Annotated in this window: 53 protein-coding genes (2 of these 53 cut by a window edge); 21 read left to right on the top strand and 32 right to left on the bottom strand. The window is 70.2% G+C overall.

The genetic code is table 11. The features are described 5' to 3' along the window. The 3 genes from J2Y46_RS03730 to dcd form a co-directional block, all read left to right on the top strand. On the top strand, positions 1-63 hold the final stretch of the coding sequence (locus J2Y46_RS03730) for a Dyp-type peroxidase (RefSeq protein WP_045299431.1). The gene continues 900 nt to the left of window position 1, outside the view; only the last 63 of its 963 coding nucleotides appear in the window; the start codon falls outside the window, past its left edge; it ends in the stop codon at positions 61-63. 51 nt (positions 64-114) lie between these two features. Then, positions 115-1848 carry a ubiquinone-dependent pyruvate dehydrogenase gene (gene poxB, locus J2Y46_RS03725; protein ID WP_310240315.1) on the top strand — a complete coding sequence of 578 codons (1734 nt, stop codon included), beginning with the start codon at positions 115-117 and terminating at the stop codon, positions 1846-1848. A gap of 112 nt (positions 1849-1960) precedes the next feature. Next, complete coding sequence (gene dcd / locus J2Y46_RS03720; protein ID WP_045299427.1) at positions 1961-2566, top strand: dCTP deaminase; 606 nt, start codon at positions 1961-1963, stop codon at positions 2564-2566. Between the two features lie 5 nt (positions 2567-2571). Here dcd and J2Y46_RS03715 read toward each other — a convergent pair whose 3' ends face one another. The 3 genes from J2Y46_RS03715 to J2Y46_RS03705 are packed head-to-tail and all read right to left on the bottom strand — an operon-like array spanning position 2572 to position 5131. Then, a complete protein-coding gene (locus tag J2Y46_RS03715) occupies positions 2572-3564 on the bottom strand; it encodes a hypothetical protein (RefSeq protein WP_310240313.1) in 993 nt (330 codons plus the stop codon). Positions 3565-3596: 32 nt separating this feature from the next. Further along, a complete protein-coding gene (locus J2Y46_RS03710; protein ID WP_045299425.1) occupies positions 3597-4349 on the bottom strand; it encodes a cache domain-containing protein in 753 nt (250 codons plus the stop codon). Continuing rightward, complete coding sequence (locus J2Y46_RS03705) at positions 4346-5131, bottom strand: GntR family transcriptional regulator (RefSeq protein WP_310240310.1); 786 nt, start codon at positions 5129-5131, stop codon at positions 4346-4348. The genes J2Y46_RS03710 and J2Y46_RS03705 overlap by 4 nt, the downstream gene beginning before the upstream one ends. 126 nt (positions 5132-5257) lie before the next feature. Here J2Y46_RS03705 and J2Y46_RS03700 point away from each other — a divergent pair, with 126 nt between their 5' ends. From J2Y46_RS03700 to J2Y46_RS03680, 5 genes are all read left to right on the top strand, one after another. Further along, the gene (locus J2Y46_RS03700; protein ID WP_045299422.1) at positions 5258-6292 is read left to right on the top strand and encodes an ABC transporter ATP-binding protein; all 1035 of its coding nucleotides are present in this window, start codon (positions 5258-5260) and stop codon (positions 6290-6292) included. A 68-nt stretch (positions 6293-6360) separates the two neighbouring features. Continuing rightward, positions 6361-7536, top strand: coding sequence for an ABC transporter substrate-binding protein (locus tag J2Y46_RS03695; protein WP_310240307.1), 1176 nt, complete (start codon positions 6361-6363; stop codon positions 7534-7536). 76 nt (positions 7537-7612) lie between these two features. Further along, complete coding sequence (locus J2Y46_RS03690; protein ID WP_084695587.1) at positions 7613-8536, top strand: ABC transporter permease; 924 nt, start codon at positions 7613-7615, stop codon at positions 8534-8536. Positions 8537-8546: 10 nt separating this feature from the next. Continuing rightward, positions 8547-9347, top strand: a complete 801-nt coding sequence (locus J2Y46_RS03685; RefSeq protein WP_310240303.1) for an ABC transporter permease — start codon at positions 8547-8549, stop codon at positions 9345-9347. Between the two features lie 224 nt (positions 9348-9571). Continuing rightward, on the top strand, positions 9572-10222 hold the full coding sequence (locus tag J2Y46_RS03680; protein ID WP_310240301.1) for a PadR family transcriptional regulator: 651 nt from the start codon (positions 9572-9574) through the stop codon (positions 10220-10222). A 10-nt stretch (positions 10223-10232) separates the two neighbouring features. Here J2Y46_RS03680 and J2Y46_RS03675 read toward each other — a convergent pair whose 3' ends face one another. From J2Y46_RS03675 to J2Y46_RS03610, 14 genes are all read right to left on the bottom strand, one after another. Then, the gene (locus J2Y46_RS03675; protein ID WP_310240299.1) at positions 10233-10919 is read right to left on the bottom strand and encodes a hypothetical protein; all 687 of its coding nucleotides are present in this window, start codon (positions 10917-10919) and stop codon (positions 10233-10235) included. 96 nt (positions 10920-11015) lie between these two features. Then, positions 11016-12002 carry an NAD(P)/FAD-dependent oxidoreductase gene (locus tag J2Y46_RS03670; protein ID WP_045299418.1) on the bottom strand — a complete coding sequence of 329 codons (987 nt, stop codon included), beginning with the start codon at positions 12000-12002 and terminating at the stop codon, positions 11016-11018. Next, positions 11995-12324, bottom strand: a complete 330-nt coding sequence (gene fdxA, locus J2Y46_RS03665) for a ferredoxin (RefSeq protein WP_045299416.1) — start codon at positions 12322-12324, stop codon at positions 11995-11997. Before fdxA ends, J2Y46_RS03670 begins: the two co-directional genes overlap by 8 nt. Further along, the gene (locus J2Y46_RS03660) at positions 12321-13718 is read right to left on the bottom strand and encodes an FAD-dependent oxidoreductase (RefSeq protein ID WP_045299414.1); all 1398 of its coding nucleotides are present in this window, start codon (positions 13716-13718) and stop codon (positions 12321-12323) included. Before J2Y46_RS03660 ends, fdxA begins: the two co-directional genes overlap by 4 nt. Further along, positions 13715-14521: a uroporphyrinogen-III C-methyltransferase gene (cobA, locus tag J2Y46_RS03655; protein WP_310240296.1), complete on the bottom strand. Its 807-nt coding sequence runs from the start codon at positions 14519-14521 to the stop codon at positions 13715-13717. The genes J2Y46_RS03660 and cobA overlap by 4 nt, the downstream gene beginning before the upstream one ends. Beyond that, complete coding sequence (locus tag J2Y46_RS03650; protein ID WP_045299410.1) at positions 14518-15444, bottom strand: ABC transporter permease; 927 nt, start codon at positions 15442-15444, stop codon at positions 14518-14520. Before J2Y46_RS03650 ends, cobA begins: the two co-directional genes overlap by 4 nt. Then, a complete protein-coding gene (locus tag J2Y46_RS03645; RefSeq protein WP_084695586.1) occupies positions 15434-16309 on the bottom strand; it encodes an ABC transporter ATP-binding protein in 876 nt (291 codons plus the stop codon). Before J2Y46_RS03645 ends, J2Y46_RS03650 begins: the two co-directional genes overlap by 11 nt. Positions 16310-16311: 2 nt before the next feature. Beyond that, positions 16312-17394, bottom strand: coding sequence for an ABC transporter substrate-binding protein (locus J2Y46_RS03640; RefSeq protein WP_310240293.1), 1083 nt, complete (start codon positions 17392-17394; stop codon positions 16312-16314). A gap of 54 nt (positions 17395-17448) precedes the next feature. Then, positions 17449-18759, bottom strand: a complete 1311-nt coding sequence (locus J2Y46_RS03635) for a GTP-binding protein (protein ID WP_310240291.1) — start codon at positions 18757-18759, stop codon at positions 17449-17451. Next, positions 18759-19676: a sulfate adenylyltransferase subunit CysD gene (cysD, locus tag J2Y46_RS03630; protein ID WP_310240288.1), complete on the bottom strand. Its 918-nt coding sequence runs from the start codon at positions 19674-19676 to the stop codon at positions 18759-18761. The genes J2Y46_RS03635 and cysD overlap by 1 nt, the downstream gene beginning before the upstream one ends. Continuing rightward, positions 19673-20416 carry a phosphoadenylyl-sulfate reductase gene (locus J2Y46_RS03625; protein ID WP_310240286.1) on the bottom strand — a complete coding sequence of 248 codons (744 nt, stop codon included), beginning with the start codon at positions 20414-20416 and terminating at the stop codon, positions 19673-19675. The genes cysD and J2Y46_RS03625 overlap by 4 nt, the downstream gene beginning before the upstream one ends. After that, positions 20413-22146, bottom strand: a complete 1734-nt coding sequence (locus tag J2Y46_RS03620; RefSeq protein ID WP_310240284.1) for a nitrite/sulfite reductase — start codon at positions 22144-22146, stop codon at positions 20413-20415. The genes J2Y46_RS03625 and J2Y46_RS03620 overlap by 4 nt, the downstream gene beginning before the upstream one ends. A gap of 171 nt (positions 22147-22317) precedes the next feature. Then, positions 22318-23007, bottom strand: coding sequence for a CbiX/SirB N-terminal domain-containing protein (locus tag J2Y46_RS03615; RefSeq protein ID WP_310240282.1), 690 nt, complete (start codon positions 23005-23007; stop codon positions 22318-22320). Positions 23008-23203: 196 nt separating this feature from the next. Next, positions 23204-24079, bottom strand: coding sequence for a MarR family winged helix-turn-helix transcriptional regulator (locus J2Y46_RS03610; protein ID WP_310240280.1), 876 nt, complete (start codon positions 24077-24079; stop codon positions 23204-23206). Positions 24080-24197: 118 nt separating this feature from the next. Between J2Y46_RS03610 and J2Y46_RS03605 the strand changes: the two genes are divergently transcribed. Beyond that, entirely contained in the window at positions 24198-24821 is a 624-nt protein-coding gene (locus J2Y46_RS03605; RefSeq protein ID WP_310240278.1) for a MarR family winged helix-turn-helix transcriptional regulator, read from the top strand. A 131-nt stretch (positions 24822-24952) separates the two neighbouring features. On the opposite strand, the gene J2Y46_RS03600 is transcribed toward J2Y46_RS03605, so the two are convergent. The 3 genes from J2Y46_RS03600 to J2Y46_RS03590 form a co-directional block, all read right to left on the bottom strand. Continuing rightward, the gene (locus J2Y46_RS03600) at positions 24953-26998 is read right to left on the bottom strand and encodes a substrate-binding domain-containing protein (RefSeq protein ID WP_310240276.1); all 2046 of its coding nucleotides are present in this window, start codon (positions 26996-26998) and stop codon (positions 24953-24955) included. 122 nt (positions 26999-27120) lie between these two features. Continuing rightward, positions 27121-27702, bottom strand: a complete 582-nt coding sequence (locus J2Y46_RS03595; RefSeq protein ID WP_310240274.1) for a hypothetical protein — start codon at positions 27700-27702, stop codon at positions 27121-27123. 123 nt (positions 27703-27825) lie between these two features. Next, complete coding sequence (locus J2Y46_RS03590; RefSeq protein ID WP_310240272.1) at positions 27826-29304, bottom strand: MFS transporter; 1479 nt, start codon at positions 29302-29304, stop codon at positions 27826-27828. An 81-nt stretch (positions 29305-29385) separates the two neighbouring features. Here J2Y46_RS03590 and J2Y46_RS03585 point away from each other — a divergent pair, with 81 nt between their 5' ends. From J2Y46_RS03585 to J2Y46_RS03560, 6 genes are all read left to right on the top strand, one after another. Continuing rightward, a complete protein-coding gene (locus J2Y46_RS03585; protein ID WP_310240270.1) occupies positions 29386-30969 on the top strand; it encodes an MFS transporter in 1584 nt (527 codons plus the stop codon). Continuing rightward, positions 30966-31502: a hypothetical protein gene (locus J2Y46_RS03580; RefSeq protein ID WP_045299388.1), complete on the top strand. Its 537-nt coding sequence runs from the start codon at positions 30966-30968 to the stop codon at positions 31500-31502. Before J2Y46_RS03585 ends, J2Y46_RS03580 begins: the two co-directional genes overlap by 4 nt. Positions 31503-31664: 162 nt before the next feature. Then, the gene (dnaK, locus tag J2Y46_RS03575) at positions 31665-33533 is read left to right on the top strand and encodes a molecular chaperone DnaK (protein ID WP_045299385.1); all 1869 of its coding nucleotides are present in this window, start codon (positions 31665-31667) and stop codon (positions 33531-33533) included. A gap of 2 nt (positions 33534-33535) precedes the next feature. Beyond that, on the top strand, positions 33536-34153 hold the full coding sequence (locus J2Y46_RS03570; RefSeq protein ID WP_045299383.1) for a nucleotide exchange factor GrpE: 618 nt from the start codon (positions 33536-33538) through the stop codon (positions 34151-34153). A 15-nt stretch (positions 34154-34168) separates the two neighbouring features. Continuing rightward, positions 34169-35167 carry a DnaJ C-terminal domain-containing protein gene (locus tag J2Y46_RS03565; RefSeq protein WP_045299381.1) on the top strand — a complete coding sequence of 333 codons (999 nt, stop codon included), beginning with the start codon at positions 34169-34171 and terminating at the stop codon, positions 35165-35167. 107 nt (positions 35168-35274) lie between these two features. Then, positions 35275-35745, top strand: a complete 471-nt coding sequence (locus J2Y46_RS03560; protein WP_045299379.1) for a heat shock protein transcriptional repressor HspR — start codon at positions 35275-35277, stop codon at positions 35743-35745. 64 nt (positions 35746-35809) lie between these two features. Here the strand turns inward: J2Y46_RS03560 and J2Y46_RS03555 are convergent, their stop codons facing one another. Beyond that, complete coding sequence (locus tag J2Y46_RS03555; protein WP_310240266.1) at positions 35810-39160, bottom strand: DUF5979 domain-containing protein; 3351 nt, start codon at positions 39158-39160, stop codon at positions 35810-35812. Between the two features lie 126 nt (positions 39161-39286). On the opposite strand from J2Y46_RS03555, the gene J2Y46_RS03550 reads away from it, so the two are divergent. Beyond that, positions 39287-39703: a hypothetical protein gene (locus J2Y46_RS03550; protein WP_310240265.1), complete on the top strand. Its 417-nt coding sequence runs from the start codon at positions 39287-39289 to the stop codon at positions 39701-39703. Between the two features lie 3 nt (positions 39704-39706). On the opposite strand, the gene J2Y46_RS03545 is transcribed toward J2Y46_RS03550, so the two are convergent. Further along, positions 39707-41332, bottom strand: a complete 1626-nt coding sequence (locus J2Y46_RS03545; RefSeq protein WP_310240263.1) for an amidohydrolase — start codon at positions 41330-41332, stop codon at positions 39707-39709. After that, positions 41329-42606: an MFS transporter gene (locus tag J2Y46_RS03540; protein WP_045299373.1), complete on the bottom strand. Its 1278-nt coding sequence runs from the start codon at positions 42604-42606 to the stop codon at positions 41329-41331. The genes J2Y46_RS03545 and J2Y46_RS03540 overlap by 4 nt, the downstream gene beginning before the upstream one ends. A gap of 163 nt (positions 42607-42769) precedes the next feature. On the opposite strand from J2Y46_RS03540, the gene J2Y46_RS03535 reads away from it, so the two are divergent. Continuing rightward, positions 42770-43378 (top strand): TetR/AcrR family transcriptional regulator, encoded by a 609-nt coding sequence (locus tag J2Y46_RS03535; protein ID WP_045299372.1) that lies wholly within the window; start codon positions 42770-42772, stop codon positions 43376-43378. Positions 43379-43381: 3 nt separating this feature from the next. Here J2Y46_RS03535 and J2Y46_RS03530 read toward each other — a convergent pair whose 3' ends face one another. Further along, the gene (locus J2Y46_RS03530) at positions 43382-44779 is read right to left on the bottom strand and encodes a DUF2252 domain-containing protein (RefSeq protein WP_310240261.1); all 1398 of its coding nucleotides are present in this window, start codon (positions 44777-44779) and stop codon (positions 43382-43384) included. A gap of 54 nt (positions 44780-44833) precedes the next feature. On the opposite strand from J2Y46_RS03530, the gene J2Y46_RS03525 reads away from it, so the two are divergent. Further along, positions 44834-45928, top strand: coding sequence for an AI-2E family transporter (locus J2Y46_RS03525; protein WP_310240260.1), 1095 nt, complete (start codon positions 44834-44836; stop codon positions 45926-45928). Positions 45929-45970: 42 nt separating this feature from the next. Continuing rightward, complete coding sequence (locus J2Y46_RS03520; RefSeq protein WP_310240258.1) at positions 45971-47062, top strand: DUF998 domain-containing protein; 1092 nt, start codon at positions 45971-45973, stop codon at positions 47060-47062. On the opposite strand, the gene J2Y46_RS03515 is transcribed toward J2Y46_RS03520, so the two are convergent. Then, on the bottom strand, positions 47051-48394 hold the full coding sequence (locus J2Y46_RS03515; protein ID WP_310240256.1) for an ion channel protein: 1344 nt from the start codon (positions 48392-48394) through the stop codon (positions 47051-47053). The genes J2Y46_RS03520 and J2Y46_RS03515 overlap by 12 nt on opposite strands. A gap of 113 nt (positions 48395-48507) precedes the next feature. Between J2Y46_RS03515 and J2Y46_RS03510 the strand changes: the two genes are divergently transcribed. Then, positions 48508-49380 carry a potassium channel family protein gene (locus J2Y46_RS03510; protein WP_310240254.1) on the top strand — a complete coding sequence of 291 codons (873 nt, stop codon included), beginning with the start codon at positions 48508-48510 and terminating at the stop codon, positions 49378-49380. Positions 49381-49474: 94 nt separating this feature from the next. Here the strand turns inward: J2Y46_RS03510 and J2Y46_RS03505 are convergent, their stop codons facing one another. Genes J2Y46_RS03505 through J2Y46_RS03495 form a run of 3 tightly spaced genes read right to left on the bottom strand, consistent with a single transcriptional unit; the run spans position 49475 to position 50673 of the window. Next, positions 49475-49810: an SHOCT domain-containing protein gene (locus J2Y46_RS03505; RefSeq protein ID WP_310241087.1), complete on the bottom strand. Its 336-nt coding sequence runs from the start codon at positions 49808-49810 to the stop codon at positions 49475-49477. A 29-nt stretch (positions 49811-49839) separates the two neighbouring features. After that, positions 49840-50256 (bottom strand): DUF6325 family protein, encoded by a 417-nt coding sequence (locus J2Y46_RS03500; RefSeq protein WP_310240253.1) that lies wholly within the window; start codon positions 50254-50256, stop codon positions 49840-49842. A gap of 24 nt (positions 50257-50280) precedes the next feature. After that, positions 50281-50673 carry an SHOCT domain-containing protein gene (locus tag J2Y46_RS03495; RefSeq protein ID WP_045299354.1) on the bottom strand — a complete coding sequence of 131 codons (393 nt, stop codon included), beginning with the start codon at positions 50671-50673 and terminating at the stop codon, positions 50281-50283. A gap of 173 nt (positions 50674-50846) precedes the next feature. Between J2Y46_RS03495 and J2Y46_RS03490 the strand changes: the two genes are divergently transcribed. Further along, positions 50847-51986: an AI-2E family transporter gene (locus tag J2Y46_RS03490; protein ID WP_310240251.1), complete on the top strand. Its 1140-nt coding sequence runs from the start codon at positions 50847-50849 to the stop codon at positions 51984-51986. Between the two features lie 393 nt (positions 51987-52379). Here J2Y46_RS03490 and J2Y46_RS03485 read toward each other — a convergent pair whose 3' ends face one another. The 4 genes from J2Y46_RS03485 to J2Y46_RS03470 all read right to left on the bottom strand — a co-directional run. Next, positions 52380-52946, bottom strand: a complete 567-nt coding sequence (locus J2Y46_RS03485) for an endonuclease domain-containing protein (protein ID WP_310240250.1) — start codon at positions 52944-52946, stop codon at positions 52380-52382. A 582-nt stretch (positions 52947-53528) separates the two neighbouring features. Continuing rightward, on the bottom strand, positions 53529-55004 hold the full coding sequence (cls, locus tag J2Y46_RS03480) for a cardiolipin synthase (protein ID WP_310240248.1): 1476 nt from the start codon (positions 55002-55004) through the stop codon (positions 53529-53531). Positions 55005-55132: 128 nt separating this feature from the next. Beyond that, positions 55133-56047 (bottom strand): formylglycine-generating enzyme family protein, encoded by a 915-nt coding sequence (locus J2Y46_RS03475; RefSeq protein WP_310240246.1) that lies wholly within the window; start codon positions 56045-56047, stop codon positions 55133-55135. A gap of 25 nt (positions 56048-56072) precedes the next feature. Next, on the bottom strand, positions 56073-56531 hold the 3' portion of the coding sequence (locus tag J2Y46_RS03470) for a GAP family protein (protein WP_310240245.1). Its footprint extends 213 nt past the window's final position; the window shows 459 of its 672 coding nt (coding positions 214-672); its start codon lies off the right edge, out of view — the gene reads right to left on this strand; it ends in the stop codon at positions 56073-56075.

Raw genomic sequence — 56531 nt, 5'->3', positions numbered from 1 at the left:
GCGTTCTTCGTACCGCCGGCCGACGTGCTCGAAGAGCTGGAGGACGTGACCTCCACGCCCTGAGATTCGTCAACTGTCGGAGCCGCCCGCGCCGCCCCGACGTAGCGTGGACGTATGTCGCAGAACGTCGCCGACCTCTTCATCTCCACCCTCGTCCGAGCCGGGGTCACTCGTGTATGGGGCCTTCCCGGGGACTCGCTGAATGGCTTCACGGATGCGCTGAGGCGTTCCGGGGAACTGGAGTGGATGCACGTCCGCCACGAGGAGGCTGCTGCGTTCGCCGCCGCCGGTGAAGCGCACGTCACCGGTGAGCTCGCGGTCGTCGCAGGCAGCTGCGGACCCGGCAACCTGCACTTCATCAACGGGCTGTTCGACGCGCAGCGAAGCCGAGTGCCGGTGTTGGCCATCGCCTCCCACATCCCGAGTCCGGAGATCGGCAGCTCCTCCTTCCAGGAGACCCACCCGCAGGAGCTTTTCCGCGAGTGCAGCGACTACGTCGAACTGGTCAGCGATCCCGCACAGCTCCCGTGGGTCCTCGAGACCGCGATGCGCACCGCAGTTGAGAAGAGGGGCGTGGCAGTCGTCGTCGTCCCGGGCGACATCTTCCACCGCGATGCGCCCATCCGCCGTCCCTCCGCACCGATTCGTGCCACGACGCCCCGCATCCTGCCTGGCGAGGAGGAGCTCGCACGGGCCGCGGAGACGCTGAACACCGTGAAGAACGTCACGATCCTCGCCGGCGCCGGTGTGGAAGGCTCGCACGCCGAGGTGCTCGCGCTGGCGGGGAAGCTGAAGGCTCCGATCGTTCACGCGTTCCGCGGCAAGGAGCACATCGAGTACGACAACCCGTTCGACGTCGGAATGACCGGGCTGCTCGGCTTCGCCTCCGGGTACCGCGCGATGGAGCGGTGCGATGTCCTGCTCATTCTCGGGTCGGACTTCCCGTACCGCGAGTTCTACCCGGAGAAGGCGACCATCATCCAGGTCGACATCCGCGGAGAACAGCTCGGGCGTCGGACGCCCGTCGATGTCGGACTCGTCGGTGACGTCGGGGAGACCGCACGCGCTCTCGTTCCGCTGATTCGCGACGGCCGCTCCGACGACCACCTGAACGACAGCCTCAAGCACTACCGCTCCACGCGGAAGGAGCTCGACGAGCTGGCGAACGACGACGGCAAGGAACCCATCCACCCGCAGTACCTCGCCAAGCTGATCGACGACCTCGCCGACGAGGATGCCATCTTCACCGCCGACGTCGGCTCACCGGTCATGTGGGCCGCCCGCTACCTCAAGATGACACCCGAGCGCCGACTCATCGGATCGTTCAGCCACGGCTCGATGGCGAACGCCGTACCGCAGGCCCTCGGGGCCCGCGCCGCCGCACCTCACCGTCAGGTGGTCGCCCTGGCCGGCGACGGCGGGCTTTCGATGCTCATGGGAGAGCTGATCTCCATCCGGCAGAACGACCTGGCCGTCAAGATCGTCGTCTTCAACAACTCCTCCCTGAACTTCGTGGAGTTGGAGATGAAGGCCGCAGGCACCGTGAACTTCGGCACGGACCTGGCACAGACCGACTTCGCCGCCATAGCCCAGGCATCGGGCATCGCCGGGTACCGAGTTGAGAAGGCGAGCGAGCTGGCTCAGACGCTGGAGCGCGCGTTCGACGAGCCTGGCTCCGCGCTCATCGACGTCGTCGTCGCTCGACAGGAGCTCAGCATCCCGCCGTCCATCACCGCGGCGCAGGCGAAGGGATTCGCGCTCTATGCGCTTCGAACGGTGTTCTCCGGCCGCGGCGACGAGCTACTCGATCTGGCGGACACGAACGTGTGGCGGCGCCTCTTCCACTGAGCCGGTGGCGCCTGGAGTTCGAATTGCGGCGGTGTCCAACTGGTTCCCGGCGCTCGCGCGCCTGTTACGGCGCCCGGCCTGCATCACGGCACGGTCCGGATAGGCTGGCTCCGTGCTGCTGAGTGACCGCGACATCCGGCTCGAGATCGACGCGGGGCGCCTCGCGCTCGACCCGTGGGACCCCGCGATGGTGCAGCCCTCGAGTGTCGATGTGAGGCTCGACCGGTACTTCCGGCTGTTCGACAACCACAAGTACCCGTTCATCGATCCGGCCGAGGATCAGCCCGAGCTGACGCGCCTCATCGAGGTCGACCCCGAGGAGCCGTTCATCCTCCACCCGGGCGAGTTCGCGCTCGGCTCGACCTTCGAGCAGATCACTCTCCCCGACGACATCGCGGCTCGCCTCGAAGGCAAGTCGTCGCTCGGCCGCCTGGGCCTGCTGACCCACTCGACCGCGGGCTTCATCGACCCCGGATTCTCGGGCCACGTCACGCTCGAGCTCTCCAACGTCGCGACGCTGCCCATCAAGCTCTGGCCGGGCATGAAGATCGGGCAGGTCTGCTACTTCCGCCTCACCTCGCCCGCCGAGAGCCCTTACGGCTCAGGGCCGTACGGCAACAGGTATCAGGGGCAGCGCGGGCCCACCGCATCCCGTTCCTTCCAGAACTTCCACCGCAGCGACGTGGGCGCGACGGATGCCGGGAGCCGCGGCGCCTGAAACCCTCAGGGTGCCGGCTCGACGATCTCCGGCTCGCGCGCGTAGACGTGCACCTGCTCGCCATCGAGCACGAACTGCAGCGCCGTGCCTTCGGCGAAGCGTTCGCGCAGCTCTGACGGTGCCTGTCTTCCGACCACCAACGCCGCCTGCGCGGGGAACGAGCCCGCGCCGCACGAACCGCCGAGATAGGACGGGTTGTCGCCCACTCCGCTGAAGACGATCAGGCAGGGCACCTCCCCCTGGGTGCCGTCGCCCGTCACCTGAGGCTGCGACAGCACCGACAGGCCGTAGAACGACTCGAAGGCGAGCGAGTCCTCCGTCGGGCCGCCCCAGACCTCCTCGGGCCAATCGGCGTCGGGATCCACGCCGAGCACGCCGACCCGGCCCGCCTCCATGCTCTGCACGAGCACCGTGAGCCCGGCGCCGACGAGCACCGCGGCGACGACAGAGGCTGCCCACAGGACGGGGATGCGCCGCCACCACGGGCGGACGGCCGCCGCCTCAGGGGTCTTCGTGGCGTCGGGATCGACGACGTCGTCACCGGCGTCGCTTGCCGAGTCGGCAGCCGGGCCCACGCGCCAGGAGACTCCCGCCGACGCGCCAGCGGCGACATGAGCGGGCGTGGGGACCGCTGCGCCCGCGCGGTCGTCCGCGCTCGGAGCGTTCGCGGGGGAGGGGGAGCCGTGCTCGTCGCGATCCGGGGCGATCGGGTCCGCCGAGGCCGCGGCATCCGTCTCCTCCGATGCGGGCGGGGCGAGCCCCGGCCGTTCCGCGCCCTCCTCGTCGCCCTCGAACGCAGACCTCCGCGGGGCTCCGCCATTGGTCGAGAGACGCGCGCTCGCCGCGATGCTCGCGGCGCTCGCGGCGGCGGCCTGCTCCTCCAGCTCGCTCAGCCTGGCCAGAGCCGCCGGGTCGTCGTGGATGTCGGCGTCGCGTCCGTACGCGCGCTCGCGGAGCTCGGCGAGCTCGTCACGCGAGGAGTCGGTCGGCGTTGACATCGAGGCCATCCTTCCCCATCGCGCCCGGCCCGCTAGCTTCCGACGACGAGGGCGAGCGACGTGTCGCCGCAGGCGAGCACCGACGTGCCGCCGGGCAGGCGGACGGGAACCGGCGACAGCGCCCGCACGGCGGCGGTGAGGTCGTCATCGCGCAGCATCGAGCCCGGCTCGCGGCGCGCGTCGGTCGAGGTCACGACCCGACCCGAGGCGTTGACGAGGGTCGCAGGCGTCTCGCCCGCGCGCAGCACAGGAAGGAGCACGCGTTCGAGCCGGTCGACCAGGGCATCCGCGCCGACGACGCCGATCATCGCACCGTCGCGTACCACGGGCGTGGTGATCGTGACGGTGTAGTCGTCGGTGCACACGTAGTCGACGTACGGGCCGGTGAGGTGCCGGGTGCCGGTCGCCTGCGGAACACGCCACCACTCCAGTGCGGTGTAGTCGCGGAACTGCTCGTGGGTCGGGTCGTCGATCGTGGCCAGCCGGCGCACCCCGTGGGTCGAGCCGGTGGTTCCGAGCCACCAGGCGAGGTGCCATTCGGCGTCCGTCAGCGCGCCCGGCGCCGCCACGAAACCCGCGCCGGTGAGCAGCGTCTCTCCCGAGACGGCCGGCACCGCGAATGCCTCGACGAGCGGATCGATCGCCTGCGTCGTCAGCGCGGGGGCGGGCGCGAGCTGCTCCTCGAGCAGATCGCGCCATCCGTCGATCATGGCGAAGATGCCGTCGATGGTCGCGGCGACGCTGATCGCCACATCGGCCGGAGACCTCGTCGCGATGGTGGTCATGGGACGTCCTTCGGGTCGGATGCCGCGTCCTCGGTGCGCGCGTCGATGCGCGCTCGCTCGTCGATGAGCCATTCGAAGGCGCTGTTGATATGTGTGATCGTCTCCGCGCGGGCCTCGTCGGGTGCGACGTCGCGGATGGCGTCGATGACCCGCAAACGGGCGATGGCGCTGCGGTCACGGTACTCCTGCTCCCGCAGGCACATCCAGAGGAGGGAGCCCGCCTCTCCCTGCAGGCGCATCTCCTCGTGCACGAGGCGCGGCGACTGGCTCACCGCCGCGACCTCGAGCTGGAACCGGCTCACGGCTCGCCGCGCGCCGCCGGCCGTCGTCAGATCGGCGGCGCCGGCGATCCGCTCGAGCGTCTCGACGTCGTCGTCGCTTGCGCGGCCTGCGGCGGTCTCGGCCGCCGTGCCGGCTATCGCCGAGGTGTGCAGGGCGAAGTCGCGCAGCTCGATTCGGCTGAGCTCGCGCAGCCGCCTCTCCAGGAGACGGGTCGCGGCGTCGCGGTCGAATGTGACGAAGCTGCCGCCGTCGCGGCCGCGCCGCGTCTTGACGAGCCCTTTGTCGCGCAGCACCTCCAGCGCCTCGCGCGCGGTGACGAGGGCCACCCCGAGGCTGCGTGACAGGTCGGCTTCTGTGGGCAGCCGTTCGCCGTCGTGGAGGACGCCGGTCACGATCGCATCGGTGAGCCGCTTCTCGACGAGCTCGGCCCTGCCGGTGCCGTCGAGGGGGGCGAAGACGACGGCGCGGGCGGCGTCGACTCTTCCCGTCGCGTGCGGCATCAGGCTCCCGTGTGGACGGCGGAAGAACTCGTCCTCCGCAACTGTGACCCGACCGTAACACGGCCACTCCTCTTTTGACATATGGATCCATATGATTTAGTTGCATCGACATCGAGGGAGACGTCAATGACCGCGCAGCAGCCCGCCATCCGGCTGACCGGCCTCACGAAGGAGTTCGGGGCCGTCACCGCCGTCGACCACGTCGACCTCGAGATCGCCGCCGGCGAGTTCTTCTCGATGCTGGGGCCCTCGGGATCGGGCAAGACCACCGTGCTGCGGCTGATCGCCGGCTTCGAGCAGCCGACCGACGGCACGATCCAGCTGTTCGGACAGGACGTCACGAAGAAGGCGCCCTTCGACCGCGACGTGAACACCGTCTTCCAGGACTACGCGCTGTTCCCGCACATGACGGTTCTCGACAACGTCGCCTACGGGCTCCGCGTCCGGGGGATGGGGCGTGCGAAGCGCCGCGACCTGGCGATGACGGCGCTCGCCGCGGTGCGCCTCGACCAGCTGGCCGCGCGCAAGCCGTCGCAGCTCTCGGGCGGTCAGCGCCAGCGGGTCGCGCTCGCCCGCGCCACCGTCGTGCAGCCGAAGGTGCTGCTGCTCGACGAACCGCTCGGCGCGCTCGACCTCAAGCTCCGCGAGCAGATGCAGGTCGAGCTCAAGCAGATCCAGCGCGACCTCGGCATCACCTTCATCTTCGTCACGCACGATCAGGAGGAGGCGCTGACGCTCTCCGACCGGATCGCGGTCTTCCACGACGGCCGGATCATCCAGCTCGGCACTCCGCAGGATCTGTACGAGCGTCCGGCGTCGCGCTTCGTGGCGGACTTCGTGGGCACATCCAACCTGTTCGACCACGAGCGGTCCGCGGCCCTCATCGGGCGAGAGGGCGAGCATTCCATCCGCCCCGAGAAGCTCACGCTGGCTTCGTCGGCCGCCTCGGCGCCGGGAGAGCACTCGGCCGAGGGGACCGTGGTCGAGTCGATCTACGTGGGAAGCGGCATCCGTCGCGTCATCGACCTGGATGCCGGCATGCGGGTGACCGTGCTCGAACGCAACGACCGCACCCGCCTGGCGGACGACGATCGCGGAAACCGTGTGCACGTCACGTGGCACGACGAGGACGTCGTCTCCCTGATCCCGCCGGGCACGTGAGACCCGGCCCCGAGACCTGGGCGCCCGAGCCCCGGAACACAGCAGCACAGCACCCGAGAGGAAACACCATGATGCGCACATCACGCGGAGCGCGGTTCGCCGCGACCGCCCTGGCGGTCGGGTCGATCGCCGTCCTGGCCGGCTGCGGCACGTCCAGCGGCAGCAGCTCGCCGACGGAAGCCGTCGACGAGCTCGGAGACTACGAAGACGAAGTCTCGATCATCGCGTGGGCCGGCTATGTCGAGGACGGCAGCAACGACCCCGACTACGACTGGGTCTCGGGGTTCGAGGAGAAGACCGGCTGTCAGGTCACGTCCAAGACGTTCAACACCTCGGACGAGGCCGTCACCCTGATGAAGACCGGCGACTACGACGTCGTCTCGGCCTCGGGCGACGCCTCGCTCCGCCTCGTCGCGGCGGGTGACGTGCAGCCGGTGAACGTGGACCTCATCCCGAGCTACGAGGGCATCTACGACTTCCTCAAGGACCAGCCGTGGAACACCGTCGACGGCGAGCACTACGGCGTGCCCCACGGCTACGGCGCCAACCTGCTCCTGTACAACACGGATGTCGTGACGCCGGCGCCCACCTCGTGGGAGGTCGTCTTCGACGACGCGGCGGACTACTCGGGCAAGATCACGGCGTACGACAACCCGATCTACATCGCGGACGCCGCCGTCTACCTGATGGCCCACCAGCCCGACCTGGGGATCGAGAATCCCTACGCGCTGGACGAGACGCAGTTCCAGGCGGCCGTCGACCTGCTCAAGGAGCAGCGCCAGCATGTCGGCGAGTACTGGTCCGACTACCTGAAGGAGATCCAGGCGTTCGAGACCGGCGACTCCGTCGCGGGCACGACGTGGCAGGTCATCCAGAACGTCCTCGCCGGCGAGGGCGCGGCCACCGACGTCGTGCTGCCCGACGAGGGGGCCACCGGCTGGTCGGACACGTGGATGATCTCCTCCACGACGAAGCACCCGAACTGCTCGTACGCGTGGCTCGACTGGATCGCGAGCCCGGAGGTCAACGGCGTGGCCACCTCGTACTTCGGCGAGGCGCCGTCGAACGACGCGGCCTGCGACTATCGCGAGGACTGCGAGGCGTACCACGCTGGTGACGCCGACTACGCATCGCAGATCTGGTACTGGACGACCCCGATCGCCGAGTGCCTCGACGGTCGCACCGACGTCGAGTGCATGGATTACTCGGCCTGGACCGAGGCCTGGTCCGAGATCAAGGGCTGATCCCTTCGCAGCACGCCGGGGGTGGACGGATGCCGCCGCCCCCGGCATCGACCGACCCCGAACCCGGAGGCACTCGATGACCGACACCGCGACTGCTCCGCCGCCGGCCCGCACGGTGCCGGCGCCCCGCGTGACGCCCGCGCGACGCTCTTCGGCGTGGCTGAGCGCGCATCCGCGGTTCCGGCTGGCGTTCCTCCTGACGGCACCGCTGTTCTGGCTGGTCGTCGTGTACATCGTGGCGCTCGCCCTGCTGCTGGTGACGGCGTTCTGGCAGGTGGACTCCTTCACCGGCGAGATCATCACAGAGTGGACGCTCGACAACATCGTCACCGTCGTCACCGGCTCGCTCTACCAGACGGTGACCCTGCGCACGGTGGGCATCGCGCTGCTGGTGACCGTGATCGACGTCGTTGTCGCGCTCCCGATCGCGTTCTACATGGCGAAGGTCGCGTCGCCGCGCGCGCAGCGGCTGCTCGTGATCGCGGTGCTGATGCCGCTGTGGGCGAGCTATCTCGTCAAGGCGTACGCCTGGCGAGCCGTGCTGTCGCAGGAGGGGATCCTGGAGTGGATCCTCGCCCCGTTCGGCCTGCACACTCCGGGGTATGGGCTCACCGCGACGGTCATCACGCTGTCGTACCTGTGGCTGCCGTACGTGATCCTGCCCATCTACGCAGGGCTGGAGCGCGTACCGGACTCGCTGCTCGAGGCATCCGCTGATCTCGGGGGCAAGTCCTGGCGCACGCTGGTCTCCGTCGTTCTGCCGCTGGCGTTCCCCGCGATCATCGCGGGCACGATCTTCGCCTTCTCGCTGTCGCTCGGCGACTACATCACCGTCAACATCGTGGGCGGCACCAACCAGATGCTCGGCAACCTCGTCTACACGAACGTCGGGGCGGCGAACAACCTGCCGCTCGCGGCGGCGATCGCGCTCATCCCGATCGTGATCATCTTCGGCTACCTCGCCCTGGTGCGCCGCACCGGCGCCCTGAACAACCTCTAGGAACCCGGCGATGCGACTCTCGCGACTCTCCCGCACGGTACTCGGCGTCGTCACCGTGCTGATCCTGCTGGTCGTCTATCTGCCGCTGTTCGTGGTCCTCGTCAACTCGTTCTCGACGTCGACATCGCTCAGCTGGCCACCACCCGGCTTCACGCTGGAGTGGTGGGGCAAGGCGTTCCAGAGCACGGGCGCACTCGAAGCGGTGGGCACGAGTGTGGTGATCGCGCTGGTCGCGACGGCGATCTCGCTCGTGCTCGGCACCCTCATCTCGCTCGCGCTGCAGCGGTTCGAGTTCTTCGGCCATGACGCGATCTCGCTGCTGATCATCCTTCCGATTGCGCTGCCCGGCATCATCACGGGCATCGCGCTGAACAACTTCTTCCGCACCATCATGGGGGTGCCGCTGTCGATCTGGACGGTGGTGATCGCGCACGCGACCTTCTGCATCGTGACCGTCTTCAACAACGTCATCGCGCGCCTCCGCCGCACCGGGACGAATCTCGAGGAGGCGTCGGCCGACCTCGGGGCCGGCATCTGGACGACGTTCCGCCTCGTGACCTTCCCGCAGCTGCGTTCGGCGCTGCTCGCCGGGGCGCTGCTCGCGTTCGCGCTGAGCTTCGACGAGATCATCGTCACGACGTTCACCGCGGGGTCCGGAGTGACCACGCTGCCGATCTACATCCTCAACAACATGTTCCGCCCGAACCAGGCGCCGGTCGTCTCGGTCATCGCCGTGGTCCTGGTGATCGTGTCGATCGTGCCCATCTACCTCGCGCAGCGGCTGTCGGGATCGGAGCAGACCCGGCGCTGACCCTCGGGCGGGAAGATGTGCGGCGGGCGATCCCCAGATCGCCCGCCGCCAAGGTGAGCCCGCGTCCCCACGCGTGAGTCCCACCCACGGCGACGGCCCGTGTCCCCACACAGGTTGCCGTGCCGATGGTTACTGCAATCTGCAGTATATGGTCGTTCCTGCGTCCGCAGGGCGACCTTCTGTTCCGCGACGCGACCCGACTGCCTACGGGAAGGAGCTCTGTCGTGCCCGAACGCGAACCCTCGATCACGGGATACCTCACGCTGGGTCTGCTGGCCGGGAGCGACTGGTCGGCGTACCAGCTCGCCGAGCAGCTCGGGCGTGGCGTCTCGGAGCTCTGGCCGTCCGCCGACCGCGGCCGGTACGCCGTGCTCAACCGCCTCCATGCCGACGGGTTCGTGGCGACCCGGCAGGAGCACACCGGCAAGCGCGCCCGCACGATCTACTCCATCACGCCGCAAGGGCGTGAGGCGCTCGCAGCGTGGCTGCGCACCCCGGTGCGTCCGCCGACCGTCGAGTTCGAGGGCATGGTGCGGGTGCTGCTCTCCGACCAGGGCTCCCTCGACGACCTCCGCGCGACCCTCGCCCGCACCCGGGAGCAGGCCCTGGAGAACCGCGAGATGTTCGCGCGGTACGCCTCCTTCATCAGCGAGACCGGCGGCACGTTCCCCGAGCGCAGGCATCTGTTCGCGCTCGCCAACACGTTCATGATCGGCCACTACGACCACGTCGTCTCGTGGACCGAGTGGGCCGAGCAGCAGATCGCCGACTGGCCCGACACGGTCGCGCCCGCCCGCACCCACGGCGGACAGGTGCGCGACATGCTGGCGCCGGGCCGTGAGGCGCTCGCCGGCGACCAGCGCACCGACTGGTGACGCGCCGCTCCTACGGTCGCTGCGCGTAGACGATCACGCGGTCGCCCTCGCGGACGAACTGCAGCGTGGTGCCCTCGGCGAACTCCTCGAGCAGGGCCGGCGGCGCCTGCGCCGTGACGGCGATCGTCGTCGACGAGGGGGCCGAACCGGTGGCGCACGATCCGGCCGAGAGGCCGAAGTTGACCGAGTCCGAGTCGTACACCCACAGGCACGTGCTGTTGGTGCCGTTGCCGAAGTCGCGGGCAGAGGCGATCGCGGTGAGGCCGAGGTACTCATCGAACGTCACGCCGTCCGGCGGCCGCGCGCCCCACATCTGCTCCGGCCAGAGCCCATCGGCGTCCTCGCCGAGGACAGCGACCTGCTCTCGACCCGACGGCAGCTGCACAGACGCCACCACAGCGCCGAGAAGCACCGCGAGCAGCAGCGATCCGCCCCACAGGAGCGGGCGGTGTCGCTCCCACCACGGGACCGTCACGCCCGACACCGCGTCCGGCGGTTCGTCCTGCCCGGTCGTCGCAGGCGCGACCACGGTGACCAGAGGGATGTCAGCCTCTGTCGCACCGGCGGCTCGCGCTTCGAGCTCGCGCAGCCGGCTCAGCGCCTGCGGATCGTCGTCGATGTCGGCATCGGGTCCGTAGGCGCGCAGCCGCAGCGCCTGCAGCTCGCCCGCGGCGTCGTCGGTCAGGTCGTCGGACATCGGCGACATCATCGTCGATCGCGGCGTCCGGAAGCCGAACGGACGGGTGTCCGATCGGTGAACACCCTGCGGCGCCCCTCGGAAGTGCGCGCCGGCTCAGTGAGCGGTGCTCACCCCGACGAGATCGTGAACGAGCACGGCCGCCGCCCGGGCACCCTGGCCCGCGGCGACGATGAGCTGCTGCGGACCCGGGGACGCGGCATCCCCCGCCGCATACAGCCCGGGCACCGACGTGCGTCCGGAGCGATCGGTCACCAGGTTGCCGGACCCGTCGCGCTCGAGGTCGATTCCTCCCACGAAGTCGAGCGCCGGGTGCCACTGCGGGCGAACGAACCCGCCGTCGATCTCGACGCGCGCGCCGTCGGCGAGGCGTACGGCCGTCACCGTGCCGCGGTCGCCTTCGAGGTCGTCGATCACCCGTCGTTCGACGACGATCCCGGATGCTGCGAGCTCGGCCTCTTCGACCGTGTCCACGGCATCGGTGCCATTGGTGAAGACCGTGAGCCGGTCGGTCCAGCGGGCGATGAGCCGGGCCCGCGCGGCGAGGTCGCGGGTCTCGCCGATGAGGGCGAGCGGCCGGTCCTGGAGTTCCCATGCGTCGCATGCGGCGCAGCTGAAGAGGGTCATTCCGTAGAAGGCGCGCAGGCTGGGAATGGCCGGGAGCGTCTCGCGCAGCCCTGTCGCGACGAGCACGGAGCGCGCGGCGACCGCGGGCGGGATACCGGCGCCCCTGCCCTGGAGCGCCGCGAGGAAGCGGAGTCCCTCGCCGCAGTCCCGCTCCTGCAGCGCGGTCACGACGGTGCGGTCGAACACCTGCACATCGGGGTAGGCGGCGAGCTCGGCGCGTGCGAGCTTGCGCAGCTCGAGCGGCGGAACCCCGTCGCGCGTGAGGAAGCCGTGCGAACGCAGGGTCGCGGCGTTGCGCGGACGACCGGCGTCGACGAGGACGACGGACGCGCGGGCGCGTCCGAGGTTGAGCGCGGCCGACAGCCCGGCGGGGCCGCCGCCGACGATGACGACGTCGACCTCGGTCGAGGGCGCGGCGGGGCGGGCGTCGCGGTCGGGGCGAGCGCTTTCAGTCATGGCCGTCTCCTTGGGGAGGAAGCGCCGCGATGACGGGGTGGTCCTTCGCGATGACGCCGGTCTTGGCCGCACCGCCGGGCGACCCGATGTCGTCGAAGAACTCGACGTTCGCGGTGTAGTAGTCCTGCCATTCCTCCGGCAGGTCGTCCTCGTAGTAGATCGCCTCGACCGGGCACACCGGCTCGCAGGCGCCGCAGTCCACGCACTCGTCGGGGTGGATGTACAGCGACCGCTCACCCTCGTAGATGCAGTCCACCGGGCACTCGTCGATGCAGGCGCGGTCCTTCACATCGACGCACGGCAGGGCGATCACGTAGGTCACGGGACGAGCGCTCCTCGCGAGATCGCGACCTGCTCGTCGCGGGGCACGACCTTGACACGCTCGCGCGTGTGAAGGTGGTTCGCACCCAGCTCGCGCTCGTGCGCGTCGAGGGCCAGCCAGCCGTCCCATGTCGTGTAGGCGACCTCGCGCTCCTCGAGCACGTCGAGCACGTCTGCGTCCACGGTCGGGGCCGACAGGCGTCCATCCCGGACGTCCGAGACGAGGTGCGCGATGGTCTCCATCGCGTCGGACTTCGTGTGGCCGATGAGGCCGACAGGCCCGCGCTTGATCCAGCCCGTGGCGTAGAGCCCGGCGATCACGGGAGCCTCCGTGTCACCCGTCACAGCAGCATCCTTCACGCGTCCCTCGACGTTCGAGACGACGCCGGCCTTCTCGTCGAACGGCGCGTCGATGACCGGAGTGCCGTAGTACCCGACGGCCCGGTAGACCTGCTGCACCGCGATCTCGCGGAACTCGCCGGTACCGCGCACCGCGCTGCCCTCGCCGGTGGGCTCGGTGCGCTCGAAGCGGACGGCTTCGACCCTGCCGTGGCCGAGCACCTCGACGGGCGAGTGGTAGAAGTGCAGGTGCAGGCGGCGGCTGGCCCCGGTCGACTCGCGTGTGCGCCAGCTCTGCAGGATGCGGAGCATGACCTTCAGCTGGTTGTTCGCCGGCACGATGCCCTCGAGGTGGGCGAAGTCCTCGTCGTGCACGACGATGTCGACGTTCGGCACCTCGCCGAGCTCGCGCAGCTCGATGGGCGTGAACTTGATGTCGGCGGGGCCGCGGCGGCCGAACACGTGCACGTCGGTGACGGCCGAGGCTTCGAGTCCGGCGAGCACGTTGTCGGCGATCTCGGTCGAGCGGAGGTCCACGGCGTGCTTGGCGAGCATACGGGCGACGTCGAGTGCGACGTTGCCGTTGCCGATGACCGCGACCTCGCGCTGGTCGAGCGTCCACTCGGTGGGCACGTCCGGGTGGCCGTCGAACCACGCCACGAAGTCGGCCGCGCCGTAGGAGCCCTCGAGATCGATGCCGGGGATGTCGAGCGCGGCGTCGCGGATCGCGCCGGTGGCGAGGATCACGGCGTCGTAGCGCTCCTGCAGCTCGTCGATCGAGATGTCACGGCCGACCTCGACGTTGCCGATGAAGCGCGTGGTGCCGGCATCCAGCATCTCGTGCAGCGAGTTGACGATGCCCTTGATTCGGGGGTGGTCGGGCGCGACGCCGTAGCGGATCAGTCCGTAGGGTGCCGGGAGCGACTCGAACAGGTCGATGGCGACGGTTCCGCCCGCCTCGACGACCGAGTTGGTGAGGATGTTGCCCGCGTAGATGCCGGCGGGACCGGCGCCGACGATCGCGACGCGGAGGTTCTGGAGGCTCGAGGAAGTCACTGCGTGGGGGCCTTTCGGAGGCGCTCGGGTGCGAGCGGGTCGTACTGGGAGAGATCGAGGGTCGCGAGCTCGGCGGGCGCGTAGGGGCTGAGCCGGACGACGTCGCCGACGACCACGACGGCGGGGGAACGGATGCCTCGTTCCGCGGCCTGGTGCGCGATGGTCGCGAGCGTGCCCACGGTGACCCGCTGGCGTGGCCCGTAGCCGTCCTCCACGACGGCGACGGGGCAGTCCGCACCGCGGTGACCGCGGGCCAGTGTGATCGCGGAGTTCGCCAGTGTGCCGATGCCCATGAGCAGCACGACCGTGTGGTCGCGGCCGCCGCCGAGGGCTTCGATCTGGTCGTGGGCGGTGGCGACGGTGAAGGCCGTCGCGACGCCGCGATGGGTCAGGGGGATGCCGGCGATCGCGGGCACCGAGATGGCGCTGGTGATGCCGGGCACCACCTCGACGGGCACGCCGGCCTCCTGGCAGGCGTGGAGCTCCTCGCCGCCGCGGCCGAAGACGTACGGGTCGCCGCCCTTGAGGCGGACGACGGTCTTGCCCTCCTGGCCGAGGTGCACGAGCAGCGCGTTGATGGCGTCCTGCGGCACGGCGTGGTGGCCGGGGCGCTTGCCCACGTCGACCACCTCGGCGCGCAGCTCGATCCCGTCGGCCTCCAGACCGTCGAGCACCGCGCGCGCGCCGAGCCGATCGGCGACGATGACGTCCGCCGCCTCGAGGGCGCGGAGGCCCTTCACGGTGAGCAGGCCAGCATCGCCCGGTCCGGCTCCGACGAGCCAGACCTTGCCGACCGCGGTCATCGCGAACCTCCCGAGATGAGCAGGCCCCGGCGCTTCAGCATCCGTCGCTCCAGCGGTCCGAAGAAGACGAGCTCGATGAGGATGCCGATGGCGAGGATGAGGATGATCGTCGCCAGCACGCCGGCGAGGTCCGCCAGCTCGCGCGACTGCTGCAGCATCGAGCCGAGGCCGAAGCCGATCGAGCCGCCGGTCGCGATGATCTCCGCTGCCATGAGCGAGCGCCACGAGAAGGCCCAGCCCTGCTTCAGGCCCGCGAGGTATCCCGGCAGTGCGGCGGGGAGGATCACCGACGTGGCCAGCTGCCACCGTGAGGCGCCCAGTACCGTGCCGACGCGGCGGAGCTGCGGCGGCACTTGGTCGATGCCGGCGATAAGGCCGTTGACGATCGACGGGATGGCGCCCATGAGGATGACGAAGTAGACGGTGGCGTCCGACAGGCCGAACCAGATGATGGCGGCAGGCACCCACGCGACGGACGGGAGGACCTGCAGACCCGAGATGATCGGCCCCACGGCGCGCCGGATCGGGCGCACCTCTGCCAGCAGCAGGCCGAGGGGCGTTCCGACGACGATCGCGATGAGAAAGCCGACGACGCCGCGCTCGAGGCTCGTCGCGACGGCCTCCTGCAGGCGGCCGGTCTCCCACGCGAGGCCGAGCGCGTTCCAGACATCGGCGGGGCTGGGCACCTTGTCGGGCCGAGGCTCAGCGATCACGACGTACAGCTGCCACGCCACGATCAGGAGGATCACGAAGACCACGGGAGGCACGACGCTCTGGGCGAAGCGGCGCCAGCGGCTGGGACCGCGCTCGGCGTCGGTCTGCAGCCGGTCGAGCCCCGTCGAGAGGCTGCGGAGGTCGTCGGGCAGCACCGATTTCGCGTCGATCGTGTCGCGAGCGATGGTCGCGGTGGTGTCATGCGGCATTTCGGCGGATCTCCTTGCGCAGCTGCTCGGTGATCTCCACCGAGAGGGCGGCGACCTCGGGGGACTCGATACGACGGCCCGTGGTCTTCGCGATCTGCCACTGCTGCACGATGCGACCCGGGCGACTGCCCATCAGCACCACGCGCTGACCGAGGCGGGCGGCCTCGCGGACGTTGTGGGTCACGAACACGATGGTGCGTCCGGTGGCACGCCACACGCGCTCGAGCTCCTCGTGGAGGAGGTCGCGGGTGATGGCGTCGAGCGCTGCGAACGGCTCGTCCATCAGGAGGACGGGCCTGTCCTGAGCGAGCGCGCGGGCGAGGGCGACGCGCTGCCGCATGCCGCCCGAGAGTTCGTGAGGACGCTTCTCCGCGGCATCCGCCAGATTCACGGCATCCAGCAGTGACAGCGCTTTCTCGCGACGCTCCCCCCGCGGGACGCCGCGCAGACGCAGGGCGAGCTCGACGTTGCGGCGGGCCGTGAGCCACGGCATGAGTGCCGACTCCTGGAACATCACCGCCGAGCCCTCGTCGGGAGTCTCGATGCGGCCCGCGGTGGGCCGGTCGAGGCCCGCGATGAGGTTGAGCAGAGTCGACTTGCCACATCCCGACGCGCCCAGGAGGCACACGAATTCGCCCGGCGCGATGTCGAGCGACACGTCCTCGAGCACGACCGGCCCAGCGCCGAAGCGCTTGGAGACGCCGTCGACGCGCACCGCGGGTGGGGGTGCGGGCGCCGCGACGGGCACCGGCGTCACGCTGTCGAAGCTCGGCGCGAGCGGCTTGGTCGTGCCCGCCGGAGCGGGCGCGCCCGCCTCCGGGCCCGCGTGTGCGGACCCGGAGGCGGAGGCGGGAGCGGTGCTCATGTTCAGTCCTCGCCGAGTCCTGCCGCCGAGATGGGCTCTTGGCCCTCGGCTTCGAGCTGTGTGTTGAGCAGGCGCAGATCGAACAGGCCCTCGATCGAGCCGTCCTTCTGCGTGCCTGCCTGGATGCCGTTGTCGACGAGCGTCTCGAACGTGTCGGCGTGCGGGTCGACCGAGAACGTCACGTGATCGAGCGCGCGCTGGATGACGGCGTCCGCGAGCGGCTTGCCGGTCTCCTTCTCGATCGCGTCGTTGATCACGGCCGGTGCCTGGTCGGCGTTGTCGGCGATCCACTGCACGGCGGCCTCGTGGCCCTTCAGCAGGTCGGCGACGACATCCGGGTGCTCGTCGAGGAACTCCTTGCGCACCAGCAGCACGGTGGTGGGGAACTCGCCGTCCTCCCAGAGGTCGGCCTCGTCCTGCAGCACCTGCGCGCCCGCGTCGATGACCAGCCGCGACACCCACGGCTCGGGCAGCCACGCGCCGTCGAGCTGACCGTCCTGGAACAGCGTCAGCGTCTGCGCGTTCTCGGTCGGCGTGATCTGCACGTCGCCGCCACCCGACGTGTCGGTCTCGAAGCCCTGGTCCGCCAGCCACACCCGGGCCGCGACGTCCTGCGTGTTGCCCAGCTGCGGTGTCGCGATCGTGGTGCCCTCCAGGTCGGCGGGGTCGTCGATGCCGTCACGCACCACCAGCGCCGCACCGCCCGTGGCGGCACCGGCGATGATCCGCGCGGACTCGCCACCGGACTGGATGAAGGTGTTGATCGACGGGTTCGGGCCGATGTAGGTCGCGTCGATCGCGCCGGCGGTGAGCGCCTCGATCGCGGCGGGGCCGGCGTTGAAGACCTGCGTCGTGATGGTGACGTCGTCGCCGACGGCGTCCTGGAAGAGGCCCTCCTCCAGCCCCACCAGCGCGGGCGCATGCGTCACGTTGGCGAAGTAGCCCAGCCGCAGCTCGTCGACCGACGGCCCGGCGTCACCGGCCGAGGTCTCGCTCGGCGATGCCGCGGCGGAGGCGCAGCCGGCCATCATCGCCGCCACGAGTCCCAGGGTTGTGAGTGCTGTCGCAGTGCGGATTTTGTTCACGGTGTCGCCTCCTTAGATTCGGTGTTGCTCAGTGGTGGGGTTGTGCGCGACGGATCAGTCGCGCACGATGCCGGCGGCGAGCGTTGCGCCGTCGGACGGATGGATCACGAGGAACGAGCCCCCGTGGCGGCTGGCGGCGTACGGCTCGAGCGGCAGGTCGGCCGCCAGCCGCAGCCGCACGCGGCCGATGTCATTGGTCTCGAGCGTCTGCGCCGGCTCGTGCGTGAGCGCGTCGAGGTCGTAGCGCGACTCGATCTGCGCGACGATGGCCTGCACGGTCGCGGTGCCGTGCTTGACGAGGACACGGATGCCGGGGGTCAGCGCCCGCGCGTCGAGCTGGAACAGTTCGGCATCGAACTCGCGGCGACCCGTCGGAAGCGTGCCGGCGGCGACGACGAGCGCGCCCCGCGCGGTGTCGATGTCGCGGTCGAACTCGAGCGAGACGGACTGCGGAGCCGTGGCCTCCTCGACCTCGGCGCCCGCGGCACGGATGCCGGTGACCGTTGTCGCCGAGCCTCCCGGGAAGATCTCGACCCGGTCACCCACGCGCACCACACCGCTCGAGATGCGGCCGGCGACGGCGCGGTAGTCGCGCAGGCGCTCGGCCTCCGCCGGGTCGATGCCCGGGGCGAGGCCGCCCTGCGGGCGGAGCACGAGCTGGACCGGCAGACGCAGCGGCTCGAGCTCGCGCTCGGCGTCATCGGCGGCCGGCAGCGTCTCGAGCAGCTCGAGGAGCGCCGGACCGTCGTACCAGGGCGTGCGCTCGGAGCGGTCGACGATGTTGTCGCCCTCGAGGGCCGACACCGGGATGACGTGCAGGTCCTCGATGCCGAGCTCGGTCGCCACGGCCTCGGCCTGGGCGGCGACCTCGGTGAACGTCTCCTGCGAGAAGCCGACCAGGTCGATCTTGTTGACGGCCACGATCACGTGAGGCACCCGCAGCAGCGCCACCACGGCGAGGTGCCGCTTCGTCTGCTCGAGCACGCCCTTGCGTCCGTCGACGAGCACGATCACGGCGTCGGCCGTCGTCGCGCCGGTGACCATGTTGCGGGTGTACTGCACGTGCCCGGGGCAGTCGGCGAGGATGAACGATCGGGTGCCCGTGGAGAAGTAGCGGTACGCGACGTCGATCGTGATTCCCTGCTCGCGCTCGGCGCGCAGGCCGTCGGTGAGCAGGGCGAAGTCGAAAGCGCCATGCGCGAAGCCGCGGTCGGCCGACGTGCGGGCGACCTGCTCCAGCTGGTCGGCGAGGATCGCCTTCGAGTCGTGCAGCAGGCGGCCGACGAGCGTCGACTTGCCGTCGTCGACCGAGCCCGCCGTGGCGAATCGGAACAGCGTGGGCTGGGCGGTGAGAGTCGCGGTCATCAGAAGTACCCGTCCTTCTTGCGGTCCTCCATGGCCGCCTCGCTGAGACGGTCGTCGGCGCGCGTCGCACCGCGTTCGGTGATGGTGGAGACGGCGACCTCGGCGACGATCGCGGCGAGGTCCGCGGCATCCGATTCCACTGCTCCGGTGCAGCTCATGTCGCCGACCGTGCGGTAGCGCACCGTACGGCGTTCGACCGTCTCGCTCTCGCGCGGCGGCGAGAACGGGCCGACGGGTCGCCACATGCCGTCGCGGGCGTACACGTCGCGCTCGTGCGCGAAGTACAGCGGCGGCAGCGCGATGCCCTCGCGCTCGATGTAGCGCCAGACGTCCAGCTCGGTCCAGTTCGAGATCGGGAACGCGCGCACGTGCTGGCCGGGGGTGTGGCGGCCGTTGTACAGGCTCCAGAGCTCGGGGCGCTGGTTGCGCGGGTCCCACTGGCCGAACTCGTCGCGCAGCGAGATGATGCGCTCCTTGGCTCGCGCCTTGTCCTCGTCGCGACGCGCTCCGCCGAAGACGGCGTCGTGGCGGCCGGCGGCGATCGCGTCCAGCAGCGGCAGCGTCTGCAGCGGGTTGCGGGTGCCGTCGGCACGCTCCTGCAGGCGGCCGTCGTCGATGTAGTCCTGCACCTTCGCGACTTCGAGACGGATGCCGAGTCGCTCGACGGTCTCGTCGCGGAAGGCGATGACCTCGGGGAAGTTGTGGCCGGTGTCGACGTGCAGCACCGGGAACGGCACCTTGCCGGGCGCGAACGCCTTGGTGGCGAGGTGGAGCACGACGACGGAGTCCTTGCCGCCGGAGAACAGCAGCACGGGACGCTCGAACTCGGCGACGACCTCGCGGATGACGTGGATGGCCTCGGCCTCGAGCAGGTCGAGGGTGCTCAGCGTGGTGGGGGCGGCGATCGTTCCGGTCATTCGTGGAGCCCGCATTCGGTCTTCGAGAGTCCGGCCCAGCGGCCGGACCGGGGGTCTTCGCCGGGCGCGACCGGCTTCGTGCACGGCTCGCAGCCGATCGAGGGGTAGCCGAACCCGACGAGCAGGTTCACCGGCGCCTTGTGCGCGGCCGCGTAGGCGAGGACGTCGTCGAAGCTCCACGCCGCGACCGGGTTCACCTTGACGAGCCCGTTGCGCTCGTCCCACGTCACCAGGGGCGTGTTCGTCCGGGTGGGCGCCTCGTCGCGGCGCACGCCGGTGAACCACACCTCGTAACCGCTCAGCGCGTCCTGCAGGGGTGCGACCTTGCGGCGCGCGCAGCACAGGCCGGGGTCGCGCTCGAACAGCTTCGCGCCGAACTCGGCGTCCTGCTCGGCGACGGTCTGGTCGGGGGTGATGTCGATGATCCGCACGTCGAGCGCGCGCTGCACCTCATCGCGCGTCGCGTACGTCTCCGTGAAGTGGTAGCCGGTGTCGAGGAAGAGCACGTCGACGCCGGGCAGCTGCTCCGCCACGAGGTGGGGGAGGGCGGCGTCGGCCATCGAGCAGGCGACGGCGGCAGCATCCGTCCCGAAATTGCGCGCGACCCACGCGACCACTTCGGCAGCGGATGCCTCGTGATCGGTGAGGCTGCCCAGTTCGAGGTTGCCCTGCTCGGCGAGGGCCTTCAGCTCTTCGCGAGTGCGCTTCACCGCGACGCGGGGCGCGAGGGAGACGGTCACTGGAGGGCCTCCTCGTCGGCGCGGTGCGCCCACTGGGCGAACGTCTCGTCGGCCTCGGCGTCGCGCTCGGCGAGGAACCGCTTGACGACGCGCTCGGTGTAGTCGGCGATGCCGTCGGCGGCGACCTTCAGCCCGCGCACGGTGCGGCCGAGGCCGGCGTCGTCGCGGTCGGCGTTGACGAGCCCGCCGCCCAGGTGCACCTGATAGCCGGGCACCTGCTCGCCGTCGATCGTGACGAGCTGGCCCTTGAGGCCGATGTCGGCGGTCTGGATGCGCGCACAGGAGTTGGGGCAGCCGTTGACGTGGAGGGAGATCGGATGCGGCAGCTCGAACTGCTCGAGACGCTTCTCGAGATCGAGCACCGCGGCCGTCGCGTACGCCTTGGTCTCGACGATCGCGAGCTTGCAGAACTCGATGCCGGTGCAGGCGATCGTGCCGCGGCGGATGAGGCTCGGGCGGGCCGACAGGCCGAGCTCGTCGAGGCCCGCGATGAACGGCTCGACGTTCTCCTCGGGGATGTCGAGGAACACGAGCTTCTGGTGGGGCGTCGTGCGCAGGCGCGTCGAGCCGTGCGCCTCGAGGAGGTCGGCGAGCTTCGCCAGGGTCGGGCCCGAGACGCGGCCGACGATCGGCGTCGCGCCGATGTAGGAGAGGCCGTCCTTCTGCTTGTGCACGCCGACGTGGTCGCCCTGCGTCAGCGGCTTGGGAGCGGCCGGGCCGTCGGGCAGCGAGTAGCCGAGGTACTCGTCCTGCAGCACCTGCCGGAACTTCTCGGCGCCCCACTCGGCGAGCAGGAACTTCAGGCGCGCCTTGTTGCGCAGACGCCGGTAGCCGTAGTCGCGGAAGATCTGCGCGACGCCGTGCCAGGCCTCCGCCACCCGTTCCGGCGAGACGAAGACGCCCAGGCGCTCCGCGAGGCGCGGGGTGGTCGAGAGACCGCCGCCGACCCAGAGGTCGTAGCCGATGCCCAGCTCCGGGTGCTCGACGGCGACGAACGCGACGTCGTTGATCTCATGCACGACGTCCTGGCTCGGGTGGCCGGTGATCGCCGACTTGAACTTGCGCGGCAGGTTCGCGAGCGACTCGTCGCCGATGAAGCGCGACGTGATCTCGTCGATCTGCGGCGTCGGGTCGATGAGCTCGTCGGCCGAGATGCCGGCGACGGGCGAGCCCAGGATGACGCGGGGCACGTCGCCGCACGCCTCGGTGGTGCCGAGGCCGACCGCCTCGAGCCGGCGCCAGATCTCGGGCACGTCCTCGACGCGGACCCAGTGCAGCTGCACGTTCTGGCGGTCGGTGAGGTCGGCGGTGCCGCGGGCGAAGTCGATGGAGATGCCGGCGATGACGCGCAGCTGCTCGGTGGTGAGCTGGCCGCCGTCGATGCGCACGCGCATCATGAAGTACTCGTCCTCGAGCTCTTCGGGGGAGAGCGTCGCGGTGCGGCCGCCGTCGATGCCGGGCTTGCGCTGCGTGTAGAGGCCCCACACCCGGAAGCGGCCGTGAAGGTCGGTCGGGTCGATCGATGCGAACCCGCCCTTCGAGTAGATGTTCTCGATGCGCTCGCGCACGCTCAGGCCGTTGTCGACCTGCTTCCACTCCTCGTTGCCGTTGAGCGGGGCGGTGCCGTCGACCTTCCACTGGCCGTTCGGCTTCGACGACGGGCGCGGCGGGCGCACGGCCGCGCGCGGGCGGTCGTCGGCTGCGCGCGCTTCGGTGTCGCTGATGGTCACGGGGGCCTCCGGGGTGAATCCCGGGGCGTCCCCCGGGCGGGACCCTATCGAGTCCATTGCCTGAGGCTAGAAGCGGGGGCCTGTCAGACCTATCCGAACGTCAAGTGACGTTAACCGACGTAACGGTGCGTCACACAGTTGCGGCTGCGGGCCTTTGTGGACTCGGTCCGACTACTTCGCGGCTTCGTTGTAGCGATCGATCACGATGTCGACGAGGGAGGCCGGGGGCTCGTCATCGCCGAGAAGCGGCGACGCGACCCGGGCGCCGGGTGCCAGCCGCACGGCGAGGTCGTGGAAGTAGCCCGGCGCGAGGAGGTAGTCGGCCACGACCACGCGGTCGGCGCCCGTCTTGGCTTCCGCGACGGCGACGTCGACGCGAGGGTCGGCGGCGGCGAGGAAGCCGACCGTGACCTCGCGGTCGAGCCGGGCGCTCAGCATCCGTCCGATCTCTCGGCAGTCCTCGTTCGCACGGTCATCGGTCGAGCCGGCCACCGCGAGCACGACGGCGTCGTCGGGGCCGACGGGGCCCAGGCGTGCGAGGAGCGCGTCGACGAGGCGCGGGTCGGGGCCGAGCGCCGGAGCGATGACGACGCCGTCGCGCCCCGCGGACTGCTCGATGAGGTCGACCCGCACGTGGTAGCCCGCCGAAAGGAGCAGCGGCACGATCACGACGGGGGTGCCCTCCGGGATCGCGTCGAGGGATGCCGCGACATCGGGCTGCTGCACGTCCACATGCCCGAGCCGCACCGTCACGTCGGGCAGCCGCCGCGCGACCGCGTCGACCAGCGCCGCGACCGCCGCCTGACCCGCCGGCGACGACGTGCCGTGCGAGATGGCGAGGAGTGCGGGGGCGGTGCTCACGGGCCCATTGTGCCCCGCGCGTGTGACGCGCGTGTGACGGCGTCTCCTCCCCCCGCCCCCCCGCCCCCCGGTGCGATGTCCGGACTTCGCAGGATCTCAGGCTGGGTCGCCCGCGAAATCCGGACCGCGGGACACACGCCGAAGGGTGGGCCCTGCGCGAGCGGGGACCACCCTTCGGAGGGACGGATGCTGCGGCTCAGGCCGCGCCGGTCTCCCGGCCGCGGGCGAACCCGGCGTCGAAGCCGCGTTCGTACGCCTGCTGGGTGCGCCGTCCGCCGCGCCCGTGGTTGCCGTGGTGGCCGTGGCCATGACCGCCGTGGCCGTGGCTCTCGTGGTCGTGGTGGCTGTGGCCGGCATGCGGGTGGTGGCCGTGGCAGCCCTCATCGCCGTAGCCGCGCATGGGCTCGTCGAAGCGCTCGGCGGGGTGGCCGGGGCGCCCGGGAGCGAATCCGCGATGGCGGTTGCGGCCGTAGCCGTCGTGGACGTCGGGATCGAACGGACGCGGCCGCCCGCCGAATCCAGGGCCGAAGCCTCCGAAGCCCGGGCCGAAGCCGCTGAAGCCCGGACCGAAGCCCGGACGGAAGCCGGGGCCGAACCCGGGGCGTCCGAAACCGCCGAAACCGCGATCGCGGCCGGTGGCGTTCTCGTCCCACCCGAGCTCACGGGCGATGGCCTCGAGTGAGGCGGTCAGGGCCGCGTAGGCCTCGTCGTCGCCGACGGCGGCGACCACACGGGCGCGGAGGCTGTCGACGATCGCGCCGATGCGCTCCTTCTCGGAGCGGCCGAGCTCGGTCAGGACCCACGTTCCGTCGCCCTGCTCCTCGGCCCAGCCGCGCTCCTCGAGGTCGCGCAGGCGCTTGCCCTTGCGGGCGAGACGCTCGCGCAACTCGGGGGCGTCGATGTCGCCGGACAGCACGTTGAGCGCCATCCAGTCCCGCCGCGTGATGCCCTCGGCCTCGAGCGCCGTCGCGAACTCGCGTGTCAGCAGGCCGTCGACCGCACGCAGCCAATAGCCGAGCGGACGCGTGCCGGCGGGGATGTCGTTCTCTTCGTTGTCATTGATGTCGTTCATGGGGGAAGTCCTTTCGGGGGCGGCTCGAAGGGCCGCCGAGTGATACATGTCGAAGTGCATGTACATGCAGTGTGACATGCATTCCAGATACATGTCAAGTCGCATGTAAATTGGATGCATGCCGTCCACTCCCGACGACCCGTCCGACGCGATCGCCGCCGCCCTCGCCCGCCTCCGCGGACGACGAGGCCCCCGTCCGCCGTGGATGGAGGGCGTCGGTCCGCACTCCACGGGCCCGCACGCGCACGGGCCCGCCGGACCGCACGGTCACAGCGGCGATGGCGGGGAGCACGTCCACGCCGACGGCACGATGCACGGCTTCGGCGGTCGCGGTCCGTGGGGTCGCGGGGGACCGGGCCCCGGCTTCGGCGCACCGCCGTGGGCCGGAGGAGGCGGCCGCTTCGGCGGCCCCGCGCGCATGAGGCTGCTCGAGGCGCTGGCCGCAGCATCCCATCCGCTCTCGGTCGGGGAGATCGCCGACGCGGTGGGCGTCGATCAGCCCCGGGCGTCGCGGCTCGTGCAGCAGTCCGTCGAGCTCGACCTGGTGCGGCGCGAGGCGGACCCCGACGACGCCCGCCGCACGCGGGTCGCGCTGACGGATGCCGGAACCCGTCTGGTGCGCGGATTCCGCGGTGAGCGGCGCGAGGCGATCGACTCGGCGCTCGCCGCCTTCACCGACGAGGAGCGCGCGGAGCTCGCCCGCCTGCTGACGAAGCTCGCCGACTCCTGGCCCGGCGCCTGACCGCCGGACTCACCCCACGACGGCTGCACTTTCCTGCGAGTGCTGCGTCGCACGACGCCGCACTCGCAGGAAACTGCAGCACAAGACGTAGGAGCGTCCCCGGCTCGCTCGACGACCCGATTCCGAACGGGTCAGAAGCTGGTGACGAGGTCGCCGAGCACTGCCTCGAGCTTCGACGGGTCGGTCGCGTCGTAGTAGTGGGCGCCGGTCGCGCTCGAGATGGACTGCAGCGTCGCCACGTCGGCGTCGGCGCCGTAGGCCAGCGTGAAGATGAGCACCGGCGTGGCGTGGTGCATGTCCTTCAGGTTCGCGAGCATCTGGTCGGCGCCGATCGTCGGCGCGTTCGGGGCATCGTTCTCGCCGTCCGAGAGCAGCACGATGGCGTTGATGTGGTCGCTCGACCACGACGCCGCCTGCTGCGCCGCGAAGGTGTCGACGGCCTGATAGAGCGGAGTGTCGCCCATCGAGGTGAGGCCGCCCAGCGCGCCGAGGAAGCCGTCGCGCGACGAGCCGATGTCGGCGACCGGAGACACGAGCCCGGGCACCACGGCCCCGTCGGGCGCCTGGGCGAACGCCGCGAGCCCGACGTCGTCACCGCTCGTGAAGTGGCCGAGGGCCGCCTCGATCGCCTTGCGGGCCTGGGAGAGCTTGGTGTCGCTCGCAGAGATGGGCTCGTCCATCGATCCCGACACGTCGAGCAGGAAGAGCACGTTCGCGCGCTTGCGGACCTCGGGGAAGGCCGCCTGGACGGCGGTGACGACGTCGGCGCTGGGGAAGGTGAGGGTGCCGCCCTGGTCGCCGTCGAGCTGCCCGACCTGCTGGACGCCCTCGTCGAGGTCGCGGTTGAGGTCGCGGTAGCCCGCGGCGCGGACGGTCGCCTGACCCTGCGCGGTGTGCGTGAAGCGGATGAAGTCCGCCGCCGCCTCCGACTCGACGGGATCGATCCACTCACCCGTGAGGCGCATGACCGGGTTGTCGGCCGAGTAGTAGCCGTCGGCCGGGTAGATCGGCACGAGCTGCTCCGACGGGGGGTCGGCCTGCGTGCGCGTGATGCCGTCGCGGCTCGTGATGCCGCGGTTGTAGTCCCACACCGACTTCTCGTCGACGATGACCGCCGAGAGGAAGTCGGCAGTGGAACCGGATGCCTCGGCCTGGCGTGCGTGCCAGAGGAAGTGCTCGGGCGTGGCCATGTAGTGGCTCGTCGCCAGCTCGTTCTCATGCACCTCCGCCTGCACGGCGGGGTCCTGGACCTGGGCGACGGTGAAGTCCCTCATCGATCCGGCGGCGGTGCCGTACGACGCGAACATCGCGGCCTCACCGCTCGTGGCGACGAGCGGGCTCGTCTTGCCCAGCTTGAACGCGCCCCACTCGGGGTGGCCGAGGCCGCCCCAGAGGTCGGGGTCGCCCGCCGACGTGAAGATCTCGGCCCAGGTCGGGGCCTCAGCATCCCATCCGATCGCGGAAGCGAGGTTCTCGGGCATGGCGAGCACGATGTCGGAGACCGCGACACTCGTGCCTTCGGCGCGGAGGTTGGTGGCGCCGTCTGCCTGCGCGACGTCGACCCAGGTCGACGAGTCGGGCAGCCACACAGTGGGCTTGTGGTCGTCGGCGAGGTTCGGGAAGCCGGTCGCGACCACGGCGGCGGCCACACCCGACTTCTCGCGGCTGGTCGTCACCGTCACGCACGAGCCGGCGACATTGCGCGGCTGGCTGTTGTACGCGGCCGCGAGTCCTTCGACCATCTCGGCGTTCTCGAACGACGACAGCACACTCACCGTCGCGCACGGCTCCGCGCCGGCGGTGGCGGCCGGCTCGTCCTCGGGGAAGATGATCGGCTCGGCGACCGCGGGCGCCTCGGGAGCCGGGCCCGCGGCCGGCTGTTCGGCGCCGGCGAGGTTGGAGACGATCGCGTACGACACCGTGCCGATCGAGCCGAGGAGCGCCACGATGCCGACGATGGTCGTCGCGATGATCGCCTGGCGGCGGCGCTTGCGGCGGCGCTCGCGGCGCTCGTCGATCGCGGAAGGCTTCGCGGGCTGCGACGACGCGGCCCGGGTCGAGAAGGTGGGAGAAGGGGTCGGCGAGACAGCCGAGGGCGTGTGTGTTGTCTTCGGGTCGGAGGTCTGGCCCCTGCGGGGGCCAGGGACGTCCTCGTCGCCGCGCGTTCCATCGCGCATGGGGGCATCCTCAAAGCGGGTGCGGCCGTGAAGCCGGGCGGGGGGTCACCGGCCGGGTAGTCCGGTCAGGGCACAGCCTAGCCCGAGTGCACGTGCGAGACGAGCGGGAGAAGACCGTGAGATCACCGTGAAGCGGTGTTCAGCATGCCGATCAGAACTGCTGTCCACCAGGCAGTTTGCGATACGACGGCACTCCAGACGCACCACAACTTCAACCGGGCCGGCAGCGACGAGAAGCGCACCGTACCAGGCAGCCGGTCGAGTTCGTCGGTCAGCCTCGTCATGGCGACGCCGTTCATCGCGGCCACCAGCACGGCGATCATCTTGATCGCGGTGAGCGGCTGGGAGAGATCGGGCTGGAGGAAGGCGCCGGTCGCGAGCAGGCCCGCGATGCCCAGCCAGGCGAGGGCGGTCACCGGGGGCTCGGTGCGGCGCATGTCGTCGAGCGAGGTGCGGCGCAGCATCCAGAGCAGTCCGCTCATCTCGAGCAGCACCGCGGCCCCGAGTCCCACGATCACCGATGCCAGGTGGCCGAACAGCGCAGGCGCGTGCAGCCACTGATGCGGAACGACCGATGTGCCGATCCACAGCGACAGCAGCCACCCGATCAGCACCCACCAGTAGCCGACCGCGCGGCGGTGGCGCGCGGCGCGCAGGCGCTCGGCGCGCTCAGCGCGCAGGCGCAGGATCGGCGGGGTCGTCACGGTGCCTCTCGGGTTGGGCGAGGTGAGGCACGCGTGCGCGACGACCCCCCGTGCGCATGCTGCCCGAAAGCGAGGGTATCCGATGCGATGGCTGTCGCGACCGTCGGAACCGATCCGCGGCGGTCAGCGGCCGATGTCTTTGGGTCGCAGCTTCACGGGGAGCAGGAGCAGGAGCCCGACGAGCAGCACGATCACGATGCCGAGGATGCCGTAGTGCGTCGCGCCGAACGCCGCGATGAACGTCGCCCACAGCAGCGGCGAAAGGAAGCTCATCACTCGGCCGGTGGTCGCGTAGAGGCCGAAGACCTCGCCCTGCATCCCGGTGGGCGTGACACGTGCGAGCAGCGACCGGCTCGACGCCTGCGCCGGACCGACGGCGGCCGACAGGATGATGCCGCCCACCCAGAACACCGGCTTGCCGCCCTCGCGGAGGAAGAAGACGAAGAGGGCGCTGACGATGAGGATCGTGAGAGCGGTGATGATGACCGCGCGCGCGCCGAAGCGGTCGTCGAGGCGGCCCGCGATGATCGTCGAGACGCCCGCGACGAGGTTGAGGGCGATGCCGAACGCGATCACCTCGGTCGCGCTGAACCCGAACGACACCGCGGCCAGCACGCCGCCGAACGCGAAGACGCCGGCGAGGCCGTCGCGGTAGACCGCGCTCGCGATGAGGAACCAGAAGGTCGGCCGGTGCTCGCGGAAGAGCGCGACGATGTCGTGCACGAGCACGACGTAGCCCTCGAAGAAGCCGACCTTCCGACGGCCGGGGTCGGCCGGCGACTCGGGCACGAGGAAGACGAACGGCAGGGCGAACAGCACGGTCCACACCGCCGCGCCGACCGCGATGAGGCGATAGGCGAGGCCGTCCGACACGTCGAGGCCGAACCAGTCGAAGGTGTTGAGCACGACGACGAGCGCGAGCGCGAGGATGCCGCCGATGTAGCCCATGCCCCAGCCGAGCCCGCTGACGCGGCCGATCGTCTTCGGCGTCGAGACCTGCACGAGCATCGCGTTGTAGTTGACGCCCGCGATCTCGGACGAGACCGACCCGAGGGCGACGAGGATCGCCCCGAGCCAGAAGAACTGCGGCTCGGAGTACACGAAGAAGAGTGCGAACTGCAGGAGCGCCAGCACCGCGGTCGCCCCGACCACCCACCGCTTCTTGGTGCCTGCGGCGTCTGCGCGCTGGCCCAGCACGGGAGCGAGCAGGAGGATCAGGATGCCGGCGGCGAAGGTCACCCAGCCGTACCACTCCGACAGATCGGCGAGGGCGCCGCAGTACGCCGTGCCCGCGTCGGCGGCGCTCGAGCACGCCATGTCGCCGTTCGCGTTCTGCTCGGCGACGTCGGCCGGCAGAAAGGCGTCGGACACGAGGTACAGCGACACGAAGACGAAGGTCAGGATGACGGAGTTGAAGGGCTGCGTCGCCCAGTCCCACAGCGCCCACGCGAACACGCGCCGCCGCGGCACCGGGGTGTCGTCGAGGCCGTCGGTGTTGAGGGCCGCCGTCGACAGCACGTGATCGGCGGGAGCGCCCGGCGTGGGCGCGGCGGGCGGCGAAGGTGTGCCGGACTCGTCGGCCCCGGGCTCAGGAGAGCTCATGTCGGTCACGTTAAGGCCCTTCGGTGAACTGATGCGCAATCAACGTAGCGCTCCGGGGGCGCGGGGTGCTTTGCTTCGTTCATGACAGGGGAAAACGTGCCGGAGGCGAAGTTCAACGGCCGTCTCGCGATCCTCCTCGCGATGGCGATGTTCGTCCTCGTCGTCGACACGTCGATCATGAACGTCTCGATCTCCGCGGTGGTGACCGAGCTCGGCACGACCGCCAGCGGCGTGCAGGGCGCGATCGCTCTGGAGGCCCTGGTCTCGGCGGCCTTCATCCTCATCGGCGGCAAGACCGGCGACCTCATCGGGCGCAAGCTCGCCTACATCCTGGGCCTTCTCGGCTACGCCGTCGGCGCGGTCGCGATGACCTTCGCACAGAGCCTGACCGCCGTCATCATCTTCTGGGCGGTGATCGGCGGGATCGGGGCATCCCTCCTCCTCCCGTCCATGCAGTCGCTCATCCACGGCAACTTCTCCGGTGGCCACCAGAAGCGCGTATACGCGCTGGTCGGCGCGTCGGCCGCGATCGCCGCGGCGGTCGGGCCGCTGCTCGGCGGGTTCATCACGACGTTCTGGTCGTACCGCGTGGCCTTCGCGCTCGAGGCGGTCATCATCGCGATCGTCTTGCTGGGCGCGGGTCTGGTCAAGGACGTCAAGTACACCGGCGACCGGTCGATCGACCTCGTCGGCGCGGGCCTGTCGGTCATCGGCATGGGTGGCGTCGTGCTCGGCATCCTGGTGTGGCAGGAGGGCGGCGGGTACGTCGGGCTCATCATCGGCCTCGGCGCCGTGGCGCTCGGCGGCTTGGCATGGTGGCTCAACACGCGCAAGAAGCGCGGCAAGCCGGTCCTGCTCGACCCGGCGCTGTTCTCGTCGAAGCCGTTCCGCACCGGGGTGAGCGGGCAGCTGCTGCAGCAGATCGCGCTGGGCGGCACGATGATCGTGCTTCCCCTCTATCTGCAGATGGTGCTCGAGTACAACGCGCTGCAGGCGGGCCTGTCGATCGCGCCGCTCTCGCTCAGCATGTTCGTGGTCGCGATCTGGGCCGGCCGCCGGGCGAAGGGGCGCCCCGCCAACCTCATCCTGCTCGGGTTCTCGCTCGCCGCCGTCGGACTGATCGTCATCGTGCCGCTCGTGCCCGTCGCCGAGAGCGGCTGGTACCTCGCGATCCCGCTCGTCGTCGCGGGGGCGGGACTCGGCCTGCTCGTCTCGCAGCTGAACAACTACACGCTGTCGCCGATCTCCGACGAGCGCGTCAGCGAGGCCGCGGGCGTCAACTCGGCCGCGGGCTCCTTCGGCCTGTCGTTCGGCCTCGCGTTCGCCGGCGCCATCATGCTCGCCACCCTGGCGGCGTCGTTCACCACGCTCGCCTACTCGAGCACCGTGCTGAGCTCCGAGCAGCAGCAGCAGGTCGCCACGGTGCTCGAGGAGGACGCGGAGCTCATGTCGAACACCGGTCTCGAGCAGCTCCTCGCCGACGAGCCGCCGGAGGCATCGGCCGAAGTGGTCCGCATCAACACCGAAGCGCGTCATATCGCGCTCCAGGTGGCCCTGCTCATCCCGATCCTCGCGACCGTGCTGGGCGTGCTCAACGGACTCCGCATGCGGCGCCTGCCCGATCCGAAGCCCAACGAGGCTGCGGAAGGGATCCTGGGCGGGTGAGCCGGCGCACGGACCGCGCGCGGGCGCAGCTCGAGCAGGTCGAAGGCGGCGAGCAGGCGATCGTCGCCTACTTCAAGGAGCGCGTGTATGCGACGTTCACCGGTCTCGCGATCGTGCTCGTCGTCGCCTCGAGCGAGCATGCGGAGGCCGACCACGCCTTCTGGGCGCTGATCCTCGGCGTCGTCGGCATCACGGCGGCGGGGTTCGTCTCCGACGTCATCTCGCACCTGTCGGTGCACCGCACGTTCCCGGGCCGCGTCGACCTCATCATCTCCACGCGGATCGCCGGCGGTGCGCTCGGCACCCTCTTGACCCCCGGCATCCTCCTCCTTCTCGCGTGGCTGGAGGTGATGCCGCTAGACGCGGCGCTGCAGGCCAGCGCCATCGTCTACATCGCGACGCTCGCCGTCATCGGCTGGTTCGCAGTGCGCCGCTCCGACCTCGCGTGGTGGAAGCAGGTGATCGCACTCGCACTCCTCGTCGCACTCGGACTGCTGGTGGTGGGGCTGCAGACCCTCGCCCACTCGATCTGAAGGTAAGTTGAGCCGTCGCGTATCAACTTTGATTTGACGGATGCTGCACCCCGGGCGTATGGTTGAGCCATCGCGACTCAACCTCATGGCGAGCCGCGTGAAGACTTCCCTGTAACCCCGGGTGGCAGCATCCGTCTGCGCCCCCATGAAGGAGAGATACACATGGCACGTGCTGTTGGAATCGACCTCGGTACGACCAACTCGGTCGTGAGCGTCCTCGAGGGCGGCGAGCCCAAGGTCATCGCGAACGCCGAGGGCTTCCGCACGACCCCGTCGGTCGTCGCGTACACCAAGGACGGCGAGGTGCTCGTCGGCGAGACCGCGAAGCGCCAGGCCGTCACGAACGTCGACCGCACCGTCTCGTCGGTCAAGCGTCACATGGGCACCGACTGGGGCTTCGACGTCGACGGCAAGCGCTGGACGCCGCAGGAGATCTCCGCGCGCATCCTCCAGAAGCTCAAGCGCGACGCCGAGCAGTACCTGGGCGACACCGTCACCGACGCCGTCATCACGGTCCCCGCGTACTTCAACGATGCCGAGCGCCAGGCCACCAAGGAGGCCGGCGAGATCTCGGGCCTCAACGTCCTGCGCATCATCAACGAGCCGACCGCGGCCGCCCTGGCCTACGGCCTCGACAAGGGCAAGGAGGACGAGCTCATCCTCGTCTTCGACCTCGGCGGCGGCACGTTCGACGTCTCGCTCCTCGAGGTGGGCAAGGACGACGACTTCTCGACCATCCAGGTGCGCGCGACCGCCGGCGACAACCGTCTCGGCGGCGACGACTGGGACCAGCGTCTCGTCGACTACCTCATCAAGCAGTTCAAGGACACGACGGGCGTCGACGTCTCGGGCGACAAGATCGCGCTGCAGCGCCTCAAGGAGGCCGCCGAGCAGGCGAAGAAGGAGCTCTCCTCGTCGACGAGCACCTCGGTCAACCTGCCGTACCTGTCGCTGACCGACTCGGGCCCCGTGTCGCTGTCGGAGACGATCACCCGCGCGAAGTTCGAGGACCTCACCAAGGACCTGCTGGACCGCACCAAGAAGCCCTTCGAGGACGTCATCCGCGAGGCCGGCATCAAGGTCGGCGACATCGACCACGTCGTGCTCGTCGGCGGCTCGACCCGCATGCCCGCGGTGTCCGAGCTCGTGATGAAGGAAGCCGGCAAGGAGCCCAACAAGGGCGTGAACCCGGACGAGGTCGTCGCCGTCGGCGCCGCCCTTCAGGCCGGCGTCCTCAAGGGTGAGCGCAAGGACGTCCTCCTCATCGACGTCACCCCCCTGAGCCTCGGCATCGAGACCAAGGGCGGGATCATGACGAAGCTCATCGAGCGCAACACCGCCATCCCGACGAAGCGTTCGGAGACCTTCACGACCGCCGACGACAACCAGCCGTCGGTCGCGATCCAGGTCTTCCAGGGCGAGCGCGAGTTCACCCGCGACAACAAGCCGCTGGGCACGTTCGAGCTGACCGGCATCGCGCCGGCTCCGCGCGGCATCCCGCAGATCGAGGTCACCTTCGACATCGATGCGAACGGCATCGTGCACGTGTCCGCCAAGGACAAGGGCACCGGCAAGGAGCAGTCGATGACGATCACCGGCGGCTCGTCGCTGCCGAAGGACGACATCGAGCGCATGGTGCGCGAGGCCGAGGAGCACGCCGCCGACGACAAGAAGCGTCGTGAGGCCGCAGAGGTGCGCAACCAGGCCGAGACCCTGTCGTACTCGATCGAGAAGCTCATCAAGGAGAACGAGGACAAGCTCCCCGCCGAGGTGAAGACCGAGGTGCAGGGCGACGTCGACGCTCTCAAGACCGCGCTCGCGGGCGAGGACGACGACGCCGTGAAGGCCGCGTTCGACAAGCTGAACCAGAGCCAGGGCAAGCTCGGCGAGGCCATCTACGCCTCGAGCCAGGCTTCGCAGTCTGCTCCGGATGCTGCGTCCGGCGACGCCGGTGACGGCCAGGCTCCGACCGACTCCGACGAGGACGTCGTCGACGCAGAGGTCGTCGACGAAGAAGACGAGAAGAAGTAACCATGGCGAACAAGGACCACAACCCGGAACCGGTCGAAGAACCGGGCGACGGCGACGAGGTCCGGCCTGAGGGTGTGGGGTCGGAGGCGAACGCCTCCGGCCCCGCGCCGCAGGACGGGGAGGATGACGAGCTCACGGTCGACGACATCCTCGGCGCCGCGCAGAACGCCGACGCCGCGGCCGAGGACGCCGTGCTCGCCGACCTCGAGTCGCAGCTGCTGAACGACCTCAAACGCCTGCAGGCCGAATACGCCAACTACCGCCGCCGCACCGAGGAGCAGCGCGAGGTCGAGATCGAGCGAGCCCAGGGCGCGGTCGCGAAGGGCATCCTGCCGGTGCTCGACGACCTCGACCGCGCCGAGAAGCACGGCGACCTGGAGCAGGGATCCGCCTTCGCGGCGATCGCCGACAAGCTCCGCGGCGTCGCCGAGCGCATCGGGCTCACCACGTACGGTGCCGCCGGCGAGGCGTTCGATCCGCAGCACCACGAGGCGATCTTCCAGGTGCCGACGCCGGGCGCGACCGAGACCACGATCGTCGAGGTCGTCGAGATCGGCTACCGCCTCGGCGCGGTGGAGCTGCGTCCGGCGAAGGTCGTCGTCGCGGTTCCCGCCGACTAGCCCGAAGGAGGCTGCATGGCCAGTCAGGACTGGTTCGACAAGGACTTCTACTCGGTGCTGGGCGTCTCGAAGGACGTCAGTGAGGCGGACCTCAAGAAGACGTATCGCAAGCTCGCGCGCACCTACCATCCGGATTCCAACCAGGGCGACGCGGCCGCCGAGGCGAAGTTCAAGGAGGTCAGCGAGGCGTACTCGGTGCTCTCCGACCCGGAGCAGCGCAAGGAGTACGACCAGATCCGCGCGATGGGCTCGGGTGCTCGATTCACCTCGGGTGGCCCGGGCGGCGCCGGCGGCTTCGAGGACGTCTTCTCGATGTTCAACCAGGGCCGCGGCGCGCGCTACCAGAGTGCCGAGGACCTCGACGACATCTTCGCGATGTTCAACCAGCAGCAGCGCGGCACAGGCTTCGGCTCCGGGCGTTTCGGGCAGCCGAGCGGCGGCTACCGCGGTTTCGGCGGCCCGACGCGCGGCGCCGACGTCACGGCGCGTACGACGATCGACTTCGTCACGGCGACCAGGGGCGAGACCATCACGCTGCAGGGCGAGGACGGCAAGCCGTTCAAGGTGAAGATCCCCGCCGGCGTCTCGGACGGGCAGAAGATCCGGCTCCGCGGCCGCGGGCGTCACTCGCCCGACGGCGGCGAGAACGGCGACATCGTCGTGCAGGTCACCGTGCGTCCGCACCCGGTGTTCACGCGCGACGGGCTGAACCTGCGCGTCACCGTGCCGGTGACGTTCACCGAGGCCGCGCTCGGCGCCACCATCGAGGTGCCGACGCTCGGCGGCGATCCGGTGCGACTGCGCGTGGCGCCGGGCACGCCGTCCGGCCGCGTGCTGCGCGTCAAGGGGCGCGGTGTCGAGACGGCCAAGGGCACAGGCGACCTCCTCGCCGAGGTGCAGGTGGCCGTGCCGTCGCATCTCGACGAGGCTGCGCGCGAAGCGCTCGAGCGCTTCCAGAGCCTCGAGTCGAAGGAGAACCCGCGCGCCGATCTGATGGCCAAGGCGCAGGGCTGAGATGCTTGCCGAGAACAGGAGATCTGGCGAGACCAGGACGATTCCGCGCGAAGCGTCCTGTGCTGGCGAGATCTCCTGTTCTGGTGAGCGATGAGGAGGTGACGAGAATGTCCGAGGACGACATCGATGAGGATGCCCCGATCTTCGCGATCGCCGTCGCCGCCGAGCTGTCGGGCATGCACCCGCAGACGCTGCGCCAGTACGACCGGCTCGGGCTGGTCGTGCCCGCCCGCACGCAGGGCGGATCGCGGCGCTACTCGCTGCGCCACGTGGAGCAGCTCCGCGAGGTCGCCCGCATGTCGTCGGACGGCATCGGCCTCCCGGCGATCGTGCGCATCCTCGAGCTCGAGAATCGGGTGCAGGAGCTTCACGGCCGCGTCCGCGACCTCGAGGACCGTATGCGCGCAGAGCTCGAGAAGCGGCCGGGCGCCCGCGTCTTCGCGGCCGGCTCGACCGGCTCCGTCGTGACGCTGCGCCATGGCACTCGCGTCCGCCGCGCGACCGAGGTCGTCGTGTGGCGGCCGCGCGCGTCGCTCGCGCAGCAGAGCGAACCTCCCGACGAGAGCCCGGCGGGCTGATTCACCGAACAGGGAGGGGACGGATGCCGTCCCCTCCCTCTTCGCGTTCGTTCGCGGCGGTGCGTCAGGTGCGTCGCGCGCGTCGGGCGGCCAGAAGCACGCCGAGGGCGATCAGGCCGACGGCTCCGAGCGGGACGAGGGGCGAGAGCCCGCCGCCGCCGGTCGCCGGAAGCGGACGCGTCGTCGCGGTATTGGTCAGCGTCAGCTCCGCCGTCTGCGGGGTGCGCACACCCGACATCGGCAGCGTGACCTTGCCGTCCTCGTCGGGGACGAGGGCCTCGCCGTCGACCGTCCACGTCGGCGTCCCCCAGTCCACGCCAGGGATCGACGGCAGATCCGCCTCGCGTGCTTCGATGATGGTGCCCACCGGGAAGTACGGCGATGTGATCGTGACGTTCGGCTCGAGCTCGATGCGGGGCTGGGCGACACCGGTCAGCCACCAGTCGGCCGGGAACGTGGTCCCCGCCGGCAGCGACGACGCGCCGCTGCCCGCGACGACCTTCGTGACTGCCCAGCGCGTCATGGCCACGACGGAGTTCGTCACCTCGAGTACCGGAGGGGTCTGTTCCGGCCCGATCTCGACGAAGTTCGACGGGCTCCACGTGGTCTCGCCCCACTCGTAGCCCGGTGGCAGCGCCGACGCGTCGGGCTCCTCTTCGAGGAGATTGACGATCGTGCCGATCGGGAAGGAGATCGGGTCGCCCTGATCGTCGACGGGACCCGTCGGCGTGCCGTCTGCGGGCAGCTCGAACCGGCCCACCAGCACATCTCGGCTCGGCAGATGCGCCACGTAGTCGATCGTGAACGAGTCGACGAGCAGGTCGCCCGGATCGATGCCGTCCATGTTCTTCTGCACGAGGAAGGTTCCTTCGATGAGCGACGCGTCGTTGGTGAGTGTCGCGTGCACCACGGCCTGGTCGTCGACGCCGATCGTGAGCCGGTCGAGGTCGAACGCGGCGCCGAGCCAGGAGAGGTGCCGGATGGTCGGCGCGGCCTGCTCCTCATACGTCACGACGGTGCCGTAGGGGAACAGCAGCGGCTCGCCCGCGTCGTCGACAGGGCCGACGGGTTCGCCGTTGCCGGGGACCCGCAGCACTCCCTGCTGGATCACGTCCTCGGGCTCCGTCGTCGGGAAGTACGCCGTCCAGGCGACGCTGAACTCCAGACCCGGGGGCACCTGGTCGGGCGGGACACCGTCGAACTCCTTCGAGATCGTGAAGGTGCCTTCCTTGAGCGCGTTCGTCACCTCGATCTCGACGTCGGCGTCCGAGTCGGCGGGCAGCGGGATGTCCACGATGTCGCCGAAGCCGTCCGGCTCGTAGGGAGTCGTCACGCCGTCGATCGTGACGTTGAAGACGGGCGGCGCCCAGTCGCCGACGTTCGCCACGGTAGCGCCCTCGAACGTCGGTGGAAGCTCGGCCAGCTCCAGTGTCTCAGCGCCCGTTTCGAGATCCTCGATCAGCTGGGGCTCGCCGACCGGCAGGGGAAGTGTCGCCCGCTCAGGGGCGGGGTTCGTGTTGTAGGTGACCTCGTAGCCGAACCGCGGGTCCGCGGCCGAGCCGGTCGCGGACTTCACGATCGTGATCGTCCGGCCGTCGTCGGTCGGGGTGACGATGTTCGTGAGCTCGACGGCCCTGGTCGTGTCGGCCTCGGTGATCACGAACGAGCGCCCGGGGTTCCACCCGATGCCGCTCCAGTCGTACCCCGGCGGCGGATCGATTCCGTCGAGGTTCTCGGTGAGGATGATGCGGGTGCCCACCGGGAAGGGGATCGGAGCGCCGTTCCCATCGACCGGAACGACGGGCGTGCCGGTGAAGGGCACGTTCATGGTGCCGGTGCCGATCTGCTCGCCGCCGTATCGCGCGATCCACGTGACGGGCACCGTCCCCTCGAGCGCCGGAGGTTCGCCCGACGGATCGTCGATCGACTTCGAGACGCTGAAGGTGCCCGTCGATTGCGTCGCCGTGTTCGTGACGACCACCTGGGCGGTGCCCGTCCCGATGATGAGGGGGTCGGGTGCGATCGTGGCATCCCCCCATTCCCACCCCGGCACCGTCTCGGGCGCGATCTCCTCGAAGTTCACCTGGGTGCCCTCCGGGAATCGCTCGCCGGCGGCGACCGGAGTGCCGTCGGCCGGCACCTCGAGCGTGCCGACGGTGACGTTGCCGTCCGGGTCGACAGCGCGGTAGTTGACGGTGAACGTGGTGCCTTCCGGGAGATCGCCGGACTCGATGCCGTCGAGTTCCTTGCGCACGGTGAACGTGCCGCTCGCGTCGTTGCACGAGATCTCGCCCGAGAAGAGGAACGAATGGACCTCGCCGCCCTGGATGGTGACGTTCTGGCCGATCACCTGGCCGTCCAGCGGCGCGGCGTTCACGGTGACCGACGCGTTCGGCGCGTAGATCGAGCCGTCGATGCGGGCCTGACCGGCTGTCACGGTGACGTCGCCGGAAATCTGCGAGAGGTCCCACACGATGTACGGCGAGTGCACGCCCTGCGGATCGGCGCGCGCTCCGATCACCTCGGTCGTCCCCGCGGGCACCCGGATCACGAGCGGGTTCGACACTCCCGGCGTCGGTCCGGGGGAGAACTGGATGAGAGACGCGCCCTCGATGGCGGAGTAGTCCACGACGTTCGGCTGGTCGGGGCTCAGCTCCTCGAGCACGACGCGGTCGCCCGCGTCTTCGGCCACCCCGACCGGATACCCGACGCCGGTTCCAGGGTCGGCGATGCCGTCGAAGCAGCTCGACGCCTCCTCCCACGACGCGTCGCGGTTCGCCTCGACGTAGTCGGCGACCGCGGTGTCGGAGATGTTCGCCGTGTAGATGCTCCCGTTGCCGGCCGCACCCGCCGGGGGCGCTGCGCTCGTCGGATACGTCTGGTGGGTGGCGTCGATGAGGGGAGTCTGGTCGGCGTTGGACCGGTTCTGGTTGAGCCGGAGCCAGTCTGCCCGTGCAAAGGCCTCCCAGCCGCCGTCGCGGTCGACCATCTTGAGGTCGCCCCACAACGTCGGGTCGGTCGTGCCGGCGCTCGTGATGGCCAGGATGCCGGTGCTCGCGGTGCTGTATTCACCGACGAGGAACCGGGTGGGGTCGCCGTCGACGGTCGGGAGGTCGTAATTCCCGGTGCCGGCCACGACGTGCACGATCGTGTACTGCCCGCTGCTGCCCTGCACCGTCGCGGTCCCGCCCACCGCGATGCTGCCCTCGGTCTCCTGGTTCTGCAGCAGGGCGTTCTGGCGCGCATAGACGGTGAAGCCGCCCGCGATCGCGAACGGGTTGACGGACTCGGGATAGGCGGCTGAGGCGGTCTGCGGTTCGATCGCTCCCACGACGACTGCGCCGGTGGCGGCGAGCAGTGTCGCGGTGATCCCGGCGGCGACGCGTCGCAGGCGTGGGCGATCGAATCGTGGCATGCGCGAGGCCCCTCTCCCCCCGGGGCGCGAGGAGGCGCGCCGCTCGGTAGTCGTACCCTATCGGTCCCGATCAACCGGACAATCAACAGCTCGCCCCCTGCCGGCATAGCGCGCATGATGGAGGGCATGGCGACACTCGACGACGTCCGCGCCGTCGCGCTCGGCTTTCCGCGTGTGATCGAGCGCGTCGACGGCCATCGCGGCGGGGCGAGCTGGCGCACGCCGGCGGGGGCGTTCGTGTGGCAGCGCGGCCCGAGCGGCCGCGACCTCGATCAGCTGGCGGCGCTCGGGCGCGGGTGGCCCCCGGGCGACGTCGTGGGCGTGCGCACCGACGGGGCGCAGGTCAAAGAGGCCCTTCTCGAGACCTACCCCGACGCGTTCTTCACGATCCCGCATTTCGACGGCTACCCGGCCGTGCTCGTGTGTCTCGAGGGCATCGATCTCGAGCAGCTGCGCGAGGTCATCACCGACGCCTGGCTGCTCAAGGTCACGAAGCGGGTCGCGGCCGAATGGCTCGCGACCCACCCGCCGTCAACCGGATAGCGGTCAGAGCACTCCCGCGTCGTATCTCGTCTCGCCGGCCATGACAGTGCGCACGACCTGGGCGGTCAGCAGCGATTCGGGACCGTCCGCGAACGGGTCGGCGTCGATGATCGCGAAGTCGGCGGCGAGCCCCGCCTCGAGCCGCCCGCGCGTCGCGCCATCGCCCACGGAGGCAGCAGCATCCCTCGTCGCGTGTCCGAGCGCCTGGGCGAGCGGCAGCGCGAACTGCGGGTGCCGCGGGGCGAACGAGTCGTCGAGGGCGGAGCGGCGAGTCGCCGCGATGTACATGTTGGGAAGGGCCTCGTGGGGCGCCGTGGGCGCATCGGTCGAGAAGGCGAGCAGGGCGCCGGCGTCGACGTACTCGGGCCACGCGAACGCTCGGTCGACGCGCTCGTCGCCGAGCATCGCGGCCCAGTTGTCGAAGATGGCGGGGTCGGCGTGCACGGGCTGCATGGATGCCGTCACCCCGAGTCGCGCCATGCGCTCGGCTGTGCCGGGCGACGCGTACTCGAGGTGCTCGATGCGGTGACGACGCGGGCGGTCGCCGTTCGCCTCGGCGGCGTGCTCGAGCGCGTCGAGGGCGATGCCGCTGGCGAGATCGCCGATCGCGTGCAGCGCGACCTGCAGCCCCGCCGCGTCGGCGGCGGCGACGACCGGCGTGATGTCGGCGAGCGACCAGATGGGTTCCGCGTTCGAGCCGTTGGAATACGGATGCCGCATCGCGGCCGTGCACGCATCGATCACGCCGTCGATCACGAGCTTGATGCCGACGATCCGCAGCCAGGGCGAGCGCACCGTCTCGGCCAGTTCGACGGCCCGGGCGACCTGGCCGAGGTTCGCCGCCTCGTCGCCGGTGTTCTCGACGAACCAGTGGGCGGCGACGCGCACCGGCAGGTGCCCGCCGCGCCGTTCGGCTGCCCGCTGGAACGCCGCGAGCCCGAGGTCGTCGAACGCCATGTCGACCGCTCCGGTGACGCCGGTGGCGGCATAGGCCGCGAGCGTGCGCTCGACCGCGGCGTCGCGGGCGGCGTCATCGGTCTCCGCCGCCAGGAACGCCCACACGTGCGTCTGCGCGGCCGTCTCGTACAACATGCCGTCGGGCTCGCCGTCGGCGTCGCGGCCGATGCGCCCGCCCAGGGGGTCGGGGGTGTCGCGGGTGATCCCGAGCTCGGCGAGGGCCGCCGAGTTCACCCAGCACGAGTGGTAGTCGTTGGCGTCGAGGTAGACCGGCACGTCCGCGACCGCGGCGTCGATCATGGCGGCCGTGGGCCTGCCTCCGGGAACCGAGTCGAACAGCCATCCGCGGCCCAGCACGCGTGCGGCGTCGGGCTGCGCCGCCCGTGCGGCACGGAGGCGCTCCTGGATGTCGGCGAGCGTGCGGGCGTCGGTGAGCCCGACGCGCCCCAGGGCCTCGCCCATCATCACGAGGTGCGTGTGGGCGTCGGTGAACCCGGGGAGCAGCAGCCGGCCGCCGAGGTCGACGATGGCGGGATCCGCGCCCGCCGCGGCGCGCGCGCCCTCCGCGTCGCCTGCGAACACGACCCCGTCCGCGGCGACGACGAGCGCCTCCGCCCAGGGCTCCGCGCCCGCGGTGAAGATGCGTCCTCCGGTGTAGATGGTGGCGGTCATGCGTGGAGCTCCTCGGTCTCCGCCGCAGCGGTCTCGACAGCGGCCCCGGCCGCGGCATCCGATTCCACCCTTGTCGAGATCGTCGCGACGATCGCCGCCGGAATCGCGAGCACGAAGCTCGCCACGCCCAGCACGACGGTGAACCCCTGGTAGCCGAACGCCTCGACGAGCGCCGCGCCGATCACCGGCGTGAGCGCCGACCCGACGAGGTAGACCGCGAGCAGGGGGCCCGACCAGCGGCCGTCCGCGTCGAGGGCGGCCGAGGTGGAGACGAAGTACATGAAGGCGATCGCGTAGATGGTGTTCCAGACGATGAAGAGCGTGATGAACGCCGTCTGGTCGCCTGCGAAGCCGAGCGCGATCTTCAGGGCGCCGCCGGCGACGAGCAGCACCACGAGGGGGACCGCGCGGCCGAGCCGGTTGCCGACGATCATGAGCAGCACGGAGCCCACGAGCCCGCCGGCGGTCGCGCCGCTCAGCGCGAGACCCAAGCCTTCCGGTGTGAGTCCCGCCTGCTCGCCGCCCATGACGCCGGCCATGGCCCACAGGGAGTCCTCGCTCGCCGCCCAGAGCGCGAAGGTGACCAGCAGCGCGAAGCCGGCGATCGTCACGGTGCGCGAGGCGGTGCGCGCGCGAGGGCTGCGTACGGCGCCCGTCTCGGGAACCGTCACCGGCATGGCTTCCGGCACCGCGGCGCCTGCCTGCGGGTCGACGACGGGCGCCACCGGAAGCCAGCCGACCGCGACCAGGCCGATGAGGCAGAACAGTGCGAGCGCGCCGAACACGTCGATCGGAGCGAGGCCGATGACCGGGATCACCGCGAGCACGATGGTGATGACACCGCGGTTCGCGAGGCCGTTGAACCCCGCCACACGGTCCGGGTTGCGGAACGCGGCGAGTGCGGCGCCCGCGGCGGCGACAGCGCAGCCGGCGCCGACGCCGCCGACGAGGAGTCCGGTGATCGCGACGCCCGCCGACGGGGCGAGCGCCGCCGCGGCGAACCCTGCGAGCCCGGCCGCGAGCCCGATGCGCGCGACCATGCGTCGGCGCGCCCCGGCGCACAGCGGCGCGGTCGCGAGGCCGGTGATCGCCGTCGCGAGCAGCGTGGCGGTGACGATCCAGCTCGCGGTGAGCACGTCGACGGCGAACCCGGTCTGCAGGGCGGTGATCATGTAGGGCGAGAGGTTGACGCCGAGGTAGCCGGCGATGCCGATGGCGAAGGTCGCGGCTGCGGTCGGGAACCGCAGGGGCACGCGGGCGGTGAGGTCGTTCATACGGGATCCTTCTGTCGTTTCCTGCACGACGGTGTGCGACACCCGGCCAGCCTGGCCGGTAAACGAACGGTATTCGTTTATTGTTGCACGGGTGTGACGGATCCGGGAAGCCCCGATTACGGCAGACCGCCGAAGCTAGGCTGACCGCGAGGGAGGGAGACGGATGCCGCGTCCTCGCGTGAACCTGCTGTCGGTCGATCTCATCGCCGATGCCGCGATCGAGCTCGCCGACTCCGGCGACACGTTCGGCGTGAACGCCCTCGCCCGCAAGCTCGGGGTCACGCCGTCGTCGCTGTACAACCACGTCGACGGCAAGGACGCCATCATCGAGCTCATGCGCTCGCGGCTCGGCGCGCGGTACTTCCCCGAGCCGGTCACGGGGGACTGGGACGAGATCGTCACAGGAACCGTGCGGGGTCTGCGTCGCCTGTACGCCGATCACCCGCTCATCGTGCCGCTCATCGTCGGCAAGACGATCACCGATCCCGGTGTCATCGGCAGCTACGACCGGCTCGCCACCGCCCTCGTCGATGCGGGCGTGCCCGACGACGAGGTGCTCGCGATCGTGGCCATCGTCGACGCCTACGCGATCGGCTTCGGCCTCGACCTCGCCTCCCCCGACGAGATCTGGCAGCCGACCGTGCCCACGGCGACGCTCGGACGACTGATCACCGATGCCGCGCACGGCGCCGAGCGCAGCGATGCCGCCTTCGAGATCGGTCTGGAGATGCTGGTCGCGTCGCTGCGCCTGCGGCTGCAGAACCGCCGCTGAGCCTCAGTTCGCCGCGTCGACCTTGCGGTGCTTGCGGAACAGCTCCCAGTCGGCCCGCGAGAGGTCGGCGTACGCGTACGCCCACTCCAGGATCGCCTCGCCCGCCACGCGACCTCCGCCGACGTAGCCCGCGACGGCGGCGGAGGCGGGGGACTGGCCGTGCGCCCGGGCGAGCGTCGCCGCGCACGCGTCGGCATACCAGAGGAACGCCGAGTCGTCGAGCTCGTCCATGTCGAATCCGCCCTTCTTGTCGCGGAACTGACGGACATAGAAGTCGCGCTGCGCGCCGTACGTCGTGCGGCGGACGAAGCCGAGGAAGGGGTCCGACACCGACTGCAGGATGCGCTGCATGCCGACCACGCGGCCGCCGTCGCCGTACTGGTCGATGAACCGCGTCACGACGTCCGGCTGCTCGGCCTTCCCGTACTGGATCAGCACGCTCTCGCCCGCCTCCTTGCCCTGCAGGAGCAGCACACCGTCGTCACCGTCCTGCATCGAGATCACGAAGCACCGCGTGCCGACGCTTCCCACCCCCACGACGCGCAGGGCGATGTCCGACATGCGGTACTTCTGCAACAGCGCGCGGATGTCGATGTTGGCGGACTGCACGTACTGGTCGAACACGCTGAGGACCCGCTCCTCCGACTGGGCGTCGATGTGGGTCATCGTCGGCGGTGCTTCGACGAAGACGACCCTGCCCTCCGCGTCGACCTGTGTCATCTTCTTCGCCGCGCGGGCGCCGGTGCGCTTCTCGGCTTCCTTGATCGCGGAGTCGATGGCGGCGCGCGTGTCGTCGTCCACGGCCCGCTCGGCGGCCATGGCGTCGAAGCGGTCGTAGTAACGCTTCAGCGGGCTGCGCTTGGCGCCCGTGCCGATCGCACGCGCATAGACGCGCACCGCGTCCAGCGATGCCTCACGCACCACGGACTCGGCGCGCCCGGTCGACTGCCCGGCGATGACGATGCTGGTGACCAGGCGCTTGACGTCCCACTCCCACGGTGCCCAGGCGGACTCGTCGAAGTCGTTGAGGTCGAACACGAGGGTGCGCTGCGGCGACGCGTACAGGCCGAAGTTCGACACGTGCGCATCGCCGCACGACCCGACGCTCACGCCGCTCGACGGTGAACGCGCCAGGTCGGCGGCCATGAGGGCGGCCGTCCCGCGGTAGAAGGCGAAGGCGCTCGCCGCCATGCGCTCGGTGCGCACCGGCACGAGCTCGGGGACCCGGTCCGCGTCCTGCGCGTCGAGGATCCCCATCGGGTCGCGGTCGTTCGTCGGCAGCTCGGCGAGGGACTCCCGCGGAGTGTGCTCGCGGGCGGCGCGGCCATCGGCGATGTGGTCGGCGTACGACGGCAGAGGGGCCCACGTGCGGCCGATGGGCGAGTCGTCGATCGTAGACATGGGCCCAGTGTGGCACTGACCGGCGCCGGCCCGTAAGAGCGGTACCCTGACGCCGTGACCCGCGCCGCACAGCCCGCTCCACCGCCTGCGATCACGCCGAGCCTGCGCGTGCTGCTGGTGCTCGCAGCCAGCGTGGTGGTGCTCGCGGGCGTGTACTTCGCGCGGAGCCTGATCGGCCCGCTGGCGCTCGCCATCGTCCTCGTCGTGATCTGCGAGCCCATCCGGCGCCCGCTCGAACGGCGCGGCTGGCCGCGCTGGGCGGGCACTACCGCCGTGATCCTGCTCGCGTACCTGGTGCTCGTTGTCATGGGCGTGCTGCTGTGGGTCGCCGGCGTGCAGTTCGCGGGCCTCGTGTCGGACTACCTCGACCAGCTGCGTGGCAGCCTCGACGAGTTCCTCGCATGGCTCCAGTCGGCGGGGCTGGATCAGCAGGCGACGGATGCTGCGGCCTCGGTGCTCGACCCCAAGGCGCTGCTGGGTCTCGTGGGGAGCATCGGCGGCACGGTGATCGGGGTGGTCACGGCCCTGTTCTTCGTCGTTTCGTACATCATCTTCACCGCGGCCGACGCCGCACGGTACCGCGACGCGGAGCGGGTCTTCGGCCCCGGCCGCCGCCCGGTCCTCGCCCGGATCGGACGCCTCAACACCGGGGTCCGCCGGTACTACGTCGTCAATGCGTCGTTCGGCGCGATCGTCGCGATCATCGACGGCCTCGCGCTGTGGGCCCTCGGCGTTCCCGCGCCGATCGTGTGGGCGGTGCTCGCGTTCGTGACGAACTTCATCCCCAACATCGGGTTCGTGCTCGGCCTCATCCCGCCGGCCGTGCTCGCGTTCGTCGTCGGCGGATGGCCGATGTTCCTCGCGGTCATCGCGATCTACTGCGTCGTCAACGTCGTGCTCCAGGTGCTCGTGCAGCCGAAGTTCGTGAGCGACGCGGTCGACCTCAGTCTCACGCTGAGCTTCTTCTCGGTCGTGTTCTGGACCTTCGTGATCGGCCCGCTCGGTGCGATCCTCTCGATCCCGCTGACGTTGTTCGTGCGGACGCTGGTGCTCGAGGGCGACCCTGGCTCACTATGGCTGCGGTGGCTGTCGGGAGACCGCACGGCCACCCCGGCGTCCGCCGCCCGCGAATCACTCACCGACGCCTGACCGACCTCTCGCCCGCACCCTCGAGTCCTCCCGGAGCCTTCGATGACCCAGACCTCGCTCGACCGGCCCGCCCCCGCCCAGCCCGCCTCGCCTCGCCGGAGCGCGGGAGTCTTCGACGCGTCGAGCGAGCGATCGCTCGAGTCGCTCGCCCTCGGCGTGGGTGCGATCTCGTTCGTCCTCGTCGCCCTCGTCTCCCTGATCGCGTTCCAGTTCCAGGCGGCGCCGATCTCCGGTCCCGGCTCGGTCGGCCAGTTCGCCGCGATCGCCTCGGGTGTCGTCGCCTTCCTGTCCGTGATCGCGGGCCGGTTCGTCGTGCACCGCCATGACGGCGGCCACCGCCTGCGCGTGCTGGACTACGTCGACATCGCGGCACTCGCCTTCGCGCACGGCGTGATCGCGCTGCTCGGGTGGACGCTGCTCGCCGTGATCCTCGAGCAAGCCTTCATCGGCGCGACGGTCTTCGCTCTGCCGGTGCTGCTCCTCGCGGGTGCCACCGCCGCGATGAGCGGCTACATCGCGTTCTACTCGGCCACGCACATGGACCTGCAGCTGCTCGCGGTCGTGCTCGCCGTGTTCCTGGTGTTCGGCGTCCTCGCCAGCATGCTGACCGCGAGCGACCCGGACTGGTGGAAGGACAACCTCAGCGCCCTCGGCATGTCGTCGAACGTCTCGGCCTTCGCGTTCAACATCACGATCATCGTCGCCGGCTTCCTCGTGACGACGCTCGCCCGCTACTCGACGCGAGGCATCCCGACGTCGAACCCGAAGGGCATCGGGCGTGTGCGCGTGACGCTGATCGTGCTCGGCGTGTTCCTCGGGATGGTCGGTCTGTTCCCGGTCGACAGGTTCTTCGCGCTGCACACGGGCGTCGCGTCGGGCATGGTCGCCGCGTTCGGCGTGCTCGTCATCGCGCTCCCCAAGTGGATCACGGGCATCTCGCGGGCCTTCGTCGTGCTCGGCTGGCTCTTCCTCGCCGTCACCCTGCTGCTCGCCGTCTTCTTCTTCATCGGCTACTACACGCTGACCGCGGTCGAACTCGTGGCGGGCATCCTCGTGTTCACGTGGATCGTGCTGTTCATCCGCAACGCGGCGGCGCTGCAGCAGGACTCGCGGCAGTCGGCCTCAGCGCACTGAGGCCGGCTGCTCCCACGGGAGGCGGGCGGGTGGGCGCTCGCGCGCGAGGTCGTCGGGCGTGATGAGCATCTCGCGCGCCCGCGTCACGACCAGCCATGCAGGCAGCACGATGATGCAGAGCATCGGCAGCACCGTGATGTCGTCCACGAGTGCGACGGCGACGAAGAGGGCGACCCAACCGTCGCGCGCGATCGCCAGCACGACACCGAGGATGCCGCAGGCGACGGCGAGCGAGAGCGGAAGGCCTGGCAGGAGCGCCCCGCCCAGCAGGCCCGCCGCCACGCCGAGGAAGACCGCGGGGAAGATGCGGCCGCCCCGGAACCCCGCCGAGGCCGCCACGACGAGCGCCGCGAGCTTGACGAGCAGGATGACGCTGAGCTGCCCTGGCGGGTAGGCGCTGGGGTCGGCGAGCAGTTGTGCGCTCTGGTCCAGGCCTTTGAACAAGGTGATCGGACCACCGATCGCGCCGAGGGCTCCCAGCAGGATCCCCCCGAGCGCCGTGAACAGCAGCGGGTGCCGCAGCGCGTGAAAGGCGCGGTGCACGAGCGGGAACAGATAGATCCCGACGAGACCGAACGCGGCCGCGGCGCACGCGACCAGCGCGCCCTGCAGCAGGTCGAACGGCTGCGGCGCACCGTACGGATCGAACGGCGACTGAGCTCCGAAGCCGCCGCCGAGCAGGTAGGTCGTGACCGAGCCCGCCCCGGCGGCGACGAGCGGGAGGAAGAGCTTGTCCCACAGGGAGCCGCCCATCTTGAACTCGCCGACCATTCCGGTGAAGACGAGCGCCGCAGCGACGGGTGTACCGAAAAGCGCACCGATCGTCGCCGAGATGGCCAGCGCCCCGATGAGGGCGGGAGGCACCGCTTTCGAGATCCGGGCCACGATGGCGACGGCGAGCGACACGTTGATGGCGACGATCGGGTTCTCAGGCCCGAGGCTCACGCCACCCGCGAGGCTCAGCATGACCACCACGGCCAGGCCGGGAAGCACGGACAGCGGCAGAGGGGTGGCCGCGAGCTCGGTGGTGGCCGAGTCCGGACCGGCGTGCCCGGGCACGAGCCACACCACGAGCCCGACCGCGATTCCGGTGAAGGTGAGGACGGCGAAGATCCACCACGGCGAATCGGAAGCGATCCCCAGCGACTTCGGCAGGCTCGTCCAGAGCCCGTCTTCGAGCTGGCCGGCGATCTGGTTGAGGCCCCAGAGGCTGACGGCCGAGAGCACGCCGATGAGGATCGCCGGGATCGACAGCAGCATCAGCCGGCGGACGGTGAGCTGCGGTCCCGGCGGCGTGGCCGGTGCGGGCGAGGGGGTGGAGGGGCCGGGCATGGGCACACGATATCGGCAGGGGGTCACCACCGCGAGGATCGCGCGCGACACGATCCCGCACCGTGGGGCGCGTCCACGCGCACCGCGGAGCGGGCATGCGCCATGATTCGGCTGTGGACGAGCGCACCTGGCACAAGCGGACCCAGACTCCGCTGATCATCGCGAGTCTCGCGTACCTCGTGGCCTATTCGTGGCGCGTGATCGGGGACCTGCAAGGAGCCGCCTGGACCATCGCCACAGTCGTGGTGCTCGTCACCTGGGCGATGTTCATCGCCGACTACCTCGTGCGTCTCAGCCTTGCCGACAACAAGCGGCTGTGGTTCCGCAGGCATCTGCCCGCCCTGGCGTTCGCTCTGGTTCCGGTGCTGCGGCTCGTCCGCCTGCTGCGGTTCCTGACGCATATCCCGGGGATGAAGACGACGGCCGGCGGAGTGCTGCGCACGCAGATCCTCGTCTACGGCGTGGGCGCATCGCTGATCTTGATCTACATCGCGTCGCTTGCCGTGCTCGAGGCCGAGCGCCACGCGCCCGGCGCGAATATCACGACGTTCGACATCGCGATCTGGTGGTCGTGCGTGACCGTCACGACGACCGGCTATGGCGACTACACGCCCGTCACGGGTTCCGGCCGATGGGTCGGCGTCGGGCTCATGTTCGGCGGGGTCGCGCTGGCCGGGGTGATCACGGCGACGCTTGCATCGTGGGTGCTCGAGCGTGCGGCCCGCGACCACGACGACGAGGAGCCCGCGACGCGCGCGCAGCTGCGCGCGCTGATCGAGAGGATCGACGCGCTCGCCCTGCCTGCCGGCCCCGTCGGCGGTGCACCTGGCGCCCCGCCTGGGGACGACGTGTCGCGCGACATCGGTGGCCAGGATCCTCTCGCGCGGTCTGACGCGGACGAATCGCCCGGCTCGCCGCGGGCCCCGCGGTCGGAGCGGCACGCGGGGGGTCTCGGCGACGGCGGCGACGACCGCCCCGGCGGCTGAATCGGGGCATTCCGGCGGGGTGCAGCATCCGTCCCGCCACATGCAAGAAGGCCGCGTCCCCGAGCGGGGAGCGCGGCCTTCTCGACGGTGTGCGTCAGGAGAGCAGCTTGGCCTTCGCGGCCGAGAACTCCTCGTCCGACAGGATGCCCTGAGCGTGCAGCTGCGCCAGCTGCGTGATCTTGGCCATCAGGTCGTCCTCAGCGGGCGCAGCCGCCGGCGCGGGCGCCTGCGCGGCCTGGGCGTTGGCGACGGCCTGCGCCGCCGCCTGGTCCATGGCCGCCTGCTGTGCCTGGGCCTCGTAGGCCTGTTGCTGCGATTGGTCGTAGTACTTCTGCTGCTGGTGGCGCGCAACGCTGCCCGAGACGGCCGTCGCCGTGCCGGCGACGACAGCGGTGCGGGCGGCCATGCCGATCAGGCCGGGACGGCCCATTCTTCCGAGTGGCATGTGTCTCTCCTCCTTCAGTCCGCGTTCTCGGCGAGGAACGCGTTGACGATCGGTGCCGGGATGCCTTCGCGGGCGATGACGGCGCCGCCGGCGTCGTAGAGCGCGGCGGCGAACGACTTCGCCCACAGGAGCTCGACGACGAGGATCGCGGCCGAAGAACCCGGCTCGAGGTTCTCGGCGAGGTACAGGATGTCGTCCTGGCCCGCGAGTCCGGCGAGGTCGAGGGCGGGAGCGCCGTCGTCGATCGTGTCGGAGAGCTCGAGCACCTCGATCTCGCCCTCGGGCGAGCGGCGCGCGAACACGAGGTCGAGCACGTTCACCGTACCGGCGGCGACGAGGTCGTCGATCGCCTGGAGCACTGCGGGACCGGGCCGGTCGCCCTCGAACCCGATCGCGTAGAACTCGATCGGGCCGTAGTCGAAGGTCGTCATGTCTTCTCCTGTTCCGGTGCCGGCTTAGGCTGCCAGCGCCTTGGCCTTGAGCGCGTCGAACTCGGCCTGCGAGATCGCGCCAGAGTCGAGCAGCGACTTGGCCTTCGCGATGTCATCGGTCGCGCTGGAGCCGCCGGAGCCTGCCGTCTGTCGGATGTAGGCGTCCTGTGCGGCGCGAAGCTCCTGCGCCTGGGCGATGGAGCGCTTCTGCATGCCGCTGCCGCGCGCGATCAGGTAGACCAGCGCGGTGAGGAACGGGACGAAGATCAGGAACAGGATCCAGATGGCCTTCAGCCAGCCGTTGAGCGAGTCGTCGCGGAACAGGTCGCCGATGATCGAGAACAGCACCATCAGGTACGCGACGAAGACGAAGATCCAGAAGAACCAGAGGATGAAGTCCCAGATACCGCCACCCATGTCACACCAGCTTCCTCGACGGGACGAGCCGTCGGAATCGATTGTCGAAGGGATCGATTACATCGTGGTCATCCCCTGGCAGAACCGTACTACCTAAACGCGGCAGACGAGCAAGGAAAATCCGTGCCGCGTGGGACTGTTCCCGCGGCGTTCACAGGCCCCATCATTGGGGCATGACCGACCCCGTCGAACCTGCCTCGTCGTCCGTGTCCGCCGACGAGGTCGTCGCGGTGGAGCAGGAGCGCCCCCGTCGCTTCGCCAAGGTGCTGACCGGCCTCGACCATCCGCTCGCAACGGGGTTCCTTGTCACCATCGGCGTGCTCGGCGCGCTGGTGCTCGGCTCGGCGATCGGGTCGATCTCGACGATCCTGGTCTACATCATCCTGGCGATGTTCCTCGCGGTCGGGCTGGACCCGATCGTGCGCATGCTGGAGCGCCACAAGGTCAAGCGCGGCGCCGGCATCGCGATCGTCTTCGGCGGCTTCGCGCTGGTGATGGTGGCGTTCTTCGTCTTCGTGCTGCCGCCGGTCATCGCCCAGATCGTGCAGCTGGTGCAGGCGATCCCCGAGCTCGTCGAGAACATCCCGCAATCCGAGTGGTTCGCGCGGCTCGCCCCCGACGCTCAGGTCGCGGTGCTCGGCGCCCTCGAGCAGATCGCCGAGTGGATCTCGGCGCCGTCGACCCTCGCGGCCCTCGGCGGCGGTGTGCTGGCGGTCGGCGTCGGGTTCGTCGCGGCGATCTCGGCGAGCTTCGTCGTCATCGCGCTGACGCTGTACTTCCTCGCGTCGCTGACGGCCGCCAAGCGCGCCTTCTACGACCTCGCTCCGGCGCACAGCCGCGTGCGCCTCGCCGACCTGACCGAGCGGATCACGGACTCCGTCGGCAGCGCCCTCATCGGGTCGGTCATCCTCTCGTCGATCAACGCGGCCGTGGTCTTCGTCCTGCACGTCGTGATCCAGCTGCCGTTCCCTGCGCTCATGGCCGTCATCGCATTCGTGGTGACGCTGATCCCGCTGTTCGGCTCGGTGATCTTCTGGATCTTCGCGTCGATCATCGCGCTGTTCACGAGCCCGACGCAGGCGCTGATCTTCTTCATCGCGTACCTCGTCTACATCCAGATCGAGTCCTACGTCGTGAGCCCGCGCGTGATGAACAAGGCGATCGAGATCCCCGCCGCCCTCGTCCTCATCGGTGCCCTCGCCGGCGGCGCGCTCGCCGGCATCGTCGGCGTCCTGGTGGCCCTGCCCGTGATGGCATCGATCCTGCTGATCATCCGCGAGGTCGTGGTGCCACGGCAGAACCTCAAGGTCTAGCGGGTCCTCTGCGGATGGGGGACGGATGCCTCGGGCCGAGGCATCCGTCTTCACATCTCGTGTGCGCCGCGCATCCTGTGTGGCGCGCAGCCCTTCCCCCTCCTCAATTGAGGAGCGCTGCCGAGTCGAGGACCGCACAGGGACGGATGCTCCGCATCTCGGCGCATCTCCTCGTTCGAGGAAGCGGATTTGAGTCCCCGGCCCGCGGTGCGACGTTCCGCCGCTCCGGCGGCCGCGCGCGATCGTCCTCAATTGAGGAGCGACGCCGAGTGGAGGATCGTCGGCCCCGGAAGACTCCGCATCTGGGTGCAGCTCCTCAACTGAGGAGCTCGCTCGTCAGTGCGCCGGGGCACGGCCCTGCTGACGGCGCCGAGCCGCGGTGGGATCCCGGCCTCAGCGAGCGAGGTGCAGTCCCTGGGCGACGGCGTTCATCACGAGCTGCTGGACAGAGGGCCAGTCATCCATGACCTGGGTGTAGCCGACGCGGATCACGTGGTAGCCGCGGAGCATGAGCTCGGCATCATGTCGGTTGTCGGACTCGCGCTGGGGGCCGACATGGTGGCCACCGTCGATCTGCAGAACAAGCCGGTCGCCGATGAGGAAGTCGACACGATGGCCGTGAAGCCAGATCTGGTGGAGGATCCGCAGCCGGAGCCAGCGCAGCCGTCGCGGCACGATGGTCTCGAGCCCCGAGTCGGCGAAGGGCGTCGCCTCGGAGAGGATGTCGCGGGCACGGCCAGGCAGTCTGAGGCGCGCGAGCACGTCGCGGTCGACCAGGCCCTTGTTGAGCGCAGACTCCCACACGGCAAGAGCGTGTTCGAAGGGTTGACACTGCGCGACCGCCACGAGGGTGTTCTCGATCCCGTCTTCGAGCACATGCGGCGTGCGAGCGACGACGGGTACGAACCAGTGGGTGATCGCTTTCGGGCGTCCTGTGCTCTGCTCCAGTTCCGGCCGCACGCCTCCAGAGCTCGGCGGAGCGCAGACGTGCGGCCGTGCAGTGCCGCCGTGCACCCACAATCCGAGCCGTTGAGCCCGCGTGATGCACCCCAGAACGACTCCTGCGCGTGCGGCGGCGACCAGCTGCGGATCCGCGCCTGGCAGCGCCAGCCAGGATCGGCGGATTCGCGAGAGAGACCCTTCTGCGACCGCATCGGCCAGATCTCTTTTGTTGGTGTCCCTGCCGAGGAGGGCTGACTGGCGGGCGATCCCGTTCTGCGCCTGCAGCCGCTGCATCCACGCCGGCTCCGAAGTCCCTGTCCTCATCGATTCAGGGTGGATGCCTCGCGCCGTGGACTCACCGCGCCGACGGCGATCCGGTGAGAACCGCCGCTATGTGCGCCCTGGGGAGGAGGTGAAATCGAGCGGTGCCTGACGCCCGCGCCTGCTCCTCAACTGAGGATTTCTGCCGAGATGAGGACGGGATCGGCGAGAGTCGACCTCATCTCGGCCATGGTCCTCAAATGAGGAGAAGGTGACGCCGCCGGCGTACACACGAGAAGGGACGGATGCCTCGGGCCGAGGCATCCGTCCCCGGAAACCTCAGTTGAGGGCAGAGGTGAGGCGCATCAGGCCGTCGAGGAACGTGGCCTTGGCGGGCTCGCGGCGCCACTCGTCGAGGGTGAGCTCGCGGCCGGCGTCGCGGTAGGCCTGCTCGACCTCGCGCATGCCGGCGACGAAGGACTCGCCGCGGACCATGAGGGAGACCTCGCTGTTGAGGCTGAACGAGCGGATGTCCATGTTGCTCGAGCCGATGACGGCGATGTCGTCGTCGATCGAGAAGTGCTTCGAGTGCAGGATGAACGGCTCCGGGTACAGGAAGATCCGCACGCCCGCCTCGAGGAGCACCTGGTAGTACGACCGCTGCGCGTGCCACACCATGAACTGGTCGCCGATCTCGGACACGAACAGCTGCACCTCGAGGCCGCGCTGACAGGCGCTCGTGATGGCGTAGACCATCGCCTCGTCGGGCACGAAGTACGGGCTCGTCAAGATGACCTTCTCGGTCGCGCCGTAGATGAGCGACAGGAACAGCCGCAGGTTGTTCTCGGTGTCGTAGCCCGGTCCGCTCGGGATGACCTGGCACTGCAGCGCATCGGGCGCCGCGGACACCGGCAGCTGCGCCGCCGGCACCTGGGCCGTCTGCGACAGATCCTCGCCGGTCTCGATGAGCCAGTCCGACAGGAAGACGGTGTTGACGGATGCCACGACCGGGCCGGTCAGCCGTGTCATGAGCTCCTGCCACTTGAGGCCGCGCTTGATGTTCTTGGGCGAGTCGTAATGCCGTGCGATGAGGTTCTGCGAGCCCATGAACGCGACGCGTCCGTCGACCACGACGATCTTGCGGTGGTTGCGCAGGTCGGGGCGCTGGTACTTGCCCTTGAACGGTTCGACCGGGAGCATCCACGCCCATTTCACGCCGATGCGGTCGAGCTCGGCCAGCATCTTGTCGCTGTCGGCCACCTTCTTGGTCGCCACGTAGTCGGCCAGCAGGCGCACGGTGACGCCGCGGGCGACGGCACGCTCCATCGCCGCGAAGAATCCGCGGGTGGTGTCGTCCCATCCGACGATGAAGAACTCGATGTGCACGAAGTCCTTCGCCGTGTCGACCTCGGCGGCCATCGCGTCGATCGACTCCTGGTAGTGCGGCAGGAGCGTCGCCTCGTTGCCCGACGAGGCGGGAAGAGCGGTCAGCGTCTGGTTCTGCTGCACCACGCGCTGGAACCACCGCGGCCACGAGGCATCCGTCTCGTCCAGCGCGTTGTCGGTGACCCTGCTGCGGATGATCTCGTCGATGCGCGCCTGTTCGGCACGCCTCTTCGCCGGCAGGCGGAAATTGCCGATGACGAGGTAGAGCACGACACCGACGCCCGGCAGGATCACGATGAGCAGGATCCAGGCCATCGCCGCCGTGGGCTTTCGCCCGCGCGGGATGACGATGAGCGCGGTGATCACGATCGCGGCGTGCACGAGCGCCGCGAGCGACCAGGTCAGGTTGGCGAGAAAACCGGAGTCCACGGGGTAAGTGTGGCATCAGTGCCCGCGCGCCACGATGATGGGCGGTCGAGCCGTCGAGCCGGCGCGTCGCCGTGACTCCAGAGAGTCGGTCTCCGACGACGACCGCGCCCCGCTGTCTTCAGCCGGGGTCAGGCGTCGGAGGCGCAGCGGAAGCCGATGTGCGACATGCCGGTGTCCTCGGCCTGAGGGGAGCGCGCGGCGGGTCGGAAACGCAGGCAGTAGTCGGGCGAGCACAGGTGCGAGCCGCCCTTGAGCACGCGGCGCGGGATCGACGGGAAGCCGTCCTGCGCGCTCGCCGCCGCGAGCAGGTTCGCGCGTTTGCCGGCGTCGACGGGCTTGTCCGACAGGCGCAGGTGGCGAGGCGTGTAGTAGTCGGTCGTCCACTCCCACACGTTGCCGGTCATGTCGTAGAGCCCGTAGCCGTTGGGCTCGTACGAGCCGACGGGTGCGGCATCCCCGACGCCGTGGTTGTCGTAGGGGAAGCGGCCGAGCCACGAGTTCGCCTGCGCGACGCCGCCCGGGTAGGGCTCGTCGCCCCACGCGAACCGCGCGCCCTCGAGCCCGCCGCGCGCGGCGTACTCGTGCTCGGCCTCGGTGGGCAGGCGCAGCCCGGCCCATTCGGCATACGCGGTCGCATCCTCGAAGGCGACGTGGACGACCGGATGCTGCAGCCGCTCGTCGATCGAAGACTCGGGTCCGAACGGCCGGCGCCAGAACGCGCCCGGCTGCCAGCGCCACCAGTTGCGCCAGTCACGGAGGTCGACGGGGCCCGGAGTCGGAGTGAACACCATCGCGCCCGGGACGAGGTCGGCGGGATCCGCGCCCTCGAACGCGGCCGGGTCGAGCTCGCGCTCGGCGACCGTCACGTAGCCGGTGTCGTCGACGAACACGGCGTACTGCGCGTTGGTGACGGCGTACCTGTCGATGCGGAACGGTCCGATCCTGCGCTCGTGCACGGGCTGCTCGTCGGGGTAGAACTCGTCCGACCCCATGCGGAACACGCCGCCGTCGAGGAGCACTTGGTCGTGGGTCGCCGCCGTCACCGCTCCACCGTAGCCCGGCGCGGAGTCAGAACGACCCGATGCCCTTGCCGATGAGCGAGACGCCGATGACCAGCAGCAGCACCGCCATGATGACCGCGTTCTCCTTGCCGAGCCATACGCGCAGCGCGTCGAGCGGCCCGCGGAGCCTCTCGGCGGCGATGAGGTAGCCGACCACCGGAACGAGGACGGTGGATGCTGCGATCAGCGTGAACAACGCGATCACGAGCACGATCGACCCGACCTCGAGCCCCGCCGACCCGATGTCGACGCCGGCCGCGGCGGCCATCAGGAGGTTCTTCGGGTTGATCGCCGAGAGGAGGAAGCCGAGGCCCAACGCGACGGGAAGGCTGACCTTGTCGATCGCCTGCATCCAGGTCGGCATCTGGGGCTCCTCGCCCGCCTTGGGCCGGCCACGCCACTGGCGGAGCGAGAGCAGGAGCAGCCCCGCGCCGAGGAGCAGCTGGATGACGCCCTGGATCGGCTT

It is taken from the genome of Microbacterium sp. BE35, from assembly GCF_031457705.1.
GTDB classification, from domain to species: domain Bacteria; phylum Actinomycetota; class Actinomycetes; order Actinomycetales; family Microbacteriaceae; genus Microbacterium; species Microbacterium trichothecenolyticum.
The sequence above is the reverse complement of the archived record's forward strand: the minus strand, read 5'-3'. Positions and strand labels throughout refer to the sequence as shown.

What these genes read in the sequence shown, in the direction of transcription:
- J2Y46_RS03540 (WP_045299373.1), bottom strand. Translation starts at nt 42,606, where the DNA reads ATGAACGACCTCACCGCCCGCGTGCCCCTGCGGTTCCCGACCGCAGCC.
- J2Y46_RS03585 (WP_310240270.1), top strand. Translation starts at nt 29,386, where the DNA reads ATGACAGGGGAAAACGTGCCGGAGGCGAAGTTCAACGGCCGTCTCGCG.
- J2Y46_RS03490 (WP_310240251.1), top strand. Translation starts at nt 50,847, where the DNA reads ATGACCGACCCCGTCGAACCTGCCTCGTCGTCCGTGTCCGCCGACGAG.
- poxB (WP_310240315.1), top strand. Translation starts at nt 115, where the DNA reads ATGTCGCAGAACGTCGCCGACCTCTTCATCTCCACCCTCGTCCGAGCC.
- cysD (WP_310240288.1), bottom strand. Translation starts at nt 19,676, where the DNA reads ATGACCGGAACGATCGCCGCCCCCACCACGCTGAGCACCCTCGACCTG.
- J2Y46_RS03565 (WP_045299381.1), top strand. Translation starts at nt 34,169, where the DNA reads ATGGCCAGTCAGGACTGGTTCGACAAGGACTTCTACTCGGTGCTGGGC.
- J2Y46_RS03610 (WP_310240280.1), bottom strand. Translation starts at nt 24,079, where the DNA reads ATGAACGACATCAATGACAACGAAGAGAACGACATCCCCGCCGGCACG.
- J2Y46_RS03535 (WP_045299372.1), top strand. Translation starts at nt 42,770, where the DNA reads ATGCCGCGTCCTCGCGTGAACCTGCTGTCGGTCGATCTCATCGCCGAT.
- J2Y46_RS03600 (WP_310240276.1), bottom strand. Translation starts at nt 26,998, where the DNA reads ATGCGCGATGGAACGCGCGGCGACGAGGACGTCCCTGGCCCCCGCAGG.
- J2Y46_RS03505 (WP_310241087.1), bottom strand. Translation starts at nt 49,810, where the DNA reads ATGGGCCGTCCCGGCCTGATCGGCATGGCCGCCCGCACCGCTGTCGTC.
- J2Y46_RS03555 (WP_310240266.1), bottom strand. Translation starts at nt 39,160, where the DNA reads ATGCCACGATTCGATCGCCCACGCCTGCGACGCGTCGCCGCCGGGATC.
- J2Y46_RS03715 (WP_310240313.1), bottom strand. Translation starts at nt 3,564, where the DNA reads ATGTCAACGCCGACCGACTCCTCGCGTGACGAGCTCGCCGAGCTCCGC.
- J2Y46_RS03545 (WP_310240263.1), bottom strand. Translation starts at nt 41,332, where the DNA reads ATGACCGCCACCATCTACACCGGAGGACGCATCTTCACCGCGGGCGCG.
- J2Y46_RS03690 (WP_084695587.1), top strand. Translation starts at nt 7,613, where the DNA reads ATGACCGACACCGCGACTGCTCCGCCGCCGGCCCGCACGGTGCCGGCG.
- J2Y46_RS03500 (WP_310240253.1), bottom strand. Translation starts at nt 50,256, where the DNA reads ATGACGACCTTCGACTACGGCCCGATCGAGTTCTACGCGATCGGGTTC.
- J2Y46_RS03705 (WP_310240310.1), bottom strand. Translation starts at nt 5,131, where the DNA reads ATGCCGCACGCGACGGGAAGAGTCGACGCCGCCCGCGCCGTCGTCTTC.
- J2Y46_RS03650 (WP_045299410.1), bottom strand. Translation starts at nt 15,444, where the DNA reads ATGCCGCATGACACCACCGCGACCATCGCTCGCGACACGATCGACGCG.
- J2Y46_RS03560 (WP_045299379.1), top strand. Translation starts at nt 35,275, where the DNA reads ATGTCCGAGGACGACATCGATGAGGATGCCCCGATCTTCGCGATCGCC.
- J2Y46_RS03520 (WP_310240258.1), top strand. Translation starts at nt 45,971, where the DNA reads ATGACCCAGACCTCGCTCGACCGGCCCGCCCCCGCCCAGCCCGCCTCG.
- J2Y46_RS03675 (WP_310240299.1), bottom strand. Translation starts at nt 10,919, where the DNA reads ATGTCCGACGACCTGACCGACGACGCCGCGGGCGAGCTGCAGGCGCTG.
- J2Y46_RS03670 (WP_045299418.1), bottom strand. Translation starts at nt 12,002, where the DNA reads ATGACTGAAAGCGCTCGCCCCGACCGCGACGCCCGCCCCGCCGCGCCC.
- J2Y46_RS03590 (WP_310240272.1), bottom strand. Translation starts at nt 29,304, where the DNA reads ATGAGCTCTCCTGAGCCCGGGGCCGACGAGTCCGGCACACCTTCGCCG.
- J2Y46_RS03645 (WP_084695586.1), bottom strand. Translation starts at nt 16,309, where the DNA reads ATGAGCACCGCTCCCGCCTCCGCCTCCGGGTCCGCACACGCGGGCCCG.
- J2Y46_RS03710 (WP_045299425.1), bottom strand. Translation starts at nt 4,349, where the DNA reads ATGACCACCATCGCGACGAGGTCTCCGGCCGATGTGGCGATCAGCGTC.
- J2Y46_RS03530 (WP_310240261.1), bottom strand. Translation starts at nt 44,779, where the DNA reads ATGTCTACGATCGACGACTCGCCCATCGGCCGCACGTGGGCCCCTCTG.
- J2Y46_RS03695 (WP_310240307.1), top strand. Translation starts at nt 6,361, where the DNA reads ATGATGCGCACATCACGCGGAGCGCGGTTCGCCGCGACCGCCCTGGCG.
- dnaK (WP_045299385.1), top strand. Translation starts at nt 31,665, where the DNA reads ATGGCACGTGCTGTTGGAATCGACCTCGGTACGACCAACTCGGTCGTG.
- cobA (WP_310240296.1), bottom strand. Translation starts at nt 14,521, where the DNA reads ATGACCGCGGTCGGCAAGGTCTGGCTCGTCGGAGCCGGACCGGGCGAT.
- J2Y46_RS03700 (WP_045299422.1), top strand. Translation starts at nt 5,258, where the DNA reads ATGACCGCGCAGCAGCCCGCCATCCGGCTGACCGGCCTCACGAAGGAG.
- J2Y46_RS03495 (WP_045299354.1), bottom strand. Translation starts at nt 50,673, where the DNA reads ATGGGTGGCGGTATCTGGGACTTCATCCTCTGGTTCTTCTGGATCTTC.
- J2Y46_RS03605 (WP_310240278.1), top strand. Translation starts at nt 24,198, where the DNA reads ATGCCGTCCACTCCCGACGACCCGTCCGACGCGATCGCCGCCGCCCTC.
- J2Y46_RS03570 (WP_045299383.1), top strand. Translation starts at nt 33,536, where the DNA reads ATGGCGAACAAGGACCACAACCCGGAACCGGTCGAAGAACCGGGCGAC.
- J2Y46_RS03685 (WP_310240303.1), top strand. Translation starts at nt 8,547, where the DNA reads ATGCGACTCTCGCGACTCTCCCGCACGGTACTCGGCGTCGTCACCGTG.
- J2Y46_RS03515 (WP_310240256.1), bottom strand. Translation starts at nt 48,394, where the DNA reads ATGCCCGGCCCCTCCACCCCCTCGCCCGCACCGGCCACGCCGCCGGGA.
- J2Y46_RS03550 (WP_310240265.1), top strand. Translation starts at nt 39,287, where the DNA reads ATGGCGACACTCGACGACGTCCGCGCCGTCGCGCTCGGCTTTCCGCGT.
- J2Y46_RS03635 (WP_310240291.1), bottom strand. Translation starts at nt 18,759, where the DNA reads ATGACCGCGACTCTCACCGCCCAGCCCACGCTGTTCCGATTCGCCACG.